Raw genomic sequence first — 42,370 nt, forward strand, 5'->3', positions numbered from 1 at the left:
GCATAGGGCGCCGTCCCGTTGTGCCCACCCGTCCCGCCCCAGCGGGACGATTGCCCACAACGGGGGGGGCGGGGGGTGGGGGCGGGACGGGTGCCCGCAACGGGCGGGGCGGGGGGTGGGGTGGGAGGGTTGCCCGCAACGGGCGGGGCGGGGGGGCGGGACGATTCACAACGGGGGGGGGCGGGCGCGGGGCGATTGCCCGCAACGGGCGGGCGCTCCGGGGGGCTACACCTCCCGCACGTTCGCCGTGAAGTTCATGTCCGGGTAGCGGTCGCCTGCTACCTGGGCGGCGATCGGTTCCAGGGAAGCGAGTTGGGGGGTGGTCAGGGTGATGTGGGTGGCTGCTGCGTTTTCTGTCAGGCGGGTGCGGGTGCGGGTGCCGGGGATGGGGACGACGGTCAGGTTGTGGGTGGTGGCGCGGTGGTGGACCCAGGCCAGGGCGATCTGGGCGGGGGTCGCGCCGTGTTCGGCGGCGATCGTGCGGACCGGGGCGAGGAGGGCCGCGTTGCGGGTCGCGTTGGTGCCGGAGAAGCGGGGCTGGTGGCGGCGGAAGTCGGTGTCCGAGAGGTCCTTGGTGGCGTCGGCGAAGGTGCCGGTGAGGAAGCCGCGGCCGAGCGGCGAGTAGGGGACGAGGGTCACGCCGAGTTCGGCCGCCGCGCCGACCGCGCTGCGCTCGACGTCGCGGGAGAACAGCGACCACTCCGACTGGAGCGCGGCGATCGGGTGCACCGCGTACGCCTCGCGCAGCTCGGGGCCGGTCACCTCGCTCAGGCCCAGGTGCTTCACCTTGCCCTCCTGGACGAGCTCGGCCATCGCGCCGATGGAGTCGGCGAGGGGGATGTTCGGGTCCCTGCGGTGCATGTAATAGAGGTCGATGGTTTCTACTCCGAGGCGGCGCAGGCTTGCTTCCACCGCGTTGCGGAGGTACGCGCGGTCGTTGCGGATGCCCCGGTAGTGGGGGTCGTCGGCCCGCCGCTCGATGGCGAACTTGGTGGCGAGAACGATCTCGTCGCGGTGCGCGGCGACGAAGGGCGCGAGGAACTCCTCGTTGGCGCCCTGCCCGTAGACATCGGCGGTGTCTATGAGGGTGACGCCCGCCTCCAGGGCCGCTTCGAGGGTGTCTCGGGCCGCCGCCTCGTCGGTGTCACCGTAGAACTCGCTGATACCCATGGCGCCGAAGCCCTGCACGCCGATCTCGGGGCCGTCCTGGCCCGCGCCGAGGCGTACGGTGTCGATCCTGCCGTTGCTGCTGCTCATGAGGTGCTGCCTCCGCATACGGTGCCGTAGTGGTCGATCTTGAGGTCGAGCACGGCGAGGGTGTCCTGTAGCTCGGCGATCCGGGTCAGGACGTCACGCCGGGTGGTCTCCAGGAGCGCGCGCCGCTCGGCGTGGGTGTGGGCGCCCTCGCGTACGAGCTCGGCGTAGCGGACCATGTCGGCCACCGACATCCCGGTCAGCCGCAGCTTGCCGACGAACGCCAGCCAGTCCAGGTCGCGCCCGGTGAAGCGGCGCTGGCCGGTGTGCGAACGGTCGACGTGCGGCATGAGGCCGATCCGCTCGTACCAGCGCAGGGTGTGCGCCGAGAGTCCGGTCAGGGCGGCCACCTCACTGATCGTGTAGCGGTCCTTCCGCACCTGCGGCGTCGTGCTCTCGATCAAGCTCATGAACGTAACGCTAGAAGGTTGGAGTGCACTCGAAGCAAGGGGGCCAAGTACGCTCGGCACCATGCTCAGCAGCCTCCAGACCCTGGCGTCGATCGAGAACTGGCCCGTCCCCACCGCGGCCGCCGCCGTCGTCCGCGCGGACGGCACCCTGGCCGGCGCGCACGGCCCCACCGGCCGGCGCTTCCCGCTCGCCTCCGTCACCAAGCCGCTCGCCGCGTACGCCGTCCTCGTCGCGTACGAGGAGGGGGCGATCGACCTCGACGAGCCGGCCGGGCCCGAGGGCGCGACCGTGCGGCACCTGCTCGCGCACACCTCCGGGCTCGCCTTCGACGAGAACCGGGTCATGGCGGCGCCCGGCGCCCGCCGGATCTACTCCAACACCGGCTTCGAGGCGCTCGGCGACCATGTCGCCAAGGCCACCGACATCCCCTTCGCCGAGTATCTGCACCAGGCGGTCCTGGAGCCGCTGGGCATGACCTCGACGACCCTGGAGGGCTCGCCCGCCAAGGACGGCGTGTCGACCGTGGACGACCTGGTGCGCTTCGCCGCCGAGGTGCAGGCGCCGCGGCTGCTCGACGCGCGGACGGTGCTGGACGCGATGACCGTCACGTACCCCGGTCTCACCGGCATCCTGCCCGGCTACGGGCACCAGAAGCCCAACGACTGGGGCCTCGGCTTCGAGATCCGCGACGGCAAGACGCCGCACTGGACGGGCGCCTCGTCCTCGCCGCGTACCTTCGGGCACTTCGGCCAGTCCGGGACCTTCCTCTGGATCGACCCGGACGCCGGTGCGGCCTGTGTGGCGCTGACCGACCGGCCCTTCGGGGCGTGGGCGGTCGAGGCGTGGCCGCCGTTCACGGACGCGGTCCTCGCGGAGCTGCGGGGCGCCTGAGGCGCGCCCACAAGCGTCAGTCGGTCTCGCAGCGGGCCGCGGGCAGCGGCCCGTCCGTCCCCGCGACGACGACCTCGGCGGCCCGGCCGAGGTCCTCGGCGTAGGAGGTCGTGCAGATCAGCTGGCGTACGGCGACCGGGTCGAGGTCCTGGACGCGGACGGAGAGACGGACGGTGAGCCGGGGCCGCTGGTCGGGGCCCGGCTCGCGCACCGCGTGGGGTTCGCCGCCGCCGTGGAAGTCGATCCGGGTGGTGAGGCCCGCGGCGCGTTCCCGCTCGTCCGGCCCCCCGATGAGGGTGTACAGCACCTTGTCGGTGGAGACCTTGTACGGGGGCGGCTGGGTGACCGGGCTCCCGTTGCCGCCGTCGACGACACGGTGGAAGCCGAGGTCGCGGGCGACCGGCATCAGCCGGCCGTCCCGGGCGACGAAGAACAGCAGCATCCTGGGGCTGCCGGTCGGGTGCACGGTGACCGGCGCCCCGGCTCCGGCCTCCACGACGTCGCTCTTCTGTATGCCGCAGCCGGCCAGCGGCAGCAGGGCCAGCAGGGCGGCTGCCGCACACCGGCGGGCACGGCTCGCGGCGCGACTCACAGCGGGATCCTGACGGTGAAGACGGCGCCCCCCTCGGGGCGGTTGGCGGCGACGACGGTACCACCGTGCAGCCGGACGTTCTCCAGGGTGATCGCGAGGCCGAGTCCGCTGCCCGCCGAGCGGGTACGGGCCGCGTCGGCCTTGTAGAAGCGGTCGAAGACGTGCGGGAGGACGTCCTGGGGGATGCCGGGGCCCCGGTCGGCGACCTCCGTGACGAGCCAGGCGTCCTGCGCGTACACCCGGACCGTCACCGGCGGTGCGCCGTGCCGCAGCGCGTTGCCGACCAGGTTGGCGACGACGACGTCGAAGCGGCGCGGGTCGAGGGGGGCGCGGATGCCGTCCGTGAGCTCGGTGACGATCTGGGCCGGGTCGGTCCAGTGCCGGTTCTGGAGGGTCTTGCGGACCGAGTCGGCCGCGTCGACCTCGTCGGTGTGGAGCTCGGCGGCGCGGGCGTCGAAGCGGGAGATCTCCATCAGGTCCTCGACGAGGACGGCCAGTTTGCCGGTCTCGGCGCTGATCAGGCGGACCGCGCGGGCGGTGTCGGAGTCGAGGGTGCCGGCGTCCTCGTCGAGCACCTCGGTGACGGCGAGCATCCCGGCGAGCGGGGTGCGCAGCTCGTGGGAAACGTCGGAGGCGAAGCGGCGGGCCCGGGCCTCGGCGTTCCGCAGCTCGGTGACGGAACGTTCCAGCTCGGCGGCGGACTCGTTGAAGGTGCGGGCGAGTTCGGCCAGCTCGTCGCTGCCCTTGGCGTGGATACGGGTGTCCAGGCGGCCCCGGCCCATGCTGTGGGCGGCCAGCCGCAGCTCCCGCACCGGCCGCAGCACGCCCCGCGAGGCGACGAGGGCCGGGATCAGGGCGACGAGCAGCGCGGGCAGGGCTCCGTCGCGGGCGGCGGTGACCATGGCCTCGATGTTGGCCTCCTCCTCGCCGAGGTCCATCACCGCGTACAGCACGAGCCCGGTGGCGCTGCCCTCGGGGAAGCCTCGGTAGTAGTCGCCGAAGACGGCGGGGACGGCGATGGTGAGGTACGGGGTGCCGTCCTTGACGACCCGCTGGAAGCTGCCGTGGGTGGCGCCGGGGGCGGTGGCGCGGCGGCGCAGCTCGGGGGTGAGGACGCTCGACTCGGGCCGGTCGGTGGAGGACACGCGCAGGTCGCCGTACTCCGCGTACACCCGCCAGGGCCGGGGCTTGCCCAGCTTGGCGATGCCCTGGAGGGCGGTCCGCAGGCCCTCGGCTTCGACCGGCAGTTGGGTGTTGAGGGTCTCGACCTGCTGGCGGAAGGCGGTGACGGCGGTGTCCTGGGTCTGCTCCAGGATCGCGTTGCGGGCGGCCCGGTAGGTGAGGGCGGCGGTGGTGCCGCAGCCGACGGCGGCGACCAGCAGGAAGGCGAGGACGAGCCGGGTGCGCAGCCCGAAGGGGTGCAGGCGTCTGCGGCGGGTGTCGGAGTGTCTGCCCCCGCCGGGCACATGGGCTCTCACAGCGGTCCGAAGCGGTAGCCGAAGCCGCGCAGGGTCTGGATGTAGCGGGGGTCGCCGGGGGTGTCCTCGATCTTGTTGCGCAGGCGCCGGACGCAGGCGTCGACGAGCCGGGCATCGCCGTGGAAGCTGTGCTCCCAGACGTGTTCGAGGAGCTGCTGGCGGCTGAAGACCTGCTCGGGGGCGGCGGTGAGGTGGAGCAGCAGCTTGAGCTCGGAGGGGGCGAGGGCGATCCGTTCGCCGTTCTTGGCGACGGTGAGCCCGGCCCGGTCGACGGCGAGCTCGCCGTGGAACTCGACGGCCGGGCGCCCGGCGCCGGGCTCGTCGATCCGGCGGAGCACGGCCCGGATGCGGGCCTCGATGACCTCGGTACGGGCGGGCTTGACGATGTAGTCGTCGGCGCCCGCCTCCAGGCCGATGACGACGTCGAAGTCGTCGCCGCGCGCGGTGAGCATGATGATCGGCAGCTGGCTGGTCTCGCGGACCTGGCGGCAGACCTGGACGCCGTTCATCCCGGGCAGCATCAGGTCGAGCAGCAGCAGGTCGGGGCGGAACTCGCGCAGCGCGGCGAGCCCGGCCTCACCGGTCGCGGCGGTGCGCACCTCGTGCCCGCGGCGCCTGAGCCCGAGCTCGACGCCTTCGCGGACGGAGGGGTCGTCTTCGATCAGCAGCACGCGTGGCATTCGTGGAGTATCCCAAGGTCGGTCGGAAGCGCTCCCCGCCGGGGAGGGGATCCGGGCGGGGAGCGGGCAGGGGGGGCGGCGGGCGAGGGGGTCCTCAGCGCCGCCGGGTGAGACGGGCGGTGAGGCCCGTGAGGAGGGTCTGGAGCTCCGTGAGCCGAAGCGGCCGGGCGAGGAGCGCGAAGACGGCGAGCACGGCGGCCGCTCCGGCGAGCCCGGAGAGGAGGGACCCGGCGCCGGTGGCGCGGTCGGCGACGAGCAGGCCGAGCGCGGCGGCGGGGACGGCGGCGACGAGGAGACGGAGCAGGGCGGCGGCGGAGCCGGTAGCCGTCTCCTCGCCGCCCGGCCCCGTCCCCGTACCCCTCAGCCTGCGCCCGAGCACGTACGCCGTGAGGCCCCAGCCAGCCCACAGCGCGAGCGAGTAGCCCGCGGCCATGCCCGCCACGGCCCAGCGGGCGGGCAGGACGGCGTACGCGCAGAGGGCGAGGCCGGCGTTGAGGCCCGCGATGACGAGGTTGAGGAAGAAGGGGGTGCGGGTGTCGCGCAGGGCGTAGAAGGCGCGGGTGCAGACGTACTGGCCGGAGAGGGCGATCAGGCCGGGGGCGAGGGCCATCAGGATCCAGGCCATCGAGCGGACCGCGCCCGCGTCGGTGCGGCCGTAGCCGAAGACCAGGCCCATCAGCGGGACGGCGAGGGCGAACAGCGCGCACGCGGCGGGGACGATCGCCGCCATGCTGGTGCGCTGCGCGTAGGCCACGTCCCGGCGCACGCCCGCGAGGTCGTCCTCGGCCGCCGCCGCGCTCATGCGCGGCAGCAGGGCCGTGACCAGGGCGACCGTGACGATGCCGTGCGGGACGGCCCACAGCAGATAGGCGTTGTTGTACGCGCTGAGCCCGGCGCCCTCGGCGCGTTGACCGGCCGCCGTGGCGATCTTGGTGGTCACCCAGTACGCGGCCTGGTTGGTGAGGACCAGGAGGACCAGCCAGCCCGCCGCCTTGAGGGGCGCGGTCAGGCCGCTGCCCCGCCAGTCGAAGCGGGGCCGCCAGCGGAAGCCGGCCGCCTTCAGGGAGGGCAGGAGGGCGAGGGCCTGGAGGGCGATGCCCGCGGTGGTGCCCCAGCCGAGCAGGGCGGTCTCGCCGGGGGTGAGCTCCCCGCCCGCCGAGACGGCGAGGAAGAGGCCGAAGACGCCGACCACGACGACGTTGTTGAGGACCGGCGTCCACATCATCGCGCCGAACCGCCCGCGCGCGTTCAGCACCTGCCCGAGCAGCGTGAACAGGCCGAGGAAGAAGATCTGCGGCAGGCAGGAGCGGGCGAAGGCGACGGTCATGTCCCGCTGCGCGCCCGTGTAGTCGGTGTAGCCGTCGACGATCGCGGGGGCGGCGAGGACGGCCACACCGGTCAGGACGGTGAGGGCGAGCACGCAGACGGTGAGCAGCCGGTCGGTGTAGGCCACACCGCCGTCCGCGTGCTCCTTGGCCGCCTTGACCAGCTCGGGGACGAAGACCGCGTTGAGCGCGCCGCCGAGCAGCAGCATGTAGACGATCGTGGGGACGGAGTTGCCGACCGCGTAGCCGTCGGCGACGAATCCGGTGCCGATGGCCGCCGCGACGACGGCGGAGCGTACGAAGCCGGTGGCGCGCGAGACCAGCGAACCGGCCGCCATCAGCGCGCCGCTGCGCAGCACGGACGACGAGGCCCGGCTCTCCGTCACGGTGGCCGTCATCGACGGGCCAGATACGCCTGGAAGGCGCGGTACAGCGTGTGGTTGGTCGTGCCCTGCAACGGAATCTCCCACTCCCCCAGCGTCTCGACGACCTGCCCGCCGGTGCCCAGCTTCCAGCGGAGCAGCCCGTGGCCTCGGTCGTCCGGATCGAGGGTGGAGGGTACCCCGCGCATGTCGTAGACGTCCGCCCCGACCGCGTGGGCGTCGAGCATCATGCGCCACTGGAGCGCGTTGGAGGGGCGGACCTCGCGGCGGTGGTCGGCGGAGGCGCCGGTCTGGTACCAGACCCGCCGCCCCACGGTGATCATGGTGTGGGCGGCCAGGATCTCGCCCTCGTGGCGGGCCAGGTACAGCTTCATCCGGCCCGGGTACTCGGCGTTCAGGACGGCGTACTGGCGCTCGTAGTACGCGAGGGAGCGGCCGAGCCGGAAGCCGTCGCGCTCCTCGGTGATCCGAAGCAGCCGGAAGAACTCGGGGAGGTCGGCGGCGGAGCCGACGACGACCTCGACACCGGACTTGCGGGCCTTGCGGATGTTGCGCCGCCACTCCTGGTTGAGCCCGGACCACAGGTCGTCGGAGCTGCGGCCGGTCAGCGGCACCTGGTAGACGAGGCGCGGCTGGGCGTCGGCGCCGTCCTCCGACTCGCCGCCGCAGCGCTTCCAGCCCCGGGCACGCAGCCGTTCGGCGACGGCCGAGCCCAGCGGGTCGACCTCGGTGGCGAGCACGTCGGCGAGGCGCCGCCCCGGCCCGGCGTGCGCCTTGAGGGTGGCGGCGGACCAGCGGCGGTAGTCGGGCCCGGGGCCCATCCGCACGGCGAAGACGCCGGAGGCCCGCAGGTGCCCGAGCAGCGGCTGGAGCCAGCCGTCGAGATCCGGGTCGGCCCAGTCGGCGACGGGCCCCTCGGGCAGGTAGGCGAAGTACTTGCGGGTGCCGGGGAACGCCCGCAGGAGGACGAGCGCGACGCCGGTCAGCTCACCGGACTCGGGCCCCCACCCTACGAGTTGATGCGTCCAGCCGTCCTTGACCTGCGCCCAGGAGGGCAGTTGGAGGAAGCTGGGCCCGTGCGGGCCGGTCGAGCGGGCGGCGAGGAAGGCGCGGTACACCTCGGGGGTGACGGGGCCGAGCCGCAGCGCGGGGCGAGCGGGCGCGGGCGTCACGAGCAGCGCTGACACAACGAGGGCCTCCTTGTTCCGCCCCTCGGTGGGTGGGGCGCACAGCAGGCTCACAGCCGGTATTGACCACTCCGCGCGAGGAATGTGACCGGACGATGACCGTTTCTCTTCAGCCCCCGTCACATGCCCCGGGGACCCGTCACGGCCCCCCGGCGGCGGCCTACAGTCCGGTACATCCCACCGATATCCGCTCTCCACCTCCGACGGAGGCCTGCCGTGCTGCGCACCCACATACGCGTCCCCCTGTTCCTGATCGCGGCCGCGTCGCTGACCGCCTGCTCGACGGCGGCGGCCGACCCCCAGTCCCCGGCGGCGAAGGCGCCCGCCGACGACACCCCCGCGACGGTGACCGTGGCACCCGCGACGGCCGGCCGCCCGGTGACCGTGACGGCCAAGGGCGGCACGCTGGCGACGGTGAAGGTGGTCGACGAGGACGGCACCGAACTCCCGGGCCGCACCACGTCCGGCGGCGCCTCCTGGTCCTCCGACCGCAAGGCCGCCCCCGGCACCACGTACACCGTGGAGGTGACCTCACGCGGCCCCGGCGGCAAGGAGACGAAGGACAAGAAGTCCCTCTCGACCCCCGCCGCCGACAAGGTCAACAAGCTGACGCTCGCCCCCGGCAAGAACACCACGGTCGGCGTCGCCCAGCCCCTGTCGATCGTCTTCGACCGCCCGGTGACCAACAAGGCCGACGTCGAACGCCAGCTGAAGGTCACCACCTCCAACTCCACCGAGGGCTCGTGGGGTTGGCTCAAGGACTACTCGGGCAAGGACCGCGCCGACTGGCGCCCCAAGGCGTACTGGAAGCCCGGCACGAAGGTCACCCTCGACGCGACCCTGAACGGCACGGACTCCGGCGACGGCTGGTTCGTCCGCGACTACCGCACCGGCTTCACCGTCGCCGCCCAGTCCCAGGTCATCAAGGTCGACCTGGACCGCAAGAAGCTCACCGTCGTACGCGACGGGCGCCCCGTCCGCACGATCCCCGTCTCCGGCGGCACCCCCGGCGGCGACAAGCGCTCCTGGCGCGGCACCGCCGTCCTGATGGCCAAGGAGGGCACGATCAACATGAACTCCGAGACCGTCGGCCTCGGCGACGCCTACAACAAGGACGTCGACTACTCGATGCGGCTCACCTGGTCCGGCATGTACGCCCACGCCGCCCCCTGGAACGCCCCCTATTTCGGCCGAGCCAACAAGAGCTCGGGTTGCATCGGCATGAGCACCGAGAACGCCACCTCCTTCTACGCCTCCGTCCGCGTCGGCGACCCCTTCGAAATCACCGGCGCCGACACCAAGGGCGTCGTCGCCGAGGGCAACGGGTATGGCGCGTGGAATCTCGACTGGGCCGCCTGGCAGGCGAAGAGCGCGTTGCGCTGACGCGGTCGGGTCACCCACAGGAGTGGTCGTACGGGGATCCCGCCTCCGGCTCGCGATGGGCTGGCTACGCTCGGCGGCACAGCGACACGGAACGCCGTGCTCATCGCAGGCCGGAGGTAATCGCCATGGCCAAAACCGTTCAACTCGACCCCAGCGCCTCGCCCTTGGACTACTACGGCTGGGAGCTGCGCCGCTTGCGCGAAGCGCACGGGCTCAAGCAGCAGCAGTTGGGCGACATCATCTTCTGCACGGGCTCCCTGATCGGGCAGGTCGAGTGCGCGAAGAAGATCCCCACCCGTGAGTTCTCCGAACGGCTGGACGCGGCACTCGGCACGGGCGGGCTCTTCAGCCGGCTCGTGGGACTGGTGCTGCGCAGCCAGTTGCCGACGTGGTTCCAGCCGTTCGCGGCGATGGAGGCCATCGCTACGTACATCTCCACCTTCCAGACGCAGCTGGTGTACGGGCTGCTCCAGACCGAGGAGTACGCGCGGGCGGTCCTGGCCACCGGCATGCCGGACGGCATCGACGGTCTGCTCGCGGCGCGCATGGAGCGCCAGCGCATCCTGGAGCGGAAGTGCCCGCCGCTCGCCTGGGCCGTGCTCGACGAAGCCATCCTGCACCGGCCGATCGGCGGCCGTGACGTGATGCGGAGGCAACTGGCCCACCTGCTGTCCTTCGCCGACCACCGCTGGATGCGCATCCAGGTCCTGCCGTTCGAAGCGGGCGAACATGCCAGCCTTGATGGCTCGTTCACCCTTCTCCGTTTCGACGAAGACCCGGACATCATCTACACGGAGGACCTGATCTCGGGCCACATGACCGCCAACCCCGACACCATCAGGGAAGCCGCGCTCCGTTACGCTCACGTGCAGGCCACCGCCCTCTCCGTAGGGGATTCGGCGGCACTGATCGCCCGCGTGATGGAGGAACGTTATGGAGACCCGTCCTGAGCTGACCAGCGCGCGGTGGCGTAAGTCCAGTTTCAGCGGAAGCACCGGCGGCGAATGCGTCGAGTGCACCGTCATCGGCGACGCAGCTTGGCGGAAGTCCTCGTACAGCGGCAACACCGGCGGCGACTGCCTCGAAGTCTCCGACAACCGTCCCGGTGTCGTCCCCGTCCGGGACAGCAAGAACCCCGCCGGGCCCGTCCTCATGGTCCACGCCGCCGCCTGGCAGACCTTCGTGGACGGCGTCCGCTAGGACATCTCCCAGATCAACACCTCCGCGTCACCGGTCGCGAGCAGGGCCAGGCCCTCCGCGCCGGTGACGCGTGCCGCGTCGCCCTCGCTCAGCTCCTCGCCCGCGAGGCGGACCGTGCCGCGCGTCACGTGCGCGTAGACGAAGGGCGCGTCGGGGACGGCCGCGCGCTCGCCCTGCTCCAGGCGGCGTACGTGCAGCATCGCGCCCGCCGCCGGCAGGGCGTACGGGGTCGCGTCGGCGATGCCTCGGACCACGTCGTACGCGGGGGTGCCGCCGGAAGCCAGCGGGGCCAGCCACATCTGGACGAAGACCAGGGGGTCCGGGCCGTCGTTGCGCTCGATGTGCCGGACGCCCTCGGCGGCGCTGAGGTGCTGGAGGTCGCCGGGGCGGACGACGGTCGCGTGGCCGGTCGTGTCGCGGTGGGTCAGCTCGCCCTCGACTACCCAGGTCACGATCTCGGTGTGACTGTGCGGGTGCTCGTCGAAGCCCGCGCCCGGGGCCAGGCGCTCCTCGTTGACGGCGAGCAACGCGCCGAAGCGGAGGTTGTCGGGGTCGTAGAAACGGCCGAAGGACAGGGCGTGGCGGGTCTCGATCCCGGCCTCGGGGTCGCCTCCGGGGTAGCGGTCACCGGCGCGCTGGATGCGTATCACGGGTTCACGGTAGCGGCGAGCCACGGGCAGGCTGTCCGCGAAACCGCCCCGACCCCGCACGCGGCCGTCCGGATAAGGCAGTCTTGTCCCCGTGTCTGAACCCGTGAACGCCGCTCACCCGCATGCCGCGACCCTGAAGCGCCTCGAACAGTCCTCGGGGCGGCTCGCCGCCAGCGCCATCGCCCGCATGGACGAGACGCTGCCGTGGTACCGGGCGATGCCGCCCGAGAACCGGTCGTGGATCGGTCTGGTCGCCCAGGCCGGTATCGCCGCGTTCACCGAGTGGTTCCGGCACCCGGAGACGCCACAGGCGATCTCCACCGACGTCTTCGGCACCGCGCCCCGCGAGCTGACCAGGGCGATCACGCTGCGCCAGACCGTCGAGATGGTCCGGACGACCATCGAGGTCATGGAGAGCGCGATCGACGAGGTCGCCGCCCCCGGCGACGAGCGGGTGCTGCGCGAGGCGCTGCTCGTCTACGCGCGGGAGATCGCCTTCGCCACCGCCCAGGTGTACGCGCAGGCGGCCGAGGCGCGGGGCGCCTGGGACGCGCGCCTTGAGTCGCTGGTCGTGAACGCGGTGCTGTCCGGGGAGGCCGACGAGGGCGCCGTGTCCCGGGCCGCCGCGCTTGGCTGGAACTCGCCGGAGAACGTGTGCGTGGTGCTCGGCACCGCCCCCGACGGGGACAGCGAGCTGACCGTGGAGGCGATCCGGCGGGCCGCCCGGCACGCCAAGCTCCAGGTGCTGACCGGCGTGCTCGGGGACCGGCTCGTGGTCATCGCGGGCGGCAACGACAACCCGCTGGCCGTCGCGAAAGCCCTGATCGGGCCGTACGCGCAGGGTCCCGTGGTCGCCGGGCCCGTCGTGCCGGACCTGCTGGCCGCGACCCGGTCCGCGCAGGCCGCCGCCGCCGGGCTCAAGGCCTGCTCGGCCTGGCAGGACGCCCCCCGGCCGGTCCTCGCGGACGATCTCCTGCCGGAGCGCGCCATCGCCTCCGACCCTTCGGCCCGCGACCAGCTGGTGGAGGAGATCTACAGACCGCTGGAGGAAGCGGGCTCGGCGCTGCTCGAAACACTCAGTGTCTATCTGGAGCAGGCGAGCAGCCTGGAAGGCGCGGCCCGGATGCTCTTCGTCCACCCGAACACCGTGCGCTACCGGCTTCGACGTGTGACCGACGTCACCGGCTGGTCACCCTCCGATGTGCGCTCCGCCTTCACCTTGCGGATCGCGCTCATCCTCGGGCGCTTGGCCGACGCGGAGACGCAGTCCTAGACTTTTGTCGAACACCAACAATTCCGTCTACGGTTCTTCGTCCTTGTCCCCACGGGCGTCCGGGACCGTCCCCAAGAGAGAGTGTGAGGGTGCTCGTACTCGTCGCTCCCGGCCAAGGCGCTCAGACGCCCGGCTTCCTGACTCCCTGGCTCGAACTCCCCGGTGCCGCCGACCGTGTCGCGGCCTGGTCCGACGCCATCGGGCTCGACCTTGCCCACTACGGCACGAAGGCGGACGCGGACGAGATCCGCGACACCGCCGTGGCCCAGCCGCTGCTGGTCGCGGCGGGTCTGCTGTCCGCCGCCGCGCTCGGTGACGTCGCGCCCGGCGCCGTCGCCGGTCACAGCGTCGGCGAGTTCACCGCCGCCGCCTTCGCGGGCGTCCTCGACGACACCGCCGCGCTGCGTCTCGTACGCACCCGTGGTCTGGCGATGGCCGAGGCCGCCGCCATCACGAAGACCGGCATGTCGGCGCTGCTCGGCGGCGACCCCGAGGTGACCGTCCCGCACCTGGAGAAGCTGGGCCTGACCCCGGCCAACGTCAACGGCGCCGGCCAGATCGTGGCCGCCGGCACCCTGGAGCAGCTGGCCGCCCTGGCCGAGGACAAGCCCGAGGGCGTCCGCCGGGTGGTCGCGCTCCAGGTCGCGGGCGCGTTCCACACGCACCACATGGCCCCGGCCGTGGAGAAGCTGGCGGCGGCCGCGCAGGAGCTGTCCCCGGCCGACCCGGCCGTGCGCTACGTCTCCAACAAGGACGGCCAGGTCGTGACCGGCGGCGCCGAGGTCATCGCGCGCCTGGTCGGCCAGGTCGCCAACCCGGTCCGCTGGGACCTGTGCATGGAGACCTTCAAGGAGCTCGGTGTCACCGGCCTGATCGAGGTGTGCCCCGGCGGCACCCTGACCGGCCTCGCGAAGCGCGCCCTGCCCGGTGTCCCCACCGTGGCCCTGAAGACCCCCGACGACCTCGACGCGGCCCGCACGCTTGTCGCCGAGACGGCCACGGCCTGACAAGGAGTGTCGAGAAGCATGGCGAAGATCAAGCCCAGCAAGGGCGCCCCGTACGCGCGCATCCTCGGCGTCGGCGGCTACCGCCCGACCCGTGTGGTGCCCAACGAGGTGATCCTGGAGAAGATCGACTCGTCCGACGAGTGGATCCGCTCGCGCTCCGGCATCGCCACCCGCCACTGGGCGTCCCCCGAGGAGACCGTCGCCGCGATGTCGGTGGAGGCCTCGGGCAAGGCCATCGCCGACGCCGGGATCGCTCCCGAGCAGATCGGCGCGGTCATCGTCTCCACGGTGTCGCACTTCAAGCAGACCCCGGCGGTGGCCACCGAGATCGCCGACAAGATCGGCGCCGGCAAGCCGGCCGCGTTCGACATCTCCGCCGGCTGCGCGGGCTTCGGCTACGGCCTCACCCTCGCCAAGGGCATGATCGTCGAGGGTTCGGCCGAGTACGTGCTTGTGATCGGCGTGGAGCGGCTGAGCGACCTGACGGATCTGGAGGACCGCGCGACGGCCTTCCTGTTCGGCGACGGCGCCGGTGCCGTGGTCGTCGGCCCCTCGGACGAGCCGCACATCGGCCCCACGGTGTGGGGTTCGGAGGGCGACAAGTCCGAGACGATCAAGCAGACCGTGCCGTGGAACGAGTTCCACGTCGGCGACGTGTCGAACCTCCCGCTCGACAGCCAGGGCGACATCAAGTTCCCGGCCATCACGCAGGAGGGCCAGGCGGTCTTCCGCTGGGCCGTCTTCGAGATGGCGAAGGTCGCCCAGCAGGCGCTGGACGCCGCCGGCATCTCGGCGGACGACCTGGACGTCTTCATCCCGCACCAGGCGAACATGCGGATCATCGACTCGATGGTGAAGACCCTCAAGCTGCCGGAGCACGTCACGGTCGCCCGTGACGTGGAGACCACCGGCAACACCTCGGCCGCCTCGATCCCGCTCGCGATGGAGCGGCTCCTGGCGACCGGCAAGGCGAAGAGCGGCGACACCGCGCTCATCATCGGCTTCGGGGCGGGTCTCGTCTTCGCCGCGACGGTCGTTACTCTCCCCTAGGCACTCCGGATTCCCGGAAAGCCTCTTTTTTCTCAGCACCCACAAGAAGGAGCGCCACCATGGCCGCCACCCAGGAAGAGATCCTCGCCGGTCTCGCCGACATCGTGAACGAGATCGCGGGCATCCCGGTCGAGGACGTCCAGCTGGACAAGTCCTTCACCGACGACCTGGACGTCGACTCCCTGTCCATGGTCGAGGTCGTCGTGGCCGCCGAAGAGCGCTTCGACGTCAAGATCCCCGACGAGGACGTCAAGAACCTCAAGACGGTCGGCGACGCGGCCGGCTACATCCTCCAGCACCAGGCCTGATTCGGGCCTAGCTGACCCGGTTCGCCACCCGGCGGTGGCGCCGCATTTCGACCATCACACACATGGAGAAAGAATTCCTGTGAGCTCGACCAATCGCACCGTGGTCGTCACCGGTATCGGCGCAACCACTCCGCTGGGTGGCGACTCCGCGTCCACCTGGGAGGGCCTCCTCGCCGGCCGCTCCGGCGTGAAGCCCCTGGAGGGCGAGCGCTTCGAGCAGCTGCCCGTACGGATCGCCGCGCGTGCCGCGGTGGACCCGTCCGAGGTCCTGCCCCGCCCGCTGGCCCGCAAGCTGGACCGCTCGGCGCAGTTCGCGCTGATCGCGGCCCGCGAGGCGTGGGCCGACGCGGGTTACACCGCGCCCGCCGGTGAGGACGAGAAGATCGTCCCCGAGCGGCTCGGTTCCGTCATCGCCTCCGGCATCGGCGGCGTGACGACCCTGCTCGACCAGTACGACGTGCTGAAGGAGTCCGGCGTGCGCCGGGTCTCCCCGCACACCGTGCCGATGCTGATGCCCAACAGCCCCTCCGCCAACGTCGGCCTTGAGGTGAACGCCCGCGCGGGCGTGCACACCCCGGTCTCGGCGTGCGCGTCGGGTGCCGAGGCGATCGGCTACGCCGTCGAGATGATCCGTACCGGCCGTGCCGACGTGGTCGTCGCGGGCGGCACCGAGGCGGCGATCCACCCGCTGCCGATCGCGGCCTTCGCCAACATGATGGCGATGTCCAAGAACAACGACGAGCCCCAGCTCGCCTCGCGCCCCTACGACAAGGGCCGGGACGGCTTCGTCCTGGGCGAGGGCGCGGGCGTCGTGATCCTGGAGTCCGAGGAGCACGCGAAGGCGCGCGGCGCGAAGATCTACTGCGAGGTGCTGGGGCAGGGCCTGTCGGCCGACAGCCACCACATCGCGCAGCCCGAGCCGACCGGCCGGGGCATCGCCGCCGCCATGCAGAACCTCCTGGACTCGACGGACCTCAAGCCGTCCGAGGTCGTCCACCTCAACGCGCACGCCACGTCGACGCCGCAGGGCGACGTCGCCGAGATCAAGGCGCTGCGCCGGGTCCTGGGCGACGACCTCGACCATGTCGCGATCTCCGCGACCAAGTCGATGACGGGCCACCTCCTGGGCGGCGCGGGCGGCATCGAGACCGTCGCGACGGTCCTGGCCCTGCACAACCGCCTGGCCCCGCCGACCATCAACGTCACCGACCTCGACCCCGAGGTCGACGCCGACATCGTCCGCGACGAGCCGCGCGAGCTGCCCCAGGGCACGATCGCCGCGATCAACAACTCGTTCGGCTTCGGCGGCCACAACGTGGTGCTGGCGTTCCGTACGGTCTGAAGCATCGTGTGACGTTCCGTCACGACGAAGGCCCACCCCCGGTCGGGGGTGGGCCTTCGTCGTGTCAGACCACCTGGTGGAGCCAGCGGACCGGGGCGCCCTCGCCCGCGTACCGGAAGGGCTCCAGCTCGTCGTCCCAGGGCTTGCCGAGGAGGCGGGCGATCTCCGCCTCCAGGACCGTCTCGCCCTGGGCCGCGCGGGCCAGGGCGGCGCGCAGGCGGTCCTCGGGGATCAGGATGTCGCCGTGGATGCCGGTGACCGCGTGGAAGATGCCCAGCTGGGGCGTGGCGCTGTAGCGCTCGCCCTCGGCGGACGGGCAGGGCTCGGCGGTCACCTCGAAGCGGAGCATCTGCCAGCCGCGCAGGGCGGAGGCGAGTTTGGAGGCGGTGCCGGCCTGGCCCTTCCAGGAGAGCTCGGCTCTCCAGGTGCCGGGGGACGCCGGCTGGCGGATCCAGTCGAGCTGGACCCTCGCACCGAGGACACCCGCGACCGCCCATTCGACGTGCGGGCAGAGCGCGCGCGGTGCGGAGTGTACGTACAGGACTCCACGTGTCGTCACCGGGACCTCCAGTGTGGGACGAGGTTCACCTTGCCCAGCGGCCTCAGTAAACACATCAGGAGCAGATCTTCGCAAACCCCCAAAAAGGGGACAGCAAGTGACGTGATGCAATTTACCGGACCCATTCGGCCGAGGCGCCTCTGGTTCGACGGGGAAAAGCTACCGTGCCGCGCCCACATCGCGGTGACGTACGGTCGCTCAGGGGCGGGTGGACACGAAGCATTCACTCGCGAGGACGCCGAGGAGGGGCTCCCAGGATGCGCGGGCGACGACGAATCCGTACCACCGCCGCCGCGGCGGTCGCGCTGCTGTGCGTCGCGGTGCTGCCGGGCTGCTCCGCGTCGGGCGGGCCGGCGGACACCGCGAAGCCGACACCGAAGCCGACGCCCTCGTGGGACCCCTCCCCCGGCTCCGTGGCCGCCGTCGGGGACTCCATCACCCGCGCCTTCGACGCCTGTACGGTCCTGTCGGACTGCCCCGAGGCCTCCTGGGCCACCGGCACGGACGCGGGCGTCAACAGCCTGGCCCTGCGGCTCCTCGGACCGGAGGGCGTACCGGGCCGCAGCTGGAACCTGGCCCGCACCGGGGCGCTGATGGCGGAGCTGCCGGAGCAGATGGCCGCGGCGGCGGCCGAACGCCCCGAGCTGGTCACGGTCATGATGGGCGCGAACGACGCCTGCCGGGCGCGGCCCGAGCTGATGACCCCGGTGGAGGACTTCCGCGCCTCGTTCACGACGGCGCTCGGGCGGCTGCGGGCCGGGGCGCCCAAGGCGCAGGTGTACGTGTCGAGCGTGCCGGACCTGAAGCGGCTGTGGGCGACCGGCCGGGTCAGCCCGCTGGGCCGTCAGGTGTGGAGCCTGGGCGTCTGCGGCGCGATGCTGGCGGACCCGGAGGACCTGGGCCCGGCGGCGGAGGACCGCAGGAACCGGGTGCGGGACCGGGTGGTGGCGTACAACCGGGTCCTGAAGGAGGTCTGCGCGAAGGACGCACGCTGCCGCTACGACGACGGCGCGGTCTTCGGCTTCCGCTTCGAGGGCGGGCAGCTGAGCCCGTGGGACTGGTTCCATCCGAGCCGGGACGGACAGGCACGGCTCGCGGAGATCGCGTACCGGCGGATCAGCGCGGGGTAGGGGTAGGGGTAGGGCCGGGGACACGGGTGGGCCCCGGGGCGGGAGAACGGCTGAAGGCCCCGGGGCGGGAGTCAGGTGCCGCCCCGGGGCCGGTCGCGGGGGGCCGGGAGATCGGGTCTCCCTGGCCCGAGATCAGACCTCCCGGGCGGGAGATCGGGTCTCCCGGGCCGGGGATCAGACCTCCCGGGCGGGAGCCGGACCCCCGGGCGGGAGCCCGATCCCCGGGCCGCCGGTCAGATCTCCAGCGTCGCCGTCAGTCGCGCGTCCGCCAGCGAGTGGGCGGCCAGGACGTCGTACCGGCCGGGGACGAGGGTCCAGGTGTTCGTGGCCTCGTCCCAGATCTCGAAGGCGCGCTGCGGCAGCTCGACGGTGATCTCGACCGTCTCGCCCGGGGTCGCCTCGACGGTCGCGAAGGCGGCCAGCCAGCGGGCCGGGCGCTCGACCGTGTCGGCCACCGGGGCCAGGTAGAGCTGGACGGTCTCGCGGCCGGTGCGGTCGCCGGTGTTGGTGAGGCGGACGGTGGCGCTGTCCGGGGTGACGACGAGGGAGTCGTACGTCCAGGTGGTGTAGCCGAGGCCGTGGCCGAAGGGGTACGCGGGGGTGGCGCCGGCCTTGTCCCAGGCGCGGTAGCCGATGAACACGCCCTCCTCGTAACGGAGTTCGCCGCCGGTCGGGGTGACCTCGGTGACGGGGACGTCGGCCAGGGCGACGGGCCAGGTGGTGGGGAGGCGGCCGCCGGGCTCCTCGGCGCCGGTGAGGACGTCGGCGAGCGCGGCGCCGCCCTCCTGGCCGGGGAACCAGCTGAGCAGGATCGCCGCCACGTCGTCGCGCCAGGGCAGCTCGACCGGGGAGCCCGCGTTGACGACGACCACGGTGTTCGGGTTGGCGGCGGCGACGGCCCGGACGAGGTCGTCCTGGCGGCCGGGCAGGGCGAGGTCCTTGCGGTCGAAGCCCTCGGACTCGACGCGCTCGGTGGTGGCGACGACCACGACGGCGGTCTCGGCGGCGCGGGCGGCCTCGACGGCTTCGGCGATCAGTTCGTCGGGGTCACGGCGCGGACCGAGGTGGACGAAGGAGAACATGACGGCCGGCAGCGGGGCCGCGAACTCCTTGTCCAGGGTGTGCAGCAGGGAGACCTCGACGGTCTCACCCGCGGTGAGGGCGACCCTCCCGCGCTCGACGGGCGAGCCGAAGAAGGCCTCGAAGGGGTCGGTCTCGGGGCCCATGACCTGGGCACCGTCGAAGAGGGTCCGCCCGGCGACGCTGAGGACGAAGGCGCCGAGGCCCCGGGTGCCGAAGGAGTGCTCGCCGGTCTCGCGGGGCGTGAAGGCGCCGATGACCTCGATGGAGGCGAGGGTGTCGTGGGTGACACCGGCCGGGAGGTCGTCGCCGATCCACTGGACCTGGCCGTTGGGCAGGGTGCCCTCGCCGAGGACGGTGCCGTCGGCGTCGCGGCAGACCGCGCGGAGAGTGAAGCCCTGATCGGCGGGGGCGAGTTCGTCGCTGGGGTCGGCGCCGACCGAGAAGGTCAGCGCGCCCTCGGGCAGGGCGGCGGTGAGGCCGTCGAGCGGGGAGACCGTGTGGTCGGGGAAGACCTGGGCCGAGCCGCCGCCGAGGACGCGGGCGTCGCGGGCGGCGGCGCCGGAGAGCGCGACGGCGCCCGGCTTGAGCGGCAGGGCGCCGTTCTCGTTGCGGACGAGGACGAAGCCACGGCGGGCGACCTCGCGGGCGAGGGCGTCACCGTCGATCGCGGCGGGCGGCTCGGTGACGACGGCCGGGGCGCCTTCGAGGGCGCCGACGCGGGCGGCGAGCCGCAGGACGTTGCGTACGGCGGCGTCGACGGTGGACTCCTCGACGTCGCCGGTGCGGACGGCGGCGGCGAGCGCCTCGCCGTACACGGTGTGCGGGCCGGGCATGGCGACGTCGAGGCCGCCCTCGATGTCGCCCTTGGTGTCGCGGGCGGCCATCCAGTCGGAGACGTTGTAGCCGTCGAAGCCCCACTCGCCGCGCAGGACCTCGTTGACGAGGTAGCGGTGCTCGGTCATGGTCACGCCGTTGACCTGGTTGTAGGCGGTCATGATGCCCCAGGGGTGGGCGTTCCTGACGATGGCCTCGAAGGGCGCGAGGTAGAGCTCGCGGAGCGGGCGCGGGGCGATCCGGTTGTCGACGGTGAAGCGGTCGGTCTCCGCGTCGTTGCCGACGAAGTGCTTCACGGTGGTGCCGACGCCGCCGTCCTGGACGCCCTGGACGTAGCCGGTGCCGATGGCGCCGGTGAGGTACGGGTCCTCGCTGTAGGCCTCGAAGTGGCGGCCGCCGAGGGGCGTGCGGTGCAGGTTGACGGTGGGGGCGAGGAGGACGTGGACGCCCTTGCGGCGGGCCTCCTGGGCGAGCAGCCGGCCCGCCCGGCGGGCGAGCGCCGGGTCCCAGGTGGCGGCGAGGGCGGTCGGGGACGGCAGGGCGACGGACGGGTCGTCGGCGGTCCAGCGGACGCCCCGGACGCCGATCGGGCCGTCGGACATGACCAGGGAGGCCAGCCCGATCTCGGGCAGCGCCGGGAGCGACCACATGTCCTGACCGGCGAGCAGCCGGGTCTTGGCGTCCAGGTCCAGCTTGGCCAGGGCCGCCTCGACGGCCTCCTCGCGCACGGTGTCCGCGTTCGTCTCCGGCACGCCTACCTCCTCGTTGAAGTACTGATGCCGCCATGGTGACCCGATTACCTGTAGATCGGTAGGTTACGTTAGCGTTTCGTTATCAAAGGTATGACGTACGGTCCTCCTGACAGGGACCTTCGGAAGGGGGACGCGGCGATGGCACGGGCCAGGAGCGAGGAGCGGCGGGCGGAGATCGTCCGCGCCGCCCTTGAGGTGATCGCCGAGCGGGGCTACCGGGGCGCCTCCCTCGGCGCGGTCGCCGAGCGGGTCGGGCTCACCCAGCAGGGGCTGCTCCACTACTTCCCCACCAAGGAGGCGCTGCTCGTCGCCGTCCTGGAGGAGCGGGACCGCTGGGACACCAGCGGCGGCCGGGAGCGCGAGCACTGGCGGCTCGACCTCATGGAGTCGCTCGTCGAGTACAACGCGATGCGGCCCGGCATCGTCCAGACCTTCTCCGCACTGCTCGGCGAAAGCGTCACGGAGGACCACCCGGCCCGCGCCTTCTTCACCGAGCGCTACACCCAGGTGCGGGAGAACATGGCCGACGTCCTGCGCGCCGAGTACGGCGACGAACTGCCCGGCGGCCTCACCCCGGAGCGCGTGGCGCCACTGCTCACGGCGGTCATGGACGGACTCCAGTACCAGTGGCTCCTGGACCCGGACGCGGTGGACATGGGGGCCTCCTTCCGCGACTTCCTGGCGCTGCTCCGGCAGGACTCGAAGCGGACGGCGTGACACACAACTGAGGGCCCCATAGCGGGAGTCACGGAAGGGAAGCGATACTTCCGGCGCCCGTCACCGCCGTACGGAAGGACCCCCGTGCCCGCGATACGCAGCACGCTCGCCCTCGCCCTCGCCGCCGCCTCGCTCGCCGTGGGGGCGCCGCCCGCCGCGGCGGCCCCGGCGCCCGCCGTCACCGTGGAGGAGGCCCGGCTCGACCGGGCCGCGCCCCAGGAGATCCTGCGCAGGAGCGGATTCGACACCCTGGGACCGGAGTTCGCCGAGGCCCTCGCCCGCGCCCGCACGATCGGGCAGGCCGAGCACACCGTCGTACGGTACGGATCCGGGCTCTGGCGGCAGGCGGTCGACCGGGCGCAGGGGCGCGGGCCCGCGCGCGGCGACCTCTCGCGGGACGACGACCGGCCGCTGTACTGGGCGCGGCTCGCCCTCACCCGCGAACTGCGCGGCTGGCAGCCCGGGTTCGGCGTCACCGAGGAGGGCCGGGCCCGGCTCATGGACCGGCTCGAACGCTCCTCGCGCGGCCAGGACTCGATCCGCTACCCGGCGGGCAAGGGTGTCAAGGGTGTCAAGCGGATCCTGCTGACCGGCTTCGACCCCTTCACGCTCGACCGTGACGTGCGGATCAGCAACCCCTCCGGGGCCACCGCGCTCGCCCTCGACGGCACCTGGCTGCGCACCGCCGACGGCTCGCTCGCCCGGGTCGAGACGGCCGTCTTCCCGGTCCGCTGGGAGGACTTCGCGGACGGCACGGTCGAGCGGACGCTGCGCCCGCACCTGCCCGAGGTGGACCTGTTCACCACCGTGAGCCAGGGCCGTCCCGGCCGCTTCGACATCGAGCGCACCAACGGCGCCTGGCGCGGCGGCTTCCCGGACAACGAGAACCTGTCCAGGACCGGGACGGTGCCGGTGGCGCCGGACCCGGCGGACGGTCAGGGGGCGCAGCCCCAGTGGACGTCGACGACCCTCCCGTACGCGGCGATCACGGCGGCGGCCACCGGGCGCTTCCCGGTCTACGACAACACCTCGGTGACCGAGGTCCCGGCCGGGACGGACACCCCCGTGGTCCGCCCCGCCGGCCCGACGCCGGGCTCGCTGGCCCGGTCGGGCGGCGGCGGCAACTACCTCTCCAACGAGATCGCCTACCGCGCCACCCTGCTGCGCGACCGGCTCGGCCTGACCGGGCTGCCCGGCGGCCATGTGCACACCCCGGTGCTCCAGTTCGGCACCGCCAACGCCGACCCGGCGACCGGCACGGTCACCGATCCCGACTTCGTCCGCAACCGGCTGGACATCATCGCCCAGGTGCGGGCGATCGTGGCGGTGGCCGCGGGCTCCTGACCGGCCGCGAAGCCCCGACCGGCCGCGGGCTCCTGATCAGCGGGTGATCGCGGCCAGGTCCTCGCCCGCGAGGGCCGGGTCGCGGGTCAGGGCCGCGTGCACGGCCGCCAGGACCGGGAGCTCCGCCGTCCCGGTCGCCAGGGCCACGTCCTTCGCGGCCAGCGCGACCGGGAAGTGCGAGCCGACCGCGCCGGCCCGGGCGACGGCGCCCGCGAGGGGGCCCGCGGCGAGGGTGCGCAGGGCCAGTTCGCGGGGCAGGCCGAGCGCGTCGGCGAGGGTCAGCGACTCGGCGACCAGGGCGACCCCGCCGATGGCCGCGTTGATGAGGACCAGCTTGAGGGCGGCCCCGGTGCCCGGGCCGCCGCACGCGGTGACGGTGCCGAGCCGGGCGAGGAGCTCCGCGACGGGCCCGGTGTCGCCGCCCGCGAGGATCAGCAGCTCGCCCGACGCGGCCCGGTCGACGCTGCCCATGACCGGCGCGTCGATCAGGGTGACGCCCCCGGGCAGCCGCCCGGCGAGCTCGCGGACGGTGTCGGGGCCCACTGTCGAGGTGTCGATCCAGTACGTGCCCGGGCGCAGCGCCGGGACGATCGCGTCGGCGACGGCGAGCGCGGCGGCCGGGTCGGCCAGCATGGTGACGACCACGTCGGCGTCCGCGACGGCCTCGGCGGGCCCGGCGGCGCGCACGGCCCCGGCGGCGACGAGCCCGTCGGCCTTGCCGGGGGTGCGGTTCCAGACGGTCAGCGGGTGACCGGCGTCGAGGAGGCGGCGGGCCATGGGCAGGCCCATGGAGCCGAGCCCGAGGAAGGCGATGCGCTGCCGGGCGGAGTGGGTGGTGTCCGTGGTGTCCGTCGTGTTCATGGCTTCGACGCTAGGCCCAGGCCCTCCCATGCGACAAGCGAATGTCTAGCATGACAGCCATGCCCCCTCCTCATGGCTTGTACGAGGTGTTCCTCGCCGTCGCCGACCACGGCTCCTTCACCGCCGCCGCCCGCACGCTCGGCTACACCCAGTCCGCGGTCTCCCGGCAGATCCAGGCCCTGGAGGACGAGACGGGCGCCGCCCTCTTCGAGCGGCTGCCGCGCGGGGTGCGGCTCAGCGAGGCGGGCCGGGTGCTGCTGCCGCACGCGGAGGCGGTCCGGGACCGGCTGGCGGTCGCCCGGACCGAACTGGCGGCGCTGCGCACCCTGGAGGGCGGGCTGCTGCGGCTCGGCGCCTTCTCCAGCGCGGGCGCCTCCCTCGTACCGCGCGCGCAGGCGGCGTTCAGGGAGCGGCACCCGGGGGTCGTGGTGACCCGGGTGGAGGGGCCGTCGGTCAAGCACCTGGCGCTCGTCGCGGCCGGGGAGGAGGACCTGGCGGTGGTCAGTCCCGCCGCGGGTGGCCGCACGCCCGAGGGGGTGACGCTCCATCACCTCCTGGACGAGCCGATGCTGGTGGCCCTGGCGCCGGGGCATCCGTACGCGGGGCGGCGGGCGGTGCGGCTCGCGGAGCTCGTCGACGAGGAGTGGATCGTCGGCAACGAGCGCCTGGAGGACACCCTGTTCCGGCCCGTCGTCGCCGCCGGGCTGCGGCCGCGCACGGGGCTCGTCGCCCACGACTGGATCGCCAAGCTGGGCGCGGTCGCGGCGGGCCTCGGCGTCACCCTCGTACCGGCGCTCGCGGCGGCCTCCGTACGGCGGGACGTGGCCCTGGTGACGATCCACCCGGACGACGTGCCGTGGCGGCGGATCTGCGCGGCGGCCCCGGCGGCGCCCACGGCGGCGTCGACCGCCTTCCTGGGGCTGCTGCGCGGGACGGCCCGCGAGCTCGCTCCGGGCTGGGCCGAGGGCTAATACCCCCCGCCCGCCATTGATCCTTACCGAGGAAGGCGGGATGATGACGGCCATGATCGTCGCAGCCACCCAGTTCGCCCCGGTCGCCGGGGACATCGCCGCCAACGTCCGTACCGTCGCCGGTCTCGTCCGGGCCGCCGGGGCCGAGGGGGCCAGGGTCGTCGTCTTCGCCGAGCTGGCCCTCACCGGCTACGAGCCGAGCCTGGTCCGGGACACCCCGGACCTGGTCCTCACCGAGGACGACCCCCGCCTCGAACCCGTACGGGAGGCCTGCCGGGAGGCGTCGGCGGCGGCCGTCGTCAACGGGCCCGTGCGCACGGCCTCGGGGCGGCCCGCCATCACCACGCTGGTGATCGGCCCGGACGGCTCGACGCTCACCCGCTACGACAAGCGGCACTTGTACGGGGTGGAGGCCGAGGTCTTCGCGCCGGGCACCGCCGACGGGCGCTTCGCGCTCGACGGCGTCCGTTTCGCGACCGCCACCTGCTACGACAACCGCTTCCCGGAGCTGGCCGAGCGGGCGGCGGCGGACGGCTGCGCCGTCTATCTGGCGAGCTCGGTGCTCGACGCGGCCAACGACTCGTTCGAGAAGGTCTATCCGGTACGGGCCCGGGACTTCGGCCTGTACGTGGTCCTGGGCAACGTCCTCGGCGCCAACGAGGACGGCGTCGGCGCCGGTCTCGCCGGGGCGTGGGGCCCGGACGGGCGCCGGATCGCCGACGCGGGCGGGGAGCGGGCGGGGTACGTGCTGGCGGAGGTGCCCGACGCCCGGTGACGCGGAAGTGCCGGACGGCCGGTGAGCGGGTCACCGGCCGTCCGGCGGGGGAAGCCGCCGCGGAACCCCCGGTCCGCGACGGCGCCCCGGCCCCTTACGGGGCGCTCAGACCCAGCGTGTACGCGCCGGAGCCGCTGTAGGCGTGGACCACATAGCGGTAGTAGCCCGCGGTGCCGTAGTACGAGGTGTCCTCATCGGCACCGGCGGTGCCGCCGACCGCCACGTCCGCCCAGGCCGACCCGTTCCACTTCTGGAGGTAGAGGTCGAAGTCGGCGCCGGCCGGGCCGCGCAGGCAGCCCACGTGGGTGCCGGCGGTGGCCGAGTAGTAGTAGGAGCCGTCCGGCTGGGCCTGGGCCTGACCGGAGGCCAGGGTGCCCTGGTAGGTGTACTCGGTGTTGTCGCAGCCCGTGGGCTGCGGGTTCCCGGAGCCGACCGTCAGCTGGTAGGTCACCGTGTGGGTGGCCGAGCCGGTGCCGGTGACGGTGATCGCGTAGCTGCCGTTGGGCGTGCCGGCCGCGGTCTGCACGGTCATCGTCGAGGAGCCGCCCGAGGTCACCGAGGACGGGCTGAAGGAGACGGTGACGCCGCTCGGGGCGCCGCTCGCGGAGAGCTGCACGGACTGCGCGCTGCCGCCGGTGGTGCTCGTGTTCACCGTGGAGGTGACCGAGGCGCCCGGCTGGACCGAGCCGGAGGACGGGTTCAGGGCCAGCGAGAAGTCCGGGGTGGTGGTGCCGCCGCAGTCGGTCTCACCGGACTGGGCCGGGACGCCGATCGCGTTCCAGGCGGCCTTCACCGCGTTGCACTCGGCGCTGCCGTAGGTGTTCTTGGCGGTGGTGAGGGTCGCCCTGCGGGCGGCCAGGTGGTTCCAGGAGGAGGTCTTCATCAGCAGGGCGCCCATGAAGATCTTGCCGGCCTTCTGGATGCCGATGCCGGTCACCGAGGAGGGGCCGCCGGAACAGATCGGGCTGGTGGGCTTGCCGCCACCCGGGTTGTTGCCCTCGGCGAGCAGGTAGAACCAGTGGTTCTGCGGGCCCGCGCCCGCGTGGACCTCGGTGCCCGAGCTCAACTGGGTGTAGCAGTTGGGGTCGTTGTTGGCGAGCGAGGGGTTGTACATGTAGCGGATCGGCTTGTTGTCGCCGAGGAAGTTCAGCTTCTCGCCGACCGTGTAGTCCGGGGTGTCGTTGGGGTTGTTGGCGAAGTGCTCGGTGAGCGCGCCGAATATGTCGCCGGTGGACTCGTTCATCCCGCCCATCTCGTTGGACGAGCCGGAGCCGCCCGGAGTGCGGTCGAAGATCTCGTGGCCGTACTCGTGGGCCACCACGTCGATGCCGGTGAGCTGCATCGTGCCGCCCTGGTTGCGGCCGAACGTGGTCTTGGTGCCGTCGTAGTAGGCGTTGACCTCGGTGAGCCCGGCGCGGGCCGGGACCATGCCGCCCTGCCCGTTCTGGCCGTTGTAGCCGAACCACTGCTTCAGCATGTCGGACTCGCGCTGGGCCGCGTACATGATGTCGACGCAGGCGGTCACCAGGTCGTTGGCGGAGCCGCTGCCCCACGGCGAGGAGCCGGTGTAGGCGCCGCCGTTCTGGCCGCCGCACTGGAAGCCGGAGCGGGTCGGGTCGGTCATGGAGCTCGCGGCGGTGTCGATGGTGACGGTGCCGTTGTGGTAGCCGCGCCCGTCGGCGTGCAGGATCTTGTCCGTGGAGCGGGCGACGGCGCCGGTGCGGGCGTCGACGTAGGTGTCGAGCGAGCTCGGGCGGCCCGCGGCGGTGCGGCCGACGACCAGGGTGTGCCAGGTGAGGACCGGCTTGTTCCCCTTGAGGAGCACGGTCAGTTCGGGGGCGCTCGCGCTCTCGACCTCGGCGAGCCGGCCCCGGGCGGTGGCCAGGGCGGCGGCGGAGCTCACCGTGGCCTTGGTGGAGAGCCGGATGGCCGGAGCGGGCGCGGAGGAGATGTCGCGGACCTTGCCGGAGCTGTCGGAGAGGACCACGGCGTCGCCGCCCGCCACCGGGAGCCCCTTGTAGGTGCGCTGGTAGGTGGCGTAGTAGAGGCCGCCCGACCAGGGGGTGACGGCGGTGCGGACGAGCTCCTCGTCGACGCCGTGGCGCAGTCCGTCGAGCCCGCTGTCGGCGGCCTTGTCGGCGGCGGCCAGCGCGAGGGACTTGCCGTGCCCGGGCGGTACGGGCTGCGGCGCGGGAGTCACGGCGGAGGCGGTACCCGCGAGGGTGCCCGCGAGGCTCGCCGTCAGCGCGAGCGCTGCCACGGTCGCCGAGAGTCTGGTGGGTTGCACGACTGCTCCGATCAGAGTGGGGGGAGACGGTGGGTCGCGCCGAGTATGTGCGTGGACATGGCAAGTCGGGGACATCTCACCGGACATAAGACGCGCGTTATGGATCGACGCCGCAGAACCCTGCCGTCCGCCCTCATCCGCTGCGTACGCTGCTGAAATGCAGTTGGAGCTGAGGCATCTCGAAGCCGTCTGCCGGATAGCGGAAGCGGGCAGTCTGGGGCGCGCCGCCGTCCGGCTCGGCGTCTCGCAGCCCGCGCTGTCCGCGCAGTTGCGGCGGATCGAACGGGCGGCGGGCGGCGAGCTGTTCGTCCGTGGCCGGCACGGCGTGGACCCCACCCCGCTGGGCGAGTTCGTGCTGTCCAAGGCGCGCCGGGTGCTCGGCGAGATGGACGCGCTCGCGGCCGGCGCCCGGGCCGCCGAGCCGCATCCGACGCTCCGGCTCGGATGCATCCTGCTGGTCCTGGTGGACGGCCTGATCGGCCGGCTCGACGAGGAGATGGAGGGGCAGGAGATCGCGGTCAGCATCGAGCACTCGGTGACGACGCTCAGCCGGATGCTCGGCGCCGGGCAGTACGACGCCATCGTGTACGGGGAGTGCAACGAGCACGAGGTGCCGCTCCCCGAGGGCACGGCGGCCCGCACGCTGATCCCGAAGGAACCGTTCTGCGTGCGGATGTCGGCCTCCCACCCGCTGGCCTCACGGGAGCGGGTGGAGCTCGCGGAGCTGGCGGGCGAGACCTGGATGACGATGGTGGAGGACGACGACGGCGGCCCGGAGGCGCTGGTAGCGGCCTGCCAGAAGGCCGGGTTCACCCCCGCGCTGCGCTACCGGATCGCCGACCGCAAGATGCACTACGACCTGATCGCGGCCGGCCGCGCGATCTCGGTGAGCCAGCCGACGGCGCCCCCCGCCGAGGGCACCGTGCTGCGTCCGCTGGTGGGCGACCCGATCACGGGCCGCGTCCGGCTCGCCTGGAACCGGGCGGCGGTCTCCGAGCGCCGGGCGGGACTGCTCTACCGCGCGGCGGGTCTCGCGTATCTGGCGAACGTGCCCAACAACGCCTTCCACCAGGCCTGGTGGGAGTCACGGCCGGAGCTGCATCCGGTCCTGGACTGAGCGGCGCGGCGGTGGCGCTCAGGCGCCGGAGGAGGCCCCCTGGACGGGCTGGTGGCCGTCGGTGCCGTTGGTGCCGTTGGTGCCGTTGGTGCCGTTGGTGCCGTTGGTGCCCTCGGCGTCCTCGCCGTCCGTCTCGCCGTTCAGGTCGCGGGCCATCAGGGTGGCTCCGGCGACCGCGCCCGGCATCAGCAGGACGGCGACGAACGGGACGAGGAAGGCGAGGGTGAGGGGGACGCCGAAGCCGAGGGCGGCCATCCGGCGTCCGCGCAGCAGGCCGAGCCGCTGCTTGAGCTCGATCCCCCGGCGCTGGAGCGCGACCGCCGTCAGCTCCTCGGTGAGGAAGAAGCCGGAGACGCAGAAGCCGAGCGCGGGGACGACCGTCTGCCCGACCACCGGGATGAACCCGGCGGCGAAGAGCAGCACGCCGTAGAGCGCCACCCGGACCAGCACCCGCAGGCTGTCGCGGGCCGAGATCCACAGGTCCTTCCAGAGCGGAAGCCCGGACTCCGGCACGTCGCCGCCCCGGCTGCGGTCGACCTCCTCGGAGAGCGACTCGTAGAAGGGCTGGCCGACCAGGAGCGTCACGGCGGTGAAGGTGATCACCGCGAGGAAGAGGCCGAGCGCGAAGACCAGGAAGGTCAGCGTGCCCCGGAACACGCCCTGCCACGGCGAGGTCCAGTCGTCGGCGAACGGGGTGGCCCAGGCCGTCAGGTCGTCGGCGCCGTAGAAGAGGCCGACGAGCGCCCCCACGTAGAGGACGAAGGTCACCAGACCCGGCAGCAGCCCGAACCCGAACCACCGTCCGTGCCGTCCGACCCACTTCTGACCTTGCAGCAGGTAACCGAATCCCGCCCCGAAATCGCGCATGGTGATCACCCTAACGGCGGGCGGCCCGAGGCCCTCTTGTTGTTCCCGAGTTGAGACGGTAGACCCCTCCGTAATGATCATCGGGCCCAGTTACGGAGGTTCGCACGCATGGCACGACCCCGTTCCGTTCTGATCACCACCACCTGCGCCGCGCTCGGGGCGCTGGTCCTCACCGCGCTCCCGGCGAGCGCCGCGCCGCCGGGCCCGCCCGGCCGGACGGACCACGCGCCCCGTCCCGTACGGGAGGACGGCGGGCCGGAGTCCGCCGCGTCCCGGCTGCCCCGGGCGTTCGGCGCGCCCGACGCGGCCCCGGCGGCGCGCCCCGGCACCGGCTATCCGCGCCGCACGGCCCTGACCGTGCCGCCGGTGGACCCGGCCGACAGGTCGGTCAAGCTGGGGCTCGCCCCGTACCACGCGCTCGCGCCGCGCCTCAACGCCCTCCAGCGGCTGGGCGACCGGGTGAGCGTCGAGGTCGCCGGGCGCTCGGCCGGCGGGCACGAGCTGTACCTGGTCACGGTCACCGCGCCGGAGTCCGCCGGGCAGAGCCGTGAGCAGGAGCGGATGCGCGAGCGGATCGAGAACGCGCCCGCCGCGGCCGCCAAGGACCCCCGGATCAAGGCCGCGTACAAGACGCCGGTCTTCTTCAACAACAACATCCACGGCAACGAGTGGGAGGGCACGGACGCGGCCCTGAAGCTGATCGAGGAGCTGGCCACCGCCACCGACCGCAAGACGGCCGGGCTGCTCGCGCGCACCCGGATCTACCTCAACGTGACGGCCAACCCGGACGGCCGGATCGCGGGCACCCGCACCAATGCGAACGGCTTCGACCTCAACCGCGACTTCGTCACCGCCTCCCAGCCGGAGGCGCGGGCGATCCGCCGGATCGCGATCGACAAGCAGCCGGCCGTGATGCTGGACCTGCACGGCTATGTCAACGGCACCCTGATCGAGCCGACCACCCCGCCGCACGGCGAGAACTACGAGTACGACCTGTTCCTGAAGAACTCCTACGCCAACGCGCTCGGCATGGAGAAGGCCGTCAACGGGCTCGGCTACACCCCGGCGAAGGACGGCGTGGAGCCCGCGGTCATCCCGTTCCGCGACATGCCGGAGGGCTGGGACGACTGGCCGCCCATCTTCACCCCGCAGTACATGCCGTTCCAGGGCGCGGTGGCCGCGCACACCATCGAGTTCCCGATGGCGGTGAACAACGAGGAGTACGACACGCTGCCGGTGGCGGAGCTGCGCCGCCGCTCGGCGATCAACGTCGGCATAGCGGGCGTGGCGATGCGGGCCGCCCTCGACTACACGGACGCGCACCGCGGCTCGGTGCTCGCGGACCAGATCGAGACCTTCCGGCGGGGCGCGGCGGGCGAGCCGCAGCGGCCGGTGTCGGAGAAGACCGTGCCGGGGGTGCCGGGGATCGGCCCGGAGGACGTCTACACGACGTCGTTCCCGCGCGCGTACGTGATCCCGGCGGGCCGCTCGCAGCGGTCGGCGGTGGCGGCGGCGCGGCTCGTGGACCATCTGGTCGCCAATGACGTACGGGTCGGGCGCGCGGCGGACGGTTCGTACGTGGTGGATCTGCGCCAGCCGAAGCGGGGCATCGCCAATGTGATCCTGGCGGACGGCCGGGACATCAGCGGCGACGTGTCGACGATGTACGACATCTCGGGGTGGAGCCTGGGGCTGCTGTGGGGCGCGACGGTACGCAGGGTGGAGCGCGGCCCGGTGCCGCCCGTGGTGGACACGGTCCACGCGGCGGCGCCGACCGGCTCGGTCGCGCCGCGCGGCGACCTGCTGCTGCGGCTCGACGACCCGAAGGAGCTGGTGGCGGTGAACGCGCTGCTCGCGCGGGGCGTCGCCGTGCGGCGTACGGAGAACGGGGCAGCGGTCGTGCCGGGTTCGGCGCGGAAAGCCGCCCGGGAGCTCGCGGAGCGGTACGGGGTGGTGTTCGGGGCCACGAAGGAGCGGGGCACGGCGCCGCTGGCCCGCACGCGGGTGGCGGCCTCGGCGTCGGCGGGCGAGCTGTTCGCGCTGCGGGAGATGGGCTTCGACGTGGTGCCGGTCTCGGCGGCGAGCCTGAACGGGGGCTTCCGCTGGGCGGCCGGGGACGTGCTGTACGTGTCGCGCGGCCTCGACTGGGCCGAGCTGAACCCGGCGGCCCGGTCGGCGCTGCGGGCGAGCGGCGCCGGTGTGGTCGCGGTCGGGGCGGACGGTGCCGCGTTCAACGCGGCGGCGGGGCTGCTGCCGGTGACGTCCGTCGCGGGCAACGGGGACGCCAACGGGGTGGTGCGGGTGCGCGGCGCGGGCTCCCCGCTGACCTCGGGCGCTCCGGGGCACGCCTTCGTCTACGCGCCGCTGTGGTTCACCGGGCTCGGGGCGGGGGTGCGGACGGACCTGTCGTACGCGCCGGTCGCGCCGCTGGTCTCGGGCCACTGGCGGCCGCTGGCGGACGGCCGGGGCGGTCCGGCGGACGCGGCCGGGTGGGCCGCGGTGGTGAGCGGCCGGACCGGATACGGCGCCCCGGTGGTCCTGATCGGCACGGAGCCGCTGTTCCGGGACCACCCGAAGGGGTCGTTCGCCCTGGTGGGAAGGGCCCTGCTGAGCCGCTGACCGGCTCGCGCGGGCACACGTGAAGGAGGGGCCGCACCTCGGTCGGTCGGGGTGCGGCCCCCTTCTACGGTATCCCGTGATCAGACCGCGAGCTCCACCGTGATGTTGCCGCGGGTCGCCTTGGAGTACGGGCAGACCTGGTGGGCCTTCTCGATCAGGCTCTTGGCGGTCTCGGCGTCCACGTTCGGAATGGTCGCCGAGATCTTCACGATGATGCCGAAGCCCTCGTCGTTCTTGCCGATGCCGACCTCGGCGGTGACCGTCGAGCCGGACACGTCCGCGTTCTCGTTGCGGGCGACGACGCCGAGCGCGCCCTGGAAGCAGGCGCTGTACCCGGCGGCGAAGAGCTGCTCCGGGTTGGTGCCGGCGCCGGAGCCGCCCATGGCCTTCGGCGGGTTCACGACGACGTCGAGCTGCCCGTCGTCGGTGGCGACCCGGCCGTCGCGGCCGTTCTCGGCGGTCGCGACGGCGGTGTACAGGACGTCGGAGTGCTGGATGGACATGCTGATGTCTACCTTCTTCGTTCGCCGCGACTCGCGCCCACGATCGCGACGGCTGAGGGAAGACTAGCGGGTCAGCGAGACGATCATCTTTCCGGTGTTCTCGCCGCGGAGCAGGCCGAGGAAGCCTTCCGCACCGTTCTCGATGCCCTCGACGAAGGTCTCGCCGTACTTCAGCTCACCGGAGCGCAGCCAGCCGCCGACCTCCTGGACGAACTGCTGCCGCATGCCGTAGTGGTCGCCGACGAGGACGCCCTGGAGACGGAGCCGCTTGCCGATGATCATGGCCATGTTGCGCGGGCCCGGGACCGGCTCGGTGTCGTTGTACTGCGCGATCATGCCGCAGATGGTGGCGCGGCCGTGCACGTTGAGCGAGGAGATCGCGGCTTCGAGGTGGTCGCCGCCGACGTTGTCGAAGTAGACGTCGATGCCGTCCGGGGCGGCCTCGCGGAGCTGGTCCTTGACCGGGCCGTTCTTGTAGTTGAAGGCGGCGTCGAAGCCGAGCTCCTCGACGAGCCACTTGACCTTCTCGTCGGAGCCGGCCGAGCCGATGACCCGGGAGGCGCCCTTGAGCTTCGCCATCTGGCCGACCTGGCTGCCGACGGCACCGGCCGCGCCGGAGACGAAGACGGCGTCGCCCTCCTTGAAGGAGGCCACGTCGAAGAGGCCCGCGTAGGCGGTGAGGCCCGTCATGCCGAGCACGCCGAGGTAGGTGGAGAGCGGGGCGAGCTCCGGGTCGACCTTGGTGGCCTGCTGGGCCGGCACCTGGGCGTACTCGCGCCAGCCGAGGCCGTGCAGCACGTGGTCGCCGACGGCGAAGCCCTCGGCGCTGGACGCGACGACCTCGCCGACCGCGCCGCCGTCCATGGGGTGGTCCAGCTGGAACGGGGGAATGTACGACTTGACGTCGTTCATGCGGCCGCGCATGTACGGGTCGACGGAGAAGTGCCGGTTGCGCACGAGGACGTGGCCCTCGGCGGGCTCGGCGACCGGGGTCTCGCGCAGGGCGAAGTCCGACGGCACGGGCCAGCCGTGCGGACGGGAGACGAGGTGCCACTCACGGCTGGACGCGGGCAGTGCGGACATCGGCGGAGCCTCCTAGAAATGCTTCATCAACTGAAACAACCATGCGCCTCAATATTTCATGCTGTCAAGTATCGGAGTACGATGAACCCATGTCCACCACACGCACGGACCCCCTGACGCTGGAAGTCGTGGATCTCATCGGCACCGTCGTGGCGCGCTACCACGACGAGTACGAGGAGGCCGCCGCCCAGCACGCCCTCACCGGCGCGCAGGCCCGCGTCCTCGGCCTGCTCTCGCTGGAGCCCACCCCCATGCGGAAGATCGCCGAGAAGCTCAAGTGCGAGCCGTCGAACGTGACGGGGATCATCGACCGCCTGGAGTCCCGCGGCCTCGCCGAGCGCCGCCCGGACCCCGGCGACCGCCGGGTGAAGGTGGCCGCCCCCACCGAGGAGGGCCGCGACGTCGCCCGCAGGCTGCGCGAGTCGCTGCGCTTCGCCCGCGAGCCGCTCGGCGAGCTGACCGAGGTCGAGCGCACCCTGCTCCGCGACCTCCTGAAGCGGATGCTCGGCACGGCGTAGCCGAGGGCCTCGCCCTAGGGCCTCGCCCTAGACGCACCACCACAGGAAGCGCGTGCACGTCGGGCTCGGCGTCGGGCTGGGGGGCGGGCTCGGCGTGCCCGTGGTCGGCGCCGGGCCGCTCGCCGTGGGCGAGGCGGAGCCGGAGGCCGTGGCGGTGGCGGTGGGCGTGACGGTCGGCGCCGGGGAGCCGGTGGACGTGCGCGGCGAGGTGCCGGGGCCGCCCCCGGAGCCCGCGCCCGGACCCGTACCGGACCCGGAGCCCGACCCCGAGCCCGTACCACCGCCCGAGGCGGATCCGCCCGAGCCGCCCGGGCGGTGCGAGGCGTGGCCGGTGGGCGTCGGACCGGCCGAATCCGGCCGCTCGACCGTCCCCGGCCCCTCGGACTCCTCGGGGCTCCCCGACGGGCTCGGCGGGTCCGGGTCGAGGGTGGTCTCGACGACCTCCTCCTCCCGCACCGCGGTCGCGGCGCCGCCCGTGTCGGGCTGCTCCAGGGCCAGCTTCGCCATGCTCAGCGCCCCGGCCGCGAGCACCAGACCGAGCGTGCCCACCAGGACCGTGCGCCCGCGTCGCGAGCGCGCCCGGCGCGCGGCGGCCCGCCCCGTGCCGGGGCGCGGCGGCTCCAGCGGGTCGAGCTCGAAGGCGTAACCGGACTCCGGCCCGGCCGGCGGGGGGAAGGCCGCCGGTTCGGCGATCGGGTGGGGGGCGCGGTACCGCAGCTCCTCGGCGGGGGTCCCGCAGCCGGCACAGGCCAGGGCGCCGTTGAGATGCCGTCGGCACTGGTGGCAGTAGTCCATGGCGCCCGCAGGCTATGCGCCCCATGGACACGACAGATAGCCGCGGACGTGAGGATCCTGTGAGGAAACCGCAGGTCGTGGGCGTGCCGTCGCTAATCTCCCCCTTCGGGCAGGATGGGCCCATGACCCCTGCCGCCCCCTTTGGGCCGGACGAGTTCCAACTCGTCCTGCTCCGCCGGATGGCCGACCATCAACCGGGACTCGTGGACGACGCGCTGCGCGCGCTGGGCACCACCCGCACCGCGATGCGCGAGGCGAACAAGCGCTGGCAGGCGCGGGCGCACGCCCCGCGCGCGGCGGGTGAACTCGACCGCTACCGGGCGGCGCTGGGCGAGCCGGAGGCGCGGCACGCGGTCCAGGGCTTCCCCGCCGGGCACGAGGCGTGGGTGTGGCCGGTGCCGCTCTGGCCCGAACTCCGCTTCTCGGTCTTCGCCGGGCCGGGCCGCGCCGTCTGGTCGAGGGCCCTGGTCAGGGCCCCGGGCGCCCCCGTACCCGCCCTGCGCACGGTGTCGGACCTGCGGCCGTGGCGGTGCGTGATCGACGAGGTCTACGCAGCGTTCCGCGACACCCGGGCACGCGAGCAGGCCGCCCCCACACTCACCCGCCTGGACTTCACCCTGCCCGACGGCTCCCCGTGCGCGGCGGAGTTCGCGTGGGGCCTCTTCCAGAGGCTGCTGCCGGTGACGCCCTGACAGACACGGACGGCACCGCCCGGCACCGCTGGCGCCGCGAGGCACTGCCGGGCATTGGCCGGCACCGCCAGGCACCGCCACGCACTGGCCGGCACCGCCAGGCGCCGCCGGGCACCGGTCGGCACAGACCGGCCCCAACCGACCCCGGCCAGCACCGACCGGCCGCGACAAGCCCCGACCGGCCCCGCCTGTCTCCCAGCCCCTCCCCCAACCCCACCCCCAAGCCTGACCCTCCGTCAGCGAACCCCTCCCCCGGGCGGCGCAGCCCAACGCGCGCCCCGGCCGGGGCGGCAGCACGATGCGAACAGGACCGCGCTCCGCGCACCGCCTCGCCCGTGCCAGCACCGCACTCCGGAGGAACGCCGTGACCGTCAGCCTTGAGCAGCTGCGCCGCTGCCATGTCGCCGTCGACCTGGGAGCAGCCCGCACCCGGGTCTTCGTCAAGGGCGCCGGACTCGTCGTCGACGAGCCGTCCGTCGCCGCAGTGAACACCCGTACCGGCGCGCTCATCGCCGTCGGCGCCCTGGCCGAGAAGATGACCGGCCGCACCCCGGACTACATCCGGGTGGTCCGCCCCGTCTCCGGCGGCACCGTCGTCGACATCGAGATGGCCCAGCGGATGCTCCGTCACCTGCTCGGCGACAAGCTCCGCCGCCAGCTGCGCCGCAAGCCCCGGCTGCGCGCCGCCGCCTGCACCCCGCACGACAGCGACCCGCTCGCCCAGCGCGCCGCCGTGGAGACCCTGGTCGGCCTCGGCGCCCGCCGGGTCGAACTGGTCGACACCCTGATCGCGGCGGCCGTGGGCTGCGGACTCCCGGTGGAGCAGCCCACCGCGACCATGATCATGGTGTGCGGGGCGGCCACCACCCAGGTCGCGGTGCTCTCGCTCGGCGCGATCGTCACCGCCGAGCGCGTCCCAGTCGGCGGCGACGCCATCGACCACGCGGTCATCCAGCACCTGCGCCACCAGCACGAGCTGATGCTGCCCAGCCAGTCGGTCCGCCCCCTGCAAGTGGCGCTGCACGGCAACGGCCTGACGCTCCAGGGCCCCACCTACACGGAGATCCACGGCCGGGACGTGGCGACCGGCCTGGCCCGTTCGGTGACCGTCGACACCGCCGCCGTACGGGAGGCCATCCAGACGCCGCTGACCGCCGTCCTCGACGGCATCGGCAAGGTCCTCCGCGACTGCCCGCCCGACCTGGTGGCCGACCTGGCGGACCGCGGCATCATGATGGTCGGCGGCAGCGCCCTGCTGCCGGGCCTCGACCAGATGCTGCGCGAGGCCACCGGGATGCCCGTGCACATCGCCGAGCGGCCCGACGTCTGCGCCGTGCTGGGCCTGGGCGCGATGCTGGAGGGCAAGATCCAGCCGCTGGTCCTCAACCCGCTGGCCGAAAGCGAATAGCCGGCGGCTGGGTGTTTTGTACGACAATGAGCCCATGCCGATCATGGACGAGCCCGGCGACGACCACGCCACCTCCCTGGTCCCCCGGCTTCCGATGCTGCTCGAAGCCGTCCTCGGCGTCGGCAGCGAGCTCGAACTGCGGGCCACCCTCCAGCACCTCGTGGAGACCGCGACCCAGCTGACCGGGGCCCGCTACGGGGCGCTCGGGGTCCTCGACCCCGAGCGCGGGACCGTGACCGACCTGTACACCTCCGGCCTCAGCGAGGCACAGCGGCGCCGGATCCGCCGGCTCCCCGAAGGGCCCCCGGGGACGAGCCCCTACCTCGGCGTGCCCATCCGGGTCCACACCGAGGTCTTCGGCAACCTCTACCTCACCGAGAAGCGCGAGGGCTCCTTCACCGAGGAGGACCACAGCCTGCTGCGCGTCCTCGCCTCCCAGGCCGGCATCGCCATCGGCAACGCCCGGCTGTACGAGACGGCCCGCCAGCGCGAACGGTGGATCGAGGGCGCCGCCGCCGTCACCACGGCGCTGCTCGCCGGCGAACCGGCCGAGAACGCCCTGATGACCGTCGCCGAACGGGCCAGGCTGCTCGCCGGCGCCACCGCGGGCGTGGTGCTCCAGCCCACCGAGGAGGGCGGGATGGAGATCGTCGCCGCCTCGACCACCGACGACCCCGGCGACCTGGTCGGCACGACGATCGCCCCCGGCTCCCCCGTCCTGGTGCAGCTGCTCGGCGGCGAACCCGTCTTCATCGAGGACTCGGCGAGCGACCCCCGGATGACCACCCACGTCCGCAGCCGCTTCGGGCCCTCGATGATGCTGCCGCTCCAGAGCGGCGGGAAGCTGATCGGCACCCTCGCGCTGCCCCGGCGGCGCGGCGACCGCCCGTACACGGCGGTGGACCGGCTGCTCGCCGCCCAGTTCGCCTCGCAGGCGGCCCTCGCCCTGGTCCTCGCCGACGCCCAGCACGACCGGGAGCGGCTCGCCGTCTACGAGGACCGCGACCGGATCGCCCGCGACCTGCACGACCTGGTCGTCCAGCGCCTCTTCGCCACCGAGATGATGCTGGAGTCGACCCGGCGCAGGGCGGACGACTCCTCCGACGAGGACACGCTCCTCGGGCGGGCGGTCGACGAGCTGGACTCGACGATCCAGGAGGTCCGCACGACCATCTTCGCGCTCCAGCAGCCGCCCGCGGACGCGCCCACCTCGTTCCGCGGCCGGGTGCTGCGGGAGACCGGCGGCGCGGCGGCGCTGCTCGGCTTCCAGCCCTCCGTGCACTTCTCCGGCGCCGTCGACACCCTCGCCGACGAGACCTCCGCCGACGGGCTGCTGGCCGCCCTGCGGGGCGCGCTGGCCGCGGCACACCGCCGCCCCGGCGTCACGGCGGTGACGGTCGAGGTGGAAGCCGACGAGACGGGACTGCACCTAAGCGTGGAGACCGACGGCACCCCGCCGACGACGGTGACGTGGCCATAGGTCGAGCCCGTACGGCGTAACCCCGCGCGCACGGCCCCCGCCCCCGATCTTGACTGGGTTCGTGGACACCGAAGCGAAGATCCCCGCGGCCGCCTACCGCAACCTGGCCATGGCGACCATCGGCTTCACGCTCACCTTCTGGGCCTGGGACCTGATCGCCCCGCTCGCGAGCTGGTACGGGGACCGCCTCTCGCTCAGCTCCTTCGAGCAGTCCCTGCTCGTAGCCGTCCCCGTCCTGGTCGGCTCCCTGGGCCGCATCCCGGCAGGCGCGCTCACCGACCGCTACGGCGCCCGCCGGATGTTCCCACTGGCCGCCGCGCTCACCATCATCCCCGTCCTCCTCCTGACCGTGGTCAAGGACTCGTACCCGCTGATGCTGGCCGTCGGCTTCCTCCTCGGCCTCGGCGGCACGACGTTCGCGATCGGCATCCCGCTGGTCAACTCCTGGTTCCCGCCGGCCAAGCGCGGCTTCGCCCTCGGGGTCTTCGGCATGGGCATGGGCGGCGTGGCGCTGTCCGGCTACTTCACCCCCCGCATCGCCAAGCACGGCGAGAACCTCCCCTTCCTCGTGGTGGCCATCGCCCTCGCCGCGTACGCCGTACTGGCCGCCCTCCTCATCACGGACCGCCCCGACCGCCCGGTCCCCGCCGCCTCCCTGGCCCACCGCCTAGGCCAAGCAGGCCGACTGCGAGTCACCTGGGAGCTTTCAGCCCTGTACGCGATCGGCTTCGGCGGCATCGTCGCGTTCGGCGTCTATCTGCCGACGTACCTGAAGACCTGGTACGAGCTCGACCCGACCGACGCGGGCACCAAGGCGGCCGGATTCGCCCTGGTGACGGTCGTGTTCCGGCCGATCGGCGGCTGGCTCTCGGACCGGGTGCACCCCGCCCTGGTGACCTCCGCCGCGCTCGCCGTCGTCGCGCTCCTCGCGATCGTCCAGGCCTTCGACCCACCGTTGAACCCCGGCGGCACCACGGCCCTGCTCCTCATGGCGGCGGGCCTCGGCACCGCGAGCGGCTCCGTCTTCGCCCTGGTCTCCCAGGTCACCCCGCAGTCCCAGGTGGGCAGCGTCACCGGCATCGTCGGCGCGATGGGCGGCCTCGGCGGCTTCGTCCCGCCGCTGGTCATGGGCGCCATCTACAGCGCCAAGGGCTCGTACTCGATCGGCTTCATGCTCCTGTCCGACCTGGCCCTCGCGGGCTGCGTCTACGCGTACGGCCGGATGCGCAACGTCCGGCCCGAGGGCGACGACGCGCCGCCCGGGGTGAGCAAGGTCGCAGCGCGCCGCCCCTGACGCCTGGGCAGAATGCCTCCATGAGCGCCCTGTTCCCGGCCCTGAGGGACCGATCCGACCAGCCCGCCCTGCGCTTCGGCGCGGAGACCCTGACGTACGAGGAACTGGCGCGCGCCGCCGGGGCCCTGGCGGTACGGATCATGGGCGCCGGACGCGTCGCGGTCTGGGCCACGCCCACCGCCGAGACCGCCGTCGGCGTGGTCGCCGCGCTCCTCGAAGGGGTGCCGGTCGTCCCGGTCAACCCGCGGACCGGCGCGCGCGAGCTGGCGCACATCCTCGCCGACAGCGCGCCCGCCGTGGTGCTCGCGGGCGCCGGGGACGAGCTGCCCCCAGGACTCGCGGAGCTGCCCCGGATCGACGTGGAGACCCGGGTCCCGCACTTCAGCCCCCTCAGCGCCGCCACCGCCTTCGCCGGCGGACCCGACGACCCCGAGTCCCCCGCCCTGATCGTCTACACCTCCGGCACGACGGGCCCGCCCAAGGGCGTCGTGCTCTCCCACCGGGCCGTCGCCGCCTCGCTGGACGCCCTGGAGGAGGCCTGGAAATGGACGTCCGAAGACATCCTCGTACACGCCCTGCCGCTCTTCCACGTCCACGGCCTGATCCTCGGCGTCCTCGGCCCCCTGCGACGCGGCGGCGAGGTACGACACCTGGGCACCTTCTCCGTGGAAGGCGTAGCCGGCGAACTCGGCGACGGCGGCGGAACGATGCTCTTCGGCGTCCCGACCATGTACCACCGGCTCGCCGAGGCACTCCCCCACGACCCCGCACTGCTCCGGGCACTCACCGGCGCCCGCCTCCTCGTCTCCGGCTCGGCGTCCCTGCCCGTGCACGACCACGAGCGGATCACCTCGGCGACAGGCCGCACGGTGATCGAGCGCTACGGCATGACCGAGACGCTCATGAACACCTCCGTCCCCGTCGGCTCGGACCCCCGCCCCGGCTCGGTCGGATTGCCACTGCGCGGGGTGGAGCTGCGCCTGGTGGAGGAGGACGGCTCGGTCCTCACCGCACACGACGGGGAGACCGTCGGCGAGATCGAGGTCAGGGGCCCGAACCTGTTCACCGCCTACCTCAACCGCCCGGACGCCACGGCGGCGGCGTTCGCCGACGGCGGCTGGTTCCGCACCGGGGACATGGCGGTACGGGAGCCCGACGGCTACGTCCGGATCGTCGGCCGCAAGGCCACCGACCTCATCAAGAGCGGCGGTTACAAGATCGGCGCGGGCGAGATCGAGAACGCCCTGCTCGACCACCCCGAGGTGGCCGAGGCGGCCGTGACCGGCGAGCCCGACCCGGACCTGGGCGAGCGGATCGTGGCCTGGGTGGTCCCCACGGACCCGACCAAACCACCCAAGCCCGACACCCTGGCAGCCCACGTCACCGCCCTCCTAGCCCCCCACAAGCGCCCCCGCGAGGTCCGCTACCTGAAGGCTCTGCCCCGCAACGACATGGGCAAGATCCTGAAGAAGGCACTACCCGGACCCCCCGATGCCTGACCGCCTCACGGCCCGCCAGGCCGCAGCCCTCCTCACGGACGACTTCACACTCAACCCCCCTCCCCCACCCTCCCAGCCCCCCGACGGCCCCCTCGCCTGGACCGGCTACGACACCTCTCGCGCCCGGGCAGCCGAACGCACCGGCGAGGACGAGTCCGTCCTGTACGGCACGGCGACCGTAGGCGGCCACCCCTGCGTGTTGGTGGTCTTCGAATTCGGCTTCCTGGGCGGCTCGCTGGGCCGTGCGGCCGGCGACCGACTGGTAGCCGCCTACCGCGAGGCGGCCGAACGCCGCGTCCCCCTGGTCTCCCTCGTCGCGACCGGCGGCAGCCGCATGCAGGAGGGCATGGTCGCCCTGGCCCAGCTCCAGCGCGTGGCCGCCGCAGCGGTCCGCCTCCGCGCGGCGGGCGTACCCCACGTGACCGTGCTGCGCGACCCGTCGACCGGCGGCGGCTGGGCAACAGTAGGCGCCGCAGCAGACATCATCCTGGCCCTACCGTCGGCACAGGTCGCCTTCGCAGGCTCAAGGGTCCGCCCACCAACCGCAGACCCCACGGCGTACACAGCGGAATCCCAGCAAACCCACGGCCACGTGGACGCCCTGGTCCAGCCGGAACACCTCCGCGAAACCATCGCCCTCTGGCTACGCCTACTGAGCGCACCCGCCAGCCGAACGACGGCGGAAGGGGGCCGGCGCGGGGGTGGGGGTGTCCGGACGTGGCGGCGCCCGGAACGAGCGAAGCGAAGTGGAGGTCGCAGTCCGGACAC

Annotated in this window: 39 protein-coding genes; 23 read left to right on the forward strand and 16 right to left on the reverse strand. The window is 73.1% G+C overall.

The window, feature by feature from the left end:
• Positions 1 to 225: 225 nt before the first annotated feature.
• Both ABTZ54_RS33800 and ABTZ54_RS33805 read right to left on the reverse strand, forming a co-directional pair.
• Positions 226 to 1,257 (reverse strand): aldo/keto reductase, encoded by a 1,032-nt coding sequence (locus tag ABTZ54_RS33800; protein WP_351671050.1) that lies wholly within the window; start codon positions 1,255 to 1,257, stop codon positions 226 to 228.
• Positions 1,254 to 1,664: a MerR family transcriptional regulator gene (locus ABTZ54_RS33805; protein WP_351671053.1), complete on the reverse strand. Its 411-nt coding sequence runs from the start codon at positions 1,662 to 1,664 to the stop codon at positions 1,254 to 1,256. The genes ABTZ54_RS33800 and ABTZ54_RS33805 overlap by 4 nt, the downstream gene beginning before the upstream one ends.
• A 61-nt stretch (positions 1,665 to 1,725) precedes the next feature.
• On the opposite strand from ABTZ54_RS33805, the gene ABTZ54_RS33810 reads away from it, so the two are divergent.
• Positions 1,726 to 2,556, forward strand: a complete 831-nt coding sequence (locus tag ABTZ54_RS33810; RefSeq protein ID WP_351671056.1) for a serine hydrolase domain-containing protein — start codon at positions 1,726 to 1,728, stop codon at positions 2,554 to 2,556.
• Between the two features lie 16 nt (positions 2,557 to 2,572).
• On the opposite strand, the gene ABTZ54_RS33815 is transcribed toward ABTZ54_RS33810, so the two are convergent.
• From ABTZ54_RS33815 to ABTZ54_RS33835, 5 genes are all read right to left on the reverse strand, one after another.
• Positions 2,573 to 3,148 (reverse strand): hypothetical protein, encoded by a 576-nt coding sequence (locus tag ABTZ54_RS33815; protein WP_351671058.1) that lies wholly within the window; start codon positions 3,146 to 3,148, stop codon positions 2,573 to 2,575.
• Positions 3,145 to 4,626 (reverse strand): sensor histidine kinase, encoded by a 1,482-nt coding sequence (locus ABTZ54_RS33820; protein WP_351671061.1) that lies wholly within the window; start codon positions 4,624 to 4,626, stop codon positions 3,145 to 3,147. The genes ABTZ54_RS33815 and ABTZ54_RS33820 overlap by 4 nt, the downstream gene beginning before the upstream one ends.
• A complete protein-coding gene (locus tag ABTZ54_RS33825) occupies positions 4,623 to 5,306 on the reverse strand; it encodes a response regulator (RefSeq protein WP_351671064.1) in 684 nt (227 codons plus the stop codon). The genes ABTZ54_RS33820 and ABTZ54_RS33825 overlap by 4 nt, the downstream gene beginning before the upstream one ends.
• 94 nt (positions 5,307 to 5,400) lie before the next feature.
• On the reverse strand, positions 5,401 to 7,029 hold the full coding sequence (gene murJ, locus ABTZ54_RS33830) for a murein biosynthesis integral membrane protein MurJ (RefSeq protein WP_351671067.1): 1,629 nt from the start codon (positions 7,027 to 7,029) through the stop codon (positions 5,401 to 5,403).
• Positions 7,026 to 8,201: a lipid II:glycine glycyltransferase FemX gene (locus tag ABTZ54_RS33835; protein WP_351671070.1), complete on the reverse strand. Its 1,176-nt coding sequence runs from the start codon at positions 8,199 to 8,201 to the stop codon at positions 7,026 to 7,028. Before ABTZ54_RS33835 ends, murJ begins: the two co-directional genes overlap by 4 nt.
• Before the next feature lie 216 nt (positions 8,202 to 8,417).
• Here ABTZ54_RS33835 and ABTZ54_RS33840 point away from each other — a divergent pair, with 216 nt between their 5' ends.
• The 3 genes from ABTZ54_RS33840 to ABTZ54_RS33850 all read left to right on the forward strand — a co-directional run bounded on the left by ABTZ54_RS33840 (position 8,418) and on the right by ABTZ54_RS33850 (position 10,784).
• On the forward strand, positions 8,418 to 9,584 hold the full coding sequence (locus ABTZ54_RS33840) for a L,D-transpeptidase family protein (RefSeq protein ID WP_351671147.1): 1,167 nt from the start codon (positions 8,418 to 8,420) through the stop codon (positions 9,582 to 9,584).
• Between the two features lie 125 nt (positions 9,585 to 9,709).
• Positions 9,710 to 10,534, forward strand: coding sequence for a helix-turn-helix domain-containing protein (locus tag ABTZ54_RS33845; protein ID WP_351671150.1), 825 nt, complete (start codon positions 9,710 to 9,712; stop codon positions 10,532 to 10,534).
• Positions 10,518 to 10,784, forward strand: coding sequence for a DUF397 domain-containing protein (locus tag ABTZ54_RS33850; protein ID WP_351671153.1), 267 nt, complete (start codon positions 10,518 to 10,520; stop codon positions 10,782 to 10,784). The genes ABTZ54_RS33845 and ABTZ54_RS33850 overlap by 17 nt, the downstream gene beginning before the upstream one ends.
• On the opposite strand, the gene ABTZ54_RS33855 is transcribed toward ABTZ54_RS33850, so the two are convergent.
• Entirely contained in the window at positions 10,781 to 11,434 is a 654-nt protein-coding gene (locus tag ABTZ54_RS33855) for a pirin family protein (protein WP_351671156.1), read from the reverse strand. The genes ABTZ54_RS33850 and ABTZ54_RS33855 overlap by 4 nt on opposite strands.
• Before the next feature lie 91 nt (positions 11,435 to 11,525).
• Between ABTZ54_RS33855 and fasR the strand changes: the two genes are divergently transcribed.
• The 5 genes from fasR to fabF all read left to right on the forward strand — a co-directional run bounded on the left by fasR (position 11,526) and on the right by fabF (position 16,414).
• Positions 11,526 to 12,707, forward strand: coding sequence for a fatty acid biosynthesis transcriptional regulator FasR (fasR, locus tag ABTZ54_RS33860; RefSeq protein ID WP_351671159.1), 1,182 nt, complete (start codon positions 11,526 to 11,528; stop codon positions 12,705 to 12,707).
• An 89-nt stretch (positions 12,708 to 12,796) separates the two neighbouring features.
• A complete protein-coding gene (locus tag ABTZ54_RS33865; protein ID WP_351671162.1) occupies positions 12,797 to 13,714 on the forward strand; it encodes an ACP S-malonyltransferase in 918 nt (305 codons plus the stop codon).
• An 18-nt stretch (positions 13,715 to 13,732) separates the two neighbouring features.
• Complete coding sequence (locus ABTZ54_RS33870) at positions 13,733 to 14,764, forward strand: ketoacyl-ACP synthase III (protein ID WP_351671165.1); 1,032 nt, start codon at positions 13,733 to 13,735, stop codon at positions 14,762 to 14,764.
• A gap of 59 nt (positions 14,765 to 14,823) precedes the next feature.
• Positions 14,824 to 15,072 carry an acyl carrier protein gene (locus ABTZ54_RS33875; protein ID WP_351671167.1) on the forward strand — a complete coding sequence of 83 codons (249 nt, stop codon included), beginning with the start codon at positions 14,824 to 14,826 and terminating at the stop codon, positions 15,070 to 15,072.
• A 79-nt stretch (positions 15,073 to 15,151) separates the two neighbouring features.
• Positions 15,152 to 16,414 carry a beta-ketoacyl-ACP synthase II gene (gene fabF / locus ABTZ54_RS33880; RefSeq protein WP_351671170.1) on the forward strand — a complete coding sequence of 421 codons (1,263 nt, stop codon included), beginning with the start codon at positions 15,152 to 15,154 and terminating at the stop codon, positions 16,412 to 16,414.
• Between the two features lie 64 nt (positions 16,415 to 16,478).
• On the opposite strand, the gene ABTZ54_RS33885 is transcribed toward fabF, so the two are convergent.
• Positions 16,479 to 16,973, reverse strand: a complete 495-nt coding sequence (locus tag ABTZ54_RS33885; RefSeq protein WP_351671173.1) for a DUF3145 domain-containing protein — start codon at positions 16,971 to 16,973, stop codon at positions 16,479 to 16,481.
• Between the two features lie 257 nt (positions 16,974 to 17,230).
• Between ABTZ54_RS33885 and ABTZ54_RS33890 the strand changes: the two genes are divergently transcribed.
• On the forward strand, positions 17,231 to 18,103 hold the full coding sequence (locus ABTZ54_RS33890) for an SGNH/GDSL hydrolase family protein (protein ID WP_351671176.1): 873 nt from the start codon (positions 17,231 to 17,233) through the stop codon (positions 18,101 to 18,103).
• A 233-nt stretch (positions 18,104 to 18,336) separates the two neighbouring features.
• Here the strand turns inward: ABTZ54_RS33890 and ABTZ54_RS33895 are convergent, their stop codons facing one another.
• The gene (locus ABTZ54_RS33895) at positions 18,337 to 20,772 is read right to left on the reverse strand and encodes a beta-glucosidase (protein WP_351671179.1); all 2,436 of its coding nucleotides are present in this window, start codon (positions 20,770 to 20,772) and stop codon (positions 18,337 to 18,339) included.
• A gap of 138 nt (positions 20,773 to 20,910) precedes the next feature.
• Here ABTZ54_RS33895 and ABTZ54_RS33900 point away from each other — a divergent pair, with 138 nt between their 5' ends.
• Together ABTZ54_RS33900 and ABTZ54_RS33905 are read left to right on the forward strand one after the other, a co-directional pair.
• Complete coding sequence (locus ABTZ54_RS33900; RefSeq protein WP_351671181.1) at positions 20,911 to 21,489, forward strand: TetR/AcrR family transcriptional regulator; 579 nt, start codon at positions 20,911 to 20,913, stop codon at positions 21,487 to 21,489.
• A gap of 93 nt (positions 21,490 to 21,582) precedes the next feature.
• Positions 21,583 to 22,833, forward strand: a complete 1,251-nt coding sequence (locus ABTZ54_RS33905; protein WP_351671229.1) for a pyroglutamyl-peptidase I — start codon at positions 21,583 to 21,585, stop codon at positions 22,831 to 22,833.
• A gap of 36 nt (positions 22,834 to 22,869) precedes the next feature.
• Here the strand turns inward: ABTZ54_RS33905 and ABTZ54_RS33910 are convergent, their stop codons facing one another.
• A complete protein-coding gene (locus ABTZ54_RS33910) occupies positions 22,870 to 23,694 on the reverse strand; it encodes an NAD(P)-dependent oxidoreductase (RefSeq protein ID WP_351671184.1) in 825 nt (274 codons plus the stop codon).
• Positions 23,695 to 23,744: 50 nt separating this feature from the next.
• Here ABTZ54_RS33910 and ABTZ54_RS33915 point away from each other — a divergent pair, with 50 nt between their 5' ends.
• Both ABTZ54_RS33915 and ABTZ54_RS33920 read left to right on the forward strand, forming a co-directional pair.
• Entirely contained in the window at positions 23,745 to 24,665 is a 921-nt protein-coding gene (locus tag ABTZ54_RS33915; RefSeq protein WP_502997363.1) for a LysR family transcriptional regulator, read from the forward strand.
• A 52-nt stretch (positions 24,666 to 24,717) separates the two neighbouring features.
• Complete coding sequence (locus ABTZ54_RS33920; protein ID WP_351671190.1) at positions 24,718 to 25,440, forward strand: carbon-nitrogen hydrolase family protein; 723 nt, start codon at positions 24,718 to 24,720, stop codon at positions 25,438 to 25,440.
• Between the two features lie 94 nt (positions 25,441 to 25,534).
• Here the strand turns inward: ABTZ54_RS33920 and ABTZ54_RS33925 are convergent, their stop codons facing one another.
• Entirely contained in the window at positions 25,535 to 27,727 is a 2,193-nt protein-coding gene (locus ABTZ54_RS33925) for a M4 family metallopeptidase (RefSeq protein ID WP_351671193.1), read from the reverse strand.
• Between the two features lie 157 nt (positions 27,728 to 27,884).
• Between ABTZ54_RS33925 and ABTZ54_RS33930 the strand changes: the two genes are divergently transcribed.
• Entirely contained in the window at positions 27,885 to 28,844 is a 960-nt protein-coding gene (locus ABTZ54_RS33930; protein WP_351671196.1) for a LysR family transcriptional regulator, read from the forward strand.
• Positions 28,845 to 28,862: 18 nt separating this feature from the next.
• Here ABTZ54_RS33930 and ABTZ54_RS33935 read toward each other — a convergent pair whose 3' ends face one another.
• Positions 28,863 to 29,711 (reverse strand): EI24 domain-containing protein, encoded by an 849-nt coding sequence (locus tag ABTZ54_RS33935; RefSeq protein WP_351671199.1) that lies wholly within the window; start codon positions 29,709 to 29,711, stop codon positions 28,863 to 28,865.
• A 108-nt stretch (positions 29,712 to 29,819) separates the two neighbouring features.
• On the opposite strand from ABTZ54_RS33935, the gene ABTZ54_RS33940 reads away from it, so the two are divergent.
• Positions 29,820 to 32,330 (forward strand): M14 family zinc carboxypeptidase, encoded by a 2,511-nt coding sequence (locus tag ABTZ54_RS33940; protein WP_351671202.1) that lies wholly within the window; start codon positions 29,820 to 29,822, stop codon positions 32,328 to 32,330.
• Positions 32,331 to 32,410: 80 nt separating this feature from the next.
• Here ABTZ54_RS33940 and ABTZ54_RS33945 read toward each other — a convergent pair whose 3' ends face one another.
• Together ABTZ54_RS33945 and ABTZ54_RS33950 are read right to left on the reverse strand one after the other, a co-directional pair.
• Entirely contained in the window at positions 32,411 to 32,833 is a 423-nt protein-coding gene (locus tag ABTZ54_RS33945; RefSeq protein WP_046911604.1) for an organic hydroperoxide resistance protein, read from the reverse strand.
• A 63-nt stretch (positions 32,834 to 32,896) separates the two neighbouring features.
• Positions 32,897 to 33,916, reverse strand: a complete 1,020-nt coding sequence (locus ABTZ54_RS33950) for an NADP-dependent oxidoreductase (protein WP_351671206.1) — start codon at positions 33,914 to 33,916, stop codon at positions 32,897 to 32,899.
• A gap of 89 nt (positions 33,917 to 34,005) precedes the next feature.
• Between ABTZ54_RS33950 and ABTZ54_RS33955 the strand changes: the two genes are divergently transcribed.
• Positions 34,006 to 34,434: a MarR family winged helix-turn-helix transcriptional regulator gene (locus tag ABTZ54_RS33955; RefSeq protein ID WP_351671209.1), complete on the forward strand. Its 429-nt coding sequence runs from the start codon at positions 34,006 to 34,008 to the stop codon at positions 34,432 to 34,434.
• 27 nt (positions 34,435 to 34,461) lie between these two features.
• On the opposite strand, the gene ABTZ54_RS33960 is transcribed toward ABTZ54_RS33955, so the two are convergent.
• Complete coding sequence (locus tag ABTZ54_RS33960; RefSeq protein WP_351671212.1) at positions 34,462 to 35,229, reverse strand: SCO2400 family protein; 768 nt, start codon at positions 35,227 to 35,229, stop codon at positions 34,462 to 34,464.
• A gap of 122 nt (positions 35,230 to 35,351) precedes the next feature.
• Here ABTZ54_RS33960 and ABTZ54_RS33965 point away from each other — a divergent pair, with 122 nt between their 5' ends.
• The 6 genes from ABTZ54_RS33965 to ABTZ54_RS33990 form a co-directional block, all read left to right on the forward strand.
• The gene (locus tag ABTZ54_RS33965; RefSeq protein WP_351671215.1) at positions 35,352 to 35,921 is read left to right on the forward strand and encodes a hypothetical protein; all 570 of its coding nucleotides are present in this window, start codon (positions 35,352 to 35,354) and stop codon (positions 35,919 to 35,921) included.
• A 364-nt stretch (positions 35,922 to 36,285) separates the two neighbouring features.
• The gene (locus ABTZ54_RS33970) at positions 36,286 to 37,329 is read left to right on the forward strand and encodes a rod shape-determining protein (RefSeq protein ID WP_351671217.1); all 1,044 of its coding nucleotides are present in this window, start codon (positions 36,286 to 36,288) and stop codon (positions 37,327 to 37,329) included.
• A gap of 34 nt (positions 37,330 to 37,363) precedes the next feature.
• Entirely contained in the window at positions 37,364 to 38,809 is a 1,446-nt protein-coding gene (locus ABTZ54_RS33975; RefSeq protein ID WP_351671220.1) for a GAF domain-containing sensor histidine kinase, read from the forward strand.
• A gap of 109 nt (positions 38,810 to 38,918) precedes the next feature.
• Entirely contained in the window at positions 38,919 to 40,103 is a 1,185-nt protein-coding gene (locus ABTZ54_RS33980; RefSeq protein ID WP_351671232.1) for an MFS transporter, read from the forward strand.
• Between the two features lie 20 nt (positions 40,104 to 40,123).
• Positions 40,124 to 41,602 (forward strand): acyl-CoA synthetase, encoded by a 1,479-nt coding sequence (locus ABTZ54_RS33985; protein WP_351671223.1) that lies wholly within the window; start codon positions 40,124 to 40,126, stop codon positions 41,600 to 41,602.
• Positions 41,595 to 42,370, forward strand: a 776-nt coding sequence (locus ABTZ54_RS33990) for a carboxyl transferase domain-containing protein (protein WP_351671226.1), incomplete at its 3' end; no start/stop codon positions are given. The genes ABTZ54_RS33985 and ABTZ54_RS33990, both read left to right, overlap by 8 nt.

Origin of the sequence: Streptomyces sp. NPDC094032 (genome assembly GCF_040303965.1) — a bacterium.
Lineage (GTDB): Bacteria > Actinomycetota > Actinomycetes > Streptomycetales > Streptomycetaceae > Streptomyces.

What these genes read in the sequence shown, in the direction of transcription:
- ABTZ54_RS33800 (WP_351671050.1), bottom strand. Translation starts at nt 1,257, where the DNA reads ATGAGCAGCAGCAACGGCAGGATCGACACCGTACGCCTCGGCGCGGGC.
- ABTZ54_RS33805 (WP_351671053.1), bottom strand. Translation starts at nt 1,664, where the DNA reads ATGAGCTTGATCGAGAGCACGACGCCGCAGGTGCGGAAGGACCGCTAC.
- ABTZ54_RS33810 (WP_351671056.1), top strand. Translation starts at nt 1,726, where the DNA reads ATGCTCAGCAGCCTCCAGACCCTGGCGTCGATCGAGAACTGGCCCGTC.
- ABTZ54_RS33825 (WP_351671064.1), bottom strand. Translation starts at nt 5,306, where the DNA reads ATGCCACGCGTGCTGCTGATCGAAGACGACCCCTCCGTCCGCGAAGGC.
- murJ (WP_351671067.1), bottom strand. Translation starts at nt 7,029, where the DNA reads ATGACGGCCACCGTGACGGAGAGCCGGGCCTCGTCGTCCGTGCTGCGC.
- ABTZ54_RS33845 (WP_351671150.1), top strand. Translation starts at nt 9,710, where the DNA reads ATGGCCAAAACCGTTCAACTCGACCCCAGCGCCTCGCCCTTGGACTAC.
- ABTZ54_RS33850 (WP_351671153.1), top strand. Translation starts at nt 10,518, where the DNA reads ATGGAGACCCGTCCTGAGCTGACCAGCGCGCGGTGGCGTAAGTCCAGT.
- ABTZ54_RS33870 (WP_351671165.1), top strand. Translation starts at nt 13,733, where the DNA reads ATGGCGAAGATCAAGCCCAGCAAGGGCGCCCCGTACGCGCGCATCCTC.
- ABTZ54_RS33875 (WP_351671167.1), top strand. Translation starts at nt 14,824, where the DNA reads ATGGCCGCCACCCAGGAAGAGATCCTCGCCGGTCTCGCCGACATCGTG.
- ABTZ54_RS33890 (WP_351671176.1), top strand. Translation starts at nt 17,231, where the DNA reads ATGCGCGGGCGACGACGAATCCGTACCACCGCCGCCGCGGCGGTCGCG.
- ABTZ54_RS33900 (WP_351671181.1), top strand. Translation starts at nt 20,911, where the DNA reads ATGGCACGGGCCAGGAGCGAGGAGCGGCGGGCGGAGATCGTCCGCGCC.
- ABTZ54_RS33910 (WP_351671184.1), bottom strand. Translation starts at nt 23,694, where the DNA reads ATGAACACGACGGACACCACGGACACCACCCACTCCGCCCGGCAGCGC.
- ABTZ54_RS33915 (WP_502997363.1), top strand. Translation starts at nt 23,745, where the DNA reads ATGACAGCCATGCCCCCTCCTCATGGCTTGTACGAGGTGTTCCTCGCC.
- ABTZ54_RS33920 (WP_351671190.1), top strand. Translation starts at nt 24,718, where the DNA reads ATGATCGTCGCAGCCACCCAGTTCGCCCCGGTCGCCGGGGACATCGCC.
- ABTZ54_RS33930 (WP_351671196.1), top strand. Translation starts at nt 27,885, where the DNA reads ATGCAGTTGGAGCTGAGGCATCTCGAAGCCGTCTGCCGGATAGCGGAA.
- ABTZ54_RS33935 (WP_351671199.1), bottom strand. Translation starts at nt 29,711, where the DNA reads ATGCGCGATTTCGGGGCGGGATTCGGTTACCTGCTGCAAGGTCAGAAG.
- ABTZ54_RS33940 (WP_351671202.1), top strand. Translation starts at nt 29,820, where the DNA reads ATGGCACGACCCCGTTCCGTTCTGATCACCACCACCTGCGCCGCGCTC.
- ABTZ54_RS33945 (WP_046911604.1), bottom strand. Translation starts at nt 32,833, where the DNA reads ATGTCCATCCAGCACTCCGACGTCCTGTACACCGCCGTCGCGACCGCC.
- ABTZ54_RS33950 (WP_351671206.1), bottom strand. Translation starts at nt 33,916, where the DNA reads ATGTCCGCACTGCCCGCGTCCAGCCGTGAGTGGCACCTCGTCTCCCGT.
- ABTZ54_RS33955 (WP_351671209.1), top strand. Translation starts at nt 34,006, where the DNA reads ATGTCCACCACACGCACGGACCCCCTGACGCTGGAAGTCGTGGATCTC.
- ABTZ54_RS33960 (WP_351671212.1), bottom strand. Translation starts at nt 35,229, where the DNA reads ATGGACTACTGCCACCAGTGCCGACGGCATCTCAACGGCGCCCTGGCC.
- ABTZ54_RS33965 (WP_351671215.1), top strand. Translation starts at nt 35,352, where the DNA reads ATGACCCCTGCCGCCCCCTTTGGGCCGGACGAGTTCCAACTCGTCCTG.
- ABTZ54_RS33975 (WP_351671220.1), top strand. Translation starts at nt 37,364, where the DNA reads ATGCCGATCATGGACGAGCCCGGCGACGACCACGCCACCTCCCTGGTC.
- ABTZ54_RS33980 (WP_351671232.1), top strand. Translation starts at nt 38,919, where the DNA reads ATGGCGACCATCGGCTTCACGCTCACCTTCTGGGCCTGGGACCTGATC.
- ABTZ54_RS33985 (WP_351671223.1), top strand. Translation starts at nt 40,124, where the DNA reads ATGAGCGCCCTGTTCCCGGCCCTGAGGGACCGATCCGACCAGCCCGCC.